Source organism: Arthrobacter sp. 05L428 (assembly GCF_056397665.1).
This window is the reverse complement of record NZ_JBFTNW010000002.1, coordinates 111959-167165: the sequence shown is the minus strand read 5'-3', so window position 1 is coordinate 167165 and position 55207 is coordinate 111959. Positions and strand designations below refer to the sequence as shown.

Below are 55207 nucleotides of genomic sequence, written 5' to 3'. Positions count from 1 at the left end.
TGACGATGCGATTGTCCCGGCGCACCGAGACCATGGCGGGCAACAATTCGCGCAGCTTGGCGGCCGCGTGCTGGGCGCGCTCCTGCTGGATGTAGGCGAATACCCCGTTCACCACGATCACCACGATGATGGCGATGCCCAGTTGCGGCATGCCGGCGACAAAGGCGAGGGCGGCCGCCACCCAGAGCATGACGGCAAAAAAGTGGGTCAGTTCTGCCAGCAGCCGCCGCCAGCCCGGCACGGCACGGACCTCGGGCAGCCGGTTTGCCCCGGCACGCTCCAGCCGCAGGGCAGCCTCCGCCGAGCTCAGTCCGGAGATCCCGGGCAGCGGCCCGGCCGCGGCAGGGTTCACCGTCCGCCGCCCGTCATGCGCAGCACCTAACGCCAGCACTGCCCAGGTGCATCATGCCTCCGAGGATGCTCCGGCGCGGCACCCCTGGTTAGGGCCAAAGGTCACCGGGCGCCGGCGCGCGGCTACGCTGCCCCGGAACGGCTTCGGTTGCCGGGCCCGCCCTCAGCTGCCAGTGGCGGCAGGCGGCCGCTGCCGTCCCAGCGAACGCAGGTACGTCCCGAAGCCGTGGGGCGCCCGTGCGTGGGTCCGGCCGGAGGTCAGCACCCGCATGCTGTCCGTTGCGAGGACGGTGAAGGCGAGGCTGCGCAGGCTCTGGACCAGGGTGCGGTCCTCGTGCGTTTCCAGGTGCGAGAACCCGCCCGCGGCCAGATAGGCCGAGGCCCGGACGCCGAAGTTGGCGCCGTAGATGTGCGGGTGGTTTTCCTCGAAGGGGTGGCGGTCCAGCCAGCGGCGCAGCAGTTCCGGGTCCATCCCGACCGGGTCCGGTTCCACCGAGCCGAGCACCGCGTCGGCACCGGCTTCGGCGAATTCGAGCTGCCGCACCAGCCAGTTCACCGGGACCTGCGAATCGGCGTCGGTGTTGGCCAGCCAGGTCCGTCCCGGCCAGGGCCGCGGTTCGGAACGCTGGCCGGGGGCGCGCCGTTGCGGGCCGAGCACGGCGGCGCGGACGCCTGCCGCCCGGCTCGCGCCGGCGCTGCGCAGCCGGACGTCGAGCGCGCCGAAGCGCGGGTCGGCGTCGACGTAACCTGCGGTGATCTCGGCGGAGCGGTCGGTGCAGCTGTCCAGGACCACTGTCACCCGGACGGCGACGCCGGGCCGCTGCCGCTGCAGCTCGTCGGCGGCGCGCTGCACTGCCCGCAGCGCCCGGTCCAGGTGCTGGTCCTCGTTGTGGGCCGGCATCACGACGGCGACGGCGTCGATGCCGGGGCGTCGTTGCGGGGGCCCGGCCGGGGCCGCCACGTTGCTCACGCGAGCGGCTCCGGGGCGCGGAAGACTTCCAGCACGAAGTCGCGCTCCCGGTAGAGGCCGGCGTCGGCCCAGCGAAGTTGCCTGCGGGCTGCTGCGTGGACGGTGTCGCCGTCGAGCTCCCAGCCCTCGATCGGGTGCCGCCAGTGGCAGAGCGCCAGGGTGCCGCCGGGCAGCAGCGTGGCCTCGACCCGTTCGAACAGGGCCGCCAGCTCCTCCGGCGAGAGGTAGTAGCCCACCTCCGACACCACGATCAGATCAAACGCGCCCTCCGGCCAGTCCTGCGGCACCGTCAGGTGGCGGGTCCGCGCGGCCGGCAGGTGCGCGAGCCGCCGGGCGGCGTGGGCCAGTGCCGCGCTGCTCGCGTCGACGGCCAGGAAGCTGCCGCAGCGTTCGGCGAGTTCGGCGCTGAGGGTGCCGATCGAGCAGCCGATTTCAAGGCCGGCGGAGTAGCTCCGGCCGGGGAGCGCCGCGAGCGTCAGCGCGCGCTTGCGGTGTTCGTACCAGCTGGTGGTGTACTCCCAGGGGTCCTCGCTCCGGGCGTGGACAGTGTCAAAGAGGCCCTCCGCGTCCGCCGCGGCGTAGGCGGAGGGCGCGACTGCGGCGTGTGCCGCCGTGCCGGCCGGTGGGACAGCCGGAGTGCCGGGCCGTTGCCAGGCGAAGGTCTCCCAGTGCCGGGAAAAATGCTGCAGGAAGGCCGACGGGAGCAGCACTTCGTCCCCCGGCTGGTCCGAGAGCGCCCGGACCTGCGAGGTGTGCGCCGCCATGGCCTGCGCCTTGGCCTGCTCCTCGGCCGGGGTCAGCGGGAGCCGCAGCCAGGACTGCCAGGCCGGGTCCTCGGGGCCGGCCCAGAGCCAGTACCAGACCGGGTACTCCAGCAGCCCGTAGCCGGAGGCGGCTGCCGCTTCCGCGGCGGCGGAGCCCAGGGCGTCGTGGTCGGTATGGCCGTCGTTCCGGTAGGGCGCCACCAGGACGACGCGGTCCGCGGGCCGGCCCGTGGCAGCCGCGGCCTCGCGGATCGCGGCGAGGACCTGGTCCCGGTGGCCCGCGAGCTTCCCGTCCGGCAGCCCGAGGTACTGCCAGCCGGCGTCCGGGACGAGCCGCCCGAGGGCGCCGGCGAATTCGCGCAGCCGCAGGTCGGCAAGCTGTTTGGGTGTGGTGCTGGGCGAATCGGGGTGGGAGGCCTCCCCTGCCGTGCACAGCAGCACCCGCACCTCCGCGCCGAGCCCGTGCAGCCGGGCCATCAGGCCGCCGGCGCCCAGGGATTCGTCGTCGGGGTGGGCGGCCAGGACGATGAATGCCCTGCCAGCCAGCTCCCCGGCGTCGAGCGGGAGCTCCGGCAGGGCGGCGGCGCCGCTGCGGGCCCAGTCTTCTTCGTTGGTCCCGGCGTCGTTGTGCGTGAAGCTCACCATGGGTGGTCCCCCTTGAACGTCAGGGCGCCGAGCTGGGCGTCGTCGCGCATGGCGTGGTGCTGCCGGATGTAGAGCGAGAGGTCGGCCATGCGTTTGCCGTAGCGTGCGTCGAAGGCCAGCGGGGCGGGCCCGAGGTTTTGGCTCACCAGCGACTGAATGCGTGCGACGGCGGCGGCCACGCTGCCGCGGACGCGCAGCGCCTCGCTCCACGCGCCGGCGCCGGAGAGCTCCCCGGCGTCGATCCGGGCCGCGGTCCGGGCGAGGTACTGGGTGAGCCCGGTCAGCGTGCGGTCGATTTCGCCGAGGTGGGCGAGGGCGAGCTGGTCCGGTTCGCGGCCGCCGTCGGCCGCTTGTTTCAGGGACTCAACATAGTTGCGGGCCACGGCGACGGCGCCGCCGAACCAGCAGGCGGCGACCCCCATGCCGCCCCAGGCGAACCCGGGACGCTGGTAGTACCAGCCGGCCGGGCCGAGCGGTATGGCCGGCACGGCGTCGAAGTGCACGGTGCCGCTGGGGACCTCGCGCAGGCCCAGGCTGGTCCATTCCGGGTCCGCGAAGCCGACCCCGGCGGCGTGCAGGTCGACGGCGAAGGCGGCGCGGCCGCCGCCGTCGAGGTGCGCGGTCAGCACCGCGTGGTCGAGCTGCGCGGCGATGGAGCACCACGGTTTCGAGCCGGTCAGCACGACGGCGCCGCCGGCGTCCTTGGCTTCCAGCTTCAGCCCGGGGGCCTCGGCGGCGAAAACGCCCCAGGTGCCGTCGAAGGGGAGATCGGCGGGGGCATCATCGAAATCCGCCGCAGCGGCCTGGGCGAGGATCGCGGCGGCGTCGAGGTGGGGTTCCAGGATCCGTCCGGCGGCGACGTCGACGGCGGTGACCGACGCGAGGATCTCCCACAGCAACGCGGTGTTGCCCGCCCCGGGCTTCGGGGCGCACTCCCCCGCGTCCTTGGCGAGTGCCAGCAGGGCCGGGACGTCCCCGACGCCCGCCTCGGCGGCGTCCAGCAGCGGTGAGATCCCGGCCAGCTCGCCCGTCGTGGAGCTGATCCGCACGGCCTTGGGAGGGCGGGCTTCCTGGGTCGCGTTCATTGCCTCGTCCGTGTCCTTTGCGATGTGCGCCTGGTGTTGTCCGTGCCTGTAGCGGCCGGTCGAAGCCGCCGCTGGGTAAATCTAAGCATACTTAGCACTTCGCCCGGTCCTCGCCCGCCGGACCGGGACGCCGCACCGAGCACCATCCCGTGCTACCGCACGAGGGCGAGCGCGAAGCCGTCCCAGCCCTTCGATCCCACCGTCTGGATCACGGTGGCGTCCAGCCGCGGGTCCGCGCCCATCATCTCCAGCGCCGCGACGATCCCCGGGGCGTTGACAGGATCCAGGGCCGGGTCCAGCACCGCGCCCTCCCACACCACGTTGTCCATCACCACCGTGGTGCCTGGCCGGCCCAGCCTGATGGCCCAGTCCAGGTATTGCAGGTTGTGTTCCTTGTCCGCGTCGATGAACACAAAGTCGAAAGGCCCGGCGCCCTCGCTTTCCAGCACGGGCAGCGTGTCCAGGGCCGCGCCCACCCGGATTTCCACCAGGTGGCCCAGCCCGGCCTGGTCGAGATTGGCGCGCGCCACCTCGGCGTGCCGGGGCAGGTATTCGCAGGTGACAAGCCGGCCGCCGTCGGGCAGGCCCTGTGCCATCCAAATGGTGCTGAACCCGGCCAGCGTGCCGATCTCCAGCACCCGGCGGGCGCCGGAAAGCTGGACCAGCAGCTTCAGGAGCTTGCCGGCGTTCGGGGCGACCTCGATGGGCGGCATCCCTGCTTCCAGGGCGGCGGCCACGGCTCGCCGCAGCGAGGTATCGGGCCGGACCACCACGCCGGAGAGGTACTCCTCGACGGCGATCCAGCGGGATGTGGGCTGATGCTCGATCATGCGGCCCAGTCTTTCAGCTGCCCCCGCCGGTGGGTAGGGCCGGCGGCCTCCCGGCTCAGGCCCGGGCCCGGAGCGGCTACTCGCCGAGCGCCTTCTCCAGCCGGTCGAGTTTGCCGGTCAGTTCGCCCGTGTAGCCGGGGCGGATGTCGGCCTTGATCACGAGCGAGACGCGGCTGCCATAGCGGCCCACGGCTTCCGTGGCGCGCTTCACGACGTCGAACACCTCATCCCATTCGCCCTCGATGGTGGTGAACATCGAGTCCGTGTGGTTCGGCAGCCCGGACTCACGGACGATCCGCACCGCCTCGGCGACGGCATGGTGGACCGAGGCGTCGTCGGCTTCGGAGCCGGCGGGAGCGCCGCTGGGACGGCCGGAGGGTGCGACAGAAAATGCAAGCAACATGGCTCCAGTCTGCCACGCGGGATCCGGCCTGCCCGGGCCCGCAATCTCGGGCCGACACGTCACAATTGGGCGTACCCGCCGGTAACAGGTTTCCTCCACCTCCGCGTTGCTAACCTGAGCAAATGAACCGGGCAGTAGACCGCAGGCCGCTCCGTGCGGATGCAGCGCGCAACGTCAACAAGATCATTGCCGCGGCCCGCCAGTGCTTCCGTGAGCACGGCCCCGAAGTCCCGCTCCAGACCATCGCCGTCACGGCCGGGGTGGGCCCCGCGACGCTGTTCCGGAACTTCGCCGACAAGGAAGAACTCGTGCTTGCCGCGCTGCACCAGCAGCTGAAACTGCGGGTGAACCCGGTCATCGAAGAGGCCCTGGCCGGCAAGGACGCGGCGGAGGGCCTGTTCCGCGTCGTCGACGCGCTGATGGGGGTTGCCAGCGACGAAGCCAACCTCCTCGGCGCGGTGGCCGGCCGCCGCGGGGTGCTGACCGGCATCACCGGCGACCTGATCGAATCGGTAGCCGTCCTGCTGGGCCGCGGCCAGGGCCAGGGCACGCTGCGCAGCGACATCTCGATGACGGACATGATCCGGCTGCTGGCCATGCTGATCGGCGTGGTGGACACGATGGAGGCCGGTTCGGATGCCTGGCGCCGTCCGGTCGCCCTGGTCGAGGACGCCATCCGCGCAGAACGGCCCGATCGTCCGCTGCCACCGCAGTCGCTGGTGCCAGGGACCGCGTACGGCACCGCATTCGGCGTCGGCTTCGGCTCTACCTACGGAAACACGTACCGTTGAGCCCATGACATGGGAAACCGCCGCCGGCGTCCTCGGCGGCCTCTTGCTGGTGTATGCCGTGCTGCTGGTGCTGCTCTGGGGGTACGCGCGGCGGCACCCCGAAACTGTCACCATGAAGGACGCCCTGCGGCTGCTGCCGGACCTGCTCCGGCTGATCCGGCGGCTGGTGGCCGACCGCACCGTCGCGGTGGGCGTGCGCGTCCGGCTCGCCCTGCTGCTGGCGTACCTGCTCTCGCCGATCGACCTGGTGCCCGACTTCCTGCCCGTCATCGGCTACGCGGACGACGTCGTGATCGTCGCCCTGGTGCTGCGCTCCGTGGTCGCCCGGGCCGGCGCGGAGTCCGTCGAACGGCACTGGCCCGGGACGCCGGAGGGCCTGCAGCTGATCCTGAAACTGGCCGGCCTCGGCAACGCCCGGTGAGCTGGCCCACTCGTTGGCCGGACGCGGAATAGGGTCCCGGAAGCAGTCGTTGACGCCTGCATGAAGGCGATAACGTACAGCGAATATGGAAATCCGGACGTCCTCGAGTTGGCCGACCGCCCGATGCCAAAGGTCGGGCCGGGCATGGTCCTGGTCAAGGTCAAGGCAGCCTCGGTAAATCCGGTCGACTGGAAGATCATGGCCGGCTACCTGGATGCCGTCATGGACCTGCAATTCCCGGCAATTCCCGGCTGGGATGTGGCCGGCGTCGTGGAATCGGTCGGCATCGACGCGCCGCATTTCCAGCCCGGCGATGAAGTCATCGCCTATGGCCGCAAAGACTATGTCCACGGCGGGAGCTTCGCTGAATACATCGCCCTCCCGGAACGCCTCCTCGCCCGCAAGCCCGCCTCGCTGGGGTGGAACGAGTCCGCCGGGCTTCCCCTGGCGGGACTGACGGCCTATCAGGTCCTCACGCGCCTGGGCCTCAAGGCCGGCGAGACCGTATTGATCCATGGCGGGGCCGGCGGCGTCGGGTCCCTCGGAATCCAGATCGCCGCGGCGACGGGTGCCCATGTGATCGCGACGGCATCAGAAAAGAACCACGAGTTCCTGCGCTCCCTCGGCGCCGAACCCGTCAGCTACGGTGATGGACTCGCGGACCGGGTGCGGGCACTTCGCCCCGAAGGAGTGGAAGTCGTGGCGGACTTCGTCGGCGGCAACCTCGACACCACCCTGGCGGTGCTGGCCGACGGCGGCCGGCACGCCTCCATCGCTGACAGCGACGTTGAGCAGCACGGCGGCACCTGGATGTGGGTGAACCCCGTGGGCGCCGATCTGCGGGACCTCGCCGAGCTGGTCGACGAGCGCAAGCTCCGGGTCGAGGTGGCGCAGACCTTCCCGCTGGCGCAGTCGGCAGACGCCTTCCGCCTCAGCATGGAAGGACACACCCGCGGCAAGATTGTCGTGACCGTCGACGCCGGATGAGCGGCGGCAGCCGGAGTCCGGCTGCCGCCGTCCCGCCGACCCCTGAAACTGAACCCGTCAGTGCCCGCCCTGATCCTCCGCGGGCTTTTCCCTGGCCTCGTGCAGGTGGTGCGCCTCCTGCAAATGCTGTTGCAGCTTCTCTTCGGCCTCACGGCGGCGGCGGGCCATTTCGCGCAGTTCCCGAGTGGATTCCGCGCCCGGGGAAACGAAGTGCTCATGCGGCTTGGAATGGTGCGCCTTGCCGGCGGCATCCGCTCCCGCGGCTTCCGGGGTCGCCGCGTCCGCATCGCCCGGCCCGGACGCAGCGGCATTCGGAACGTCTTTTTCGGTCATCATCGAATGCTCCCATTGGGCGCCCGGCCCGGCTAGGGGCTAAAGACCGTTGAGCGCCCGACGGCGGAGCGTCAGTTCCAGCCGAGCAACCGCAGCCCGGCCGCCGCGCCGGCGCCAGCCAGGACCACCACCAGGAACGGCGCCCGCAACCACAGGGCGACGGCGGCCGCGGCCAGGGCACCGAGCCGCGCGTCCAGCGCCAGGGACTGCCCGGACGCCACTGTGTTCACGACGGTCAGGGAGGCCAGCAGCCCGATCGTCATGGTGCCGGCGATCCGGGACATCCTCGGATTGCGCAGCAGGCTGGCGGGGACAAGGTATCCCACCAGTTTCCAGGCGTACGCCAGCACGCAGGACAGCAGGAGCCAGAGCCAGAGCGTCATGAGGCCTCCCCCGGGCTGTGTCCGGAGCGACGGACAGCCTCATGCTCCTCGGCATACGGGTCGACGTCGGGTTCGAGGCCCTCGTCGCTGCGGCCGTGACTGAACCAGCCGACCACCGCCGCCACGAACGCGGCGACCAGGATCGGCACCCCGGCCGGCACAAACGGCACGGCCAGGACGGTTGCCAGGGCGCAGACGACGGCGATCGCGACGGGTTCGCGGCCCTTCAGCCGCGGCCACAGCAGGCCGAGGAACGCCGCCACCGCGGCGCCGTCGAGCCCCCACTGCTTCGGGTCGCCAAGGGCGCTGCCAGCCAGCGCCCCAACCGCGGTGAACAGGTTCCACAGCACGAAGATGCCCAGCCCCGCCGTCCAGAAACCCCGGCGCTGCTCCGCCGGGTCGGTCTGGCCGGTGCTCGTGGCCGTCGATTCGTCGATGGTCACGTGGGCGGCGGCGAACCGGCGCCAGCCCCGCGGCTGGAGCAGCGCGTTGAGCTGCATGCCGTAGATGCCGTTGCGCATGCCCAGCAGGGTGGCGGCGCTCATCGCCGCGACGCCGGAGCCGCCCCCGGCCACGACGCCGATGAACGCGAACTGCGAGCCGCCGCTGAAGAGCAGCAGGCTCAGGGCCATGGTCTGCCAGAAATCGAGGCCGGAGGTGACGGACAGCGCCCCGAAGGACACCCCGTAGAGCCCGGTGGCGATGCTGATGGAGAGCCCCACCCGGACGGCCGGGGATTGTGAGAGCTTCACCGGCGCCGCCGCTTCGGGACCGGCTTCGTCAGGCTCCACGCCCAGGCGATGAGCGGCGCCTGCAGCGGCAGCCGCAGGCTGTGGAAGCGGCGCTGCGCGGGCGCTCCCCCGGGTCCGAACGCCCTGCGAAGCGCGTCAAGGTGTCCGGCGAGAAACGCGGTGAACATCCCGGTGACGCAGCCGGCGGTCGCACGGCGGGTGGGCGGGATCAGGAGTCCGACGGCGGCGCCGACCTCCAGCAGACCGCTCGCCGCCACCCACTCCTCCCGGGACAGCACGGCGAGGGGTCCGTTGCGCCGGCCGCCGGAGTCGTCGCGGCAGAGGAACTCCGGGACCACCGGGGTGAAGAAGTCCGGATCGCGGAAGTGTTTGGCCGCGCTGGCCAGCAGCAGCCCGCTCAGGGCGGCCGCGGAAAGTGTCTGGGTTGCCCGGGGGGACCAGCGGAAAGGCATGCAACCATGCAACCACAGCGGCGGGGCGCCCGGTAACCGGGGCCTTAACCTGCGCCGGGTGCGATGCGCCACCCGGGCGTGGGCCGCGAAAGCAGGACCTTCCGCAGGGGTCCGGGAGCGGTGCCCGGGAGTACCTTGTTGACTATGAGCAGTGTCGTGCAGATGACCGGCGTCGTAAAGCGGTTCGGGGCCGTGACCGCCCTCGACGGCCTGGACTTCGAGGTGGCCGCCGGCGAAGTGCATGGCTTCCTGGGACCCAACGGGTCCGGCAAGTCCACCACGTTGCGGCTGCTGCTGGGCATGCTGAGGTCTAACGCCGGATCCATCCGGGTGCTGGGACTGGATCCGTGGCGCGACGTCTCGACGCTGCACCGCAGGCTGGCGTACGTTCCCGGCGACGTGGCCCTGTGGCCCAACCTGACCGGCGGCGAGGTGATCGAGCTCCTGGGCAAGCTGCAGGGCGGCCAGGACCGGGCACGGCGGGACCGGCTGCTGGAACTTTTCGAGCTGGATCCGACCAAGAAGGCCCGCACCTATTCCAAGGGCAACCGGCAGAAGGTGGCCCTCGTTGCCGCGCTGGCCACCGACGCCGAATTGTTCCTGCTGGACGAACCCACGAGCGGACTGGACCCGCTGATGGAGGACGCCTTCCGCGGCTGCGTCCGCGAACTCCGGGCACAGGGGCGCACCGTGCTGCTGAGCAGCCACATCCTCAGCGAAGCCGAGGCGCTCTCCGACCGGGTGAGCATCATCCGCGCCGGCCGGGTGGTGGAGACCGGCCCGCTTGAGCAGTTGCGCCACCTGACCCGGACCGCCGTCACCGCCGACGTCGCCGCCGTGCCCCAGGGGCTGGAACTGCTGCCCGGCGTGCACGATGTGGTGGTGGTCAACCACCGGGTTAGCGCCCAGGTGGATCCCGCCGGGCTGGGCCCTTTCCTGCAGGCCCTTACCGCGGCCGGGCTGCGGGCGCTGACCAGCCAGCCGCCGACCTTGGAGGACCTGTTCCTGCGGCACTATGGCCCCGGGAACGGCTCAGTTAACGCCGGGACCGGGGCGGGCCCGCGTGACACCGGGGCCGAAGCGGTGGGTTCCGCGGCTGCGGGGCCCACCGGGCCGGGATCCGGCAATGCCTGAGACGCTGGCCGGCACCGGAACGCTGGTCCGGTTGGGGCTGCGCCGGGACCGCTGGCTGCTGCCGGTGTGGGTGCTGGGATTCGCCGTCGTTGCCTACTCGACGGCGGTGGCCGGCGCGGAACTCTACCCCGACGTCCGCAGCCGGATCGAAGCCGCCAATGCCGTGAATGCCACCGCGTCAATGGTGGCTATGTTCGGTCGCATCTACGACCCCGCCTCCCTTGGGGCGCTCTCGCTGATCAAATACACCGCGTTCATGACGGCCATCCTCGCGGTCCTCATGGTCATCCTGATCATCCGGCATACCCGGGCAGACGAGGAGGGCGGACGGCTGGAGCTGCTCGGCGGCGGCCGGCTGGGACGCGACGCCGCCCTGGCCGCCGCCCTCATGATCGGCCTGGGCGCCAGCCTGGGCGTGGGACTGCTGTCCGCCGCCGCCCTCGCCGCCGGCGGCCTGCCAGCTGCCGGGTCGCTGGCCTTCGGCCTCGGCTGGGCCGCCACCGGGATGGCCTTCAGCGCCGTGGCCGGCGTAGCCGCGCAACTGACCGCGAGCGCCCGCGCTGCCACCGGCTTGAGCGTTGGCGTCGTCGCCGTCACCTACGGCCTGCGCGCCGTCGGAGACCTTGCCGAACCGGGCCCATCGTTCCTCTCCTGGCTTTCGCCGATCGGCTGGAACCAGCAGATCCGCGCGTTCGCCGGGGACCGATGGTGGGTGCTGGCGCTGCCGGTCGCACTCTGCGTTCTCCTCATCCCGGCGGCCTTTGTGCTCCGGGCACGCCGGGACCTGGGCGCGGGGCTCCGCGACGAGCGTCCCGGCCCCGCCGTCGGCTCGCTCTCCGGGGTCTGGGCTCTGGCCGTGCGCCTGCAGCACAGGGTGTGGCTGGCCTGGGCCGCGGCGTTCGTCGTCTTCGGCGTCGTCATCGGCTCGCTGGTCAGCAACGTAGCGGAGATGCTCAGTTCCCCCAACGCGCAGGACCTGATCAAACTGATCGGCGGCGCCTCGGCGCTGCGGGACGCCTTCCTGGCCGCCGAGATCAGCATCATGGGCCTGCTCGCCGCGGCCTACGGGGTGGCGTCGGTGAACCATCTGCGCAGCGAGGAGTCCGCCGGGCACACCGAAGCACTGCTGGGGACGGCCACCACGCGCAGCCGCTGGGCAAGCAGCCACTACGTATTCGCGCTGGCCGGGGTCGCGGTGCTGATGGTGCTGGCCGGGGTCTCGATCGGTGTCGGCGCGGCAGCCGCCGTCCAGGACAGCGGGCTGGTGGGCAGCGCCACGGTCGCCTCGCTCGCGCAGATTCCCGCCGCGTGGGTGCTGACCAGCGTGGCGCTGGCGGTGTTTGGCTGGGTGCCCCGGCTGGCTGGCGCGGTCTGGGGCGTGCTGCTTGCCTTCGTGGCGCTCGGCGAGTTCGGGGTGCTCTGGAACGCACCGGGATGGCTCATGGACCTCTCCCCTTTCCGGCACTCCCCGCTGCTGCCGGTGGGCACCGACGCGGTGCCGGCACTGCTGGGCCTGACCGCCGTCGCCGTCGGGCTCGCCGCGCTGGGTTACCTGGGCTGGCGACGGCGGGATCTGGCCGCCTAAGGGCACCACCAGTGGCTCCAGCTGGAGCGGCAATTAAGTGTCGCTGGCCGCTGGCCGTGAGCCTCCTGGCTGCAGTTCTTTGTCATACGCCTGCGCCCTGCAGTGCGCTGTTAGTTGCCGTTGTACTCGTCGTCGGTGATGTGCTCACCCCAGGTCGTGGTGGCGGCGGGGTCTTCGCCGTTCTGCAGCATGGCGATGTGTTCCATGAAGCAGCCGGGGGCGGCAGCATGCCAATGCTCCTCGCCGGGTGGGGTGTAAAGCGTCTGGCCGGGGTGGGCTTCGATGATCTTGCCGTCGCGGCCGCCGAAGCGGGCGACGCCGTGGGTGACCCGAAGGTATTGGCCGTGCTCGTGGGAGTGCCAGGCGGTGCGGGCTCCGGGGGCGAAGCGGACGGTTGCGACGACCATCGTCTGGCCTGGCTCATGGGGCAGAGCGATCGGGTCGAGCCAGACGTCGCCGGCGAATTGTGCGGACGGGTTTTTCGAGGTGGGCACGGCGGGTTCGATGTTCATGATTTTCCTTAGTTGTTGTCGGTGAAAAGTTGCTTGGCGACGCCCATCGCAGCCATGCCCTTGGGCCAGCCGGCGTAGAGCGTGATGTGGGTGATGGCTTCGATGAGCTCTTCCTGAGTCACGCCGTTCTCCAGGGCGCGGCCGAGGTGGAAGGCCAGCTGCTCTGTGTTTCCCCCGGCGGCGAGCACGGCAACGGTGATGAGGCTGCGGTCCCGCGCGGAGAGTTCAGGCCGGTTCCAAACGTCCTCGAAAAGCACGTCGTCGGTGAGTGCAGCGAGCTTCGGAGCGAAGTCACCGAACATTTTCCGGCCGCCGCCGATCTGCTTGGGTTGGTCAGTCATGATGTTCCTTCTTTCGGTGCGGTGTACGGGACGAGTCGGCGGGGCCGCCGGCATGGCTAGAGGCGGCCGGGGAAAGCGCTGCGGCGCCCGTAGATGGTCAGCATGAGCGCGGCCAGGCCGGCGGCGATCATCACGTCCGCCAGCACGAGGCCGCTATCGCTCGTCAGCAGGGCGGCGCCGAGGATGCCGGCGGTGAAGATGGCGAGGTTGAACGCCACCGGCAGGAATGAGTTCGCGACGTCGGAGTCCGCGCCTCCGGCGGTGGTCAGGGCGGCTTGGAGCTGGGCGGCGGCCCCGCCGAAGGTGCTCCCCCACAGGACGGTCGCGGCGATGATCGCCGGGGCCGATGTGTGGCCGAGCAGCAGCACCACCGCAGCCGAGATGAACAGGGCGACGCTTCCGTGCAGGAGCGGGCGGGGGTGTTTGTCGAGGAGGGCTCCGGTGATGATGATGCCGGCGATCGAGGAGATCCCGAAGATGAAGAGTTCGACGTCGACGGTGAGGCTGGTGCCGGTGGCCCGCAGGTACGGGGCGATGTAGGTGTAGATGGTGTTGTGGGCCAGCATCCAGGTGAAGATGACGGCCAGGATCACGGCGATGCCGGGGATGCGGAACACCCGGACCAGTGGAAGCCGGGAGGTGCCAGGCTGCCCGCCGGCATCGGGGGCGATGACAGCAATGAATACACCGGCGATGATGGCCACCGCGGTGAGTCCGGCGAAGGCCCACCGCCAGTCGAAGGCCGTTCCGAGCCAAGACCCCAGCGGTGTGCCGAGCGCGAATCCGACGGGCGCCCCTACCGAGACGATCGCCAGAGACAGGCCTGCCCGGGATGGCGGGCTGATCTTCCGGCCGTAGGCGGCCAGCATCCCCCAGATGATTCCCGAGAATGCGCCGGCGACGAAACGCGACGCCAGCGACAGGGTCACGTCGCTGGAGAGGGCCGTGGCGCTGTTGGCCAGGATGAGGCCGAGGAGCGCGCCGAGGAGCAACGGCTTGCGCCGCATGCCCCGGGTGAGGGTGATGGCGGGGATCGTGATGATCACCGTGCCGAGGGCGTAGGCGCTGACGAACAGTCCGACGGTGCCTTCGCTGGTCCCCATTCCGCCGGCGATAGACGGCAAGAGGCCGGCCGGCATGGTCTCCATCGCAACGAGGACGAAGCCGATAACGGCCAGCACAGCCAGGGTGGCGAGCGGCAGTCGTTTCTGATGTTTAGTAGCTGCCGGGTCAGTAGCTGCCGGGTCAATGGCTGCCGGGTTCGACGCCGGGAGGGTGGTGGTGTCCATATGCTCTCCTAGCCCGCAGGGGAAGCGGACGGGTCATGTGCTGGGGATCTTCATCCAGTCAACAGGTGATGCACTCCGCGTGGGAGTCACTGTTGAGGGGTGTACCGGGAGGGCGCCCCTTGTTCAATCGCACCGATTTATCCTTGAAGCATGGATAACCGGGCTGAAGTGCGTGAGTTCCTGATGTCGCGGCGCGCACGCCTCACCCCGGAAGAAGCCGGGCTCGTAGCCGGCGGAAATCGGCGCGTGGCTGGGCTGCGGCGCAGCGAGGTGGCACTCCTCGCCGACGTCAGCGTGGAGTACTACGCCAAGCTAGAGCGCGGTTCGATCGCGGGTGCGTCCTCGTCCGTGCTCGATTCCCTTGCCCGCGCCCTCCGCCTCGACGACGCCGAACGTGCCCACCTTTTCGACCTCGCCCGGGCGGCAGACGGCATTCCCGTCTCCGGCAGGCCCCGGAAACGTGCCGCCACCCAGGCCAGCGCGCGACTGAGCCTGCAGTGGGCCCTGGAAGCGATCACCGAGGGCGTCGCCTTCGTCCGCGATCCGTACCAGAACCTGCTGGCGACCAACGCCTTGGGGCGGGCCTTCTACTCCCCGCTGATCGGAGACGGCGGCCGCCTGCCGAACCTCGCCCGGTTCCAGTTTCTCGACCCCGTTTCCCGGGACTTCTACCCCGACTGGGAGCTGTTCAGCGAGATGTGCGTCGGCATCATGCGTGCCGAGGCGGGCCGCGACCCCCACGACCGCACCATGCAGGACCTCGTCGGAGAACTCTCGACCCGAAGCGAGCCCTTCCGTGCCCTCTGGGGTGCGCACAACGTACGCACCCATGGCTCCGGAACTAAACGCTTCCTTCATCCCGTGGCCGGTGAACTTACCCTGGCCTACGAAGAACTCGCCATCACCGCAGAGGCTGGTCTCGTCCTGATGGTCTACACCGCAGAGCCCGGTTCCCCCTCTGCAGAACGGCTCCGCCTCCTGGCAAGCTGGGGTGCAAGCGAGGACACGCCCGCGGAACAGCACCGGACCACCAGCTGACAGGCACCGGCACGCAGCAATGCCCTAGAGCGGGGCGAGCAGCTGGGCGCGGACCTCGGCGGGCCGGTTGGTGGTGATCTCGTGGATGCCCAGTTCACGGCAGAGGTCGACGTCGTCCGCCGAGTCCACGGTCCAGACCCGGAAGCGGCGGCCCGATTCGAGCCAGCGCCGGACGGTGCGGGAGTGTCCGCGCACGTAGCCGATGCCGGGCCCGGCCAGGCCCACCTCGCAGTCGTCCAGGATCCGCTCCCCCTCGGTCTGCGCAGCTTTCATGACGTTGGCGAGGGCGCCGCCGGTGATCGCCCCGAGGCCGAGTTCTTCGCGGATTTCCTCCACGTTCACGTCGTCCACGAGCTGGCAGATGGCCGCGGCGGGCACGCTCTGGAGCAGGTGCTTCACCGAGTCGGGGCTGAAGCTCATGAATGAGACCCGGATGTTGTCCAGCATCGAGGTGGCCCGGTCCCAGCCCTCGGACTCGAGGACAGCCAGGACCCGGTCCTCGAGCTTGAGCTGGTAGGGGCTGGGGTGCTTGAGTTCGATCGCCAGGCCGATCTCGCGGCCGGCCAGGCGCAGGATATCGAGCAGTTCGGGGAGGGTCAGGAACTGCTCGGACCGGGCGCCGTACTCCTCGGGAATCCGGGCGCCCTTCCAGGAGCAGAAGTCCAGCAGCCGCAGCTCCGCCAGGGTGTGGTCCGCGACCGGGCCGGTGCCGTCCGAGGTGCGGTCCAGGTTGGCGTCGTGCAGCAGCACCGCGTGCTGGTCGCGGGTCAGGTGGATGTCGCATTCGACGCCGTCGGCGCCGTCGGCGATCGCCTGCAAATAGGCGGCACGGGTGTGCTCGGCGAAGGCTCCGCTGGCGCCCCGGTGGGCGTAGACCAGCGGGCGGGCGGCGGCGGACTCCTCGGTATTCATGCTGACACGTTAGCGGACGTCGGTTACGGATGCGCGGCTAGGCTGGGCACATGCAGGTGAACACTGAACGACCCGCCCGTCCCGCCGTCCCCCCGGCCGGCGTCGAACACCGACTCTCCGCCGCGGACGCAGAAAAGGCCGCGGCGCTGCGGAAGATGAAGCTGCTGGCGGTGTCGCTGCTGATCGGCATGGCCGTCATTTTCGTGCTCGCCTTCGCCCTGCAGAAGCAGTACCCGTGGCTTGAGTACGTCCGGGCAGCGGCCGAGGGCGGCATGGTGGGCGCCCTCGCGGACTGGTTCGCGGTGACGGCCCTGTTCAAGTACCCGCTGGGCCTGAAGATCCCGCACACCGCGATCATCCCGCGGCGCAAGGACCAGATCGGGGCGTCGCTGGGCGAATTCGTGGAGACCAACTTCCTCTCCGAACAGGTGGTGAAGGAGAAACTGGCCAGCGTTGACATTGCGCGCAAGGTCGGCGGCTGGCTGTCCGGGCCCGGTGGAGCCGAGCGGGTGGCCAAGGAAGGTGCCGCCGTGATCCGCGGCGCCTTCACGGTGCTGAACGACGACGACGTCCAGGCCGTCATCGAGGGCATGGTCCGCCGGCACCTGCTGGCTCCGCCCTGGGGACCGCCGGTGGGCCGGCTCGCCCAGCGCGTGTTCGACGACGGCCACCACCACGCTCTCGTGGACCTGCTCGTGGACCGTACGGTGGACTGGGTGCGGGACAACCACGAAACGGTCAACCGGCTGGTCACGGACCGTTCCCCCACCTGGGTGCCTACGTTCGTGGACGGGCTCGTAGGCGACAAGGTCTACGTGGAGATCCTGAAATTCACCCGGACCGTGCAGGCGGATCCGCAACACCAGGTCCGGCTCTCCATCGACAAATACCTCAAAGAACTGGCCCAGGACCTGCAGCACGATCCGGTCATGATCGCCCGCGCCGAGGGCGTCAAAGCGCAGGTGCTGGGCGACCCGGAGGTCCGCGAACTCGCCTCCCGCACCTGGGGCACGGTCAAGGCCGCACTGCTGGCCGCCGTCGACGATCCGCACAGCGAACTGACGGTGAAGTTCAAGGCCGCCGTGCACGACTTCGGCACCCGGCTGGTGGTCGACCCCGAGCTGGCCGGCAAGGTGAACACCTGGATCGGCGACGCCGCCGGGTACCTGGTGAACAACTACCGCTCGGACATTGCCGGCGTGATCACCGATACCGTGGCCCGCTGGGATGCCGAGGAGACCTCGCAGAAGATCGAACTCCAGGTGGGCAAGGACCTGCAGTTCATCCGGATCAACGGCACCGTGGTGGGCGCCCTCGCCGGGCTGGCCATCTTTACCGCCGCGCACTTCGTCTTCGGCTGACCCGGATGGATCCGGCACAGACACCCCGCCCGGAGGCCGCCTTCGAAACCGGCCGGTTGCTGCTGCGGCCATTGCGCGTGTCCGACGCCGCGGTCCAGCACGAGCTCTGGACCGAACGCGACCCCCGTGTCCCGCCGCATCGCCGCATCAGTCCCGACGGCCACCCCACGCTGGAGGAAATCGCCGACGGGATCCGTCGGGACGACGGGCTCCCCTTCCCGGGGCTGCTGGCGGCGGAGCAAAAAAGTTCGGGGCAGGTCATCGGCTACTGCGGGCTGATTCCCAATCGGCATGGGCAGGACGGGGAGCCGGAACTCGCGTTCGAGTTCCTACGAAGGGTCTGGGGGCAGGGGTTGGCGAGCGAGGCCTCCCGGGCCGTCCTGCAGCAGGCGCAGGCAGCCGGTTACCCCTGCCTTTGGGCCACCGTCCGCGATTGGAACACCCCGTCACGCCGCGTCCTGGCCAAACTTGGCTTCGTCGAAACCGGCCGGGTGGACCTGGACGAGGTACACGGCGACTCCCTCTTCACCCGGAAGACGCTCTGAGCCCACCGGTCAGCTCGGCGGCCCGCTTGGCCGTCAGGCGTGCGCGACTGTGGCCTTGACGCGGCCATGCATGGCGAAGACCGTGAACGCCAGCGCCGCGAGCGCCGTGACCACGAGCAGCATCAGCCCGATCGAGTAGCTGCGGGTCGCGGCGTCGTAGGTGGCTCCCATCACCAGCGGCGGGAAGTAGCCGCCCAGGCCGCCGGCGGCGCTGACCACCCCGCTGATGCTCCCGACCTTGCCGGCCGGGGCGAGCACCCCGACCCAGGCGAAGACGCCGCCGGTGCCCAGCCCCAGGGCGGCCGCCATGGCGACGAACGTCAGGCCGGCGGGCACATCGCCGTCGGGCTGCAGGTTCACCACCCAGGCGAGCACGGCGACGCCGGCGAGCGAGACCACCACCACGGGCTTGGGGCCGAACCGGTCCGCGAGCACTCCCCCGATGGGCCGGGCCAGCACGGCGGCCAAGGCGAAGCCGGCGGTACGCGCGCCGGCGGCGCTGGGGTCGAAGCTGTAGATGTCCCGCAGGTACGTCGGCAGGTAGGTCGCGAAGGACACAAATCCGCCGAATACGACGGCGTAGAGGAAACACATCTTCCAGGTGACCGGGGTTTTTGCGGCGTCGAGCAGCTTGGGCATGACCGGCGCGTCCTGGCGGCTCCACGCCGGGGACTCCTTCATCAGGAACCAGACCAGCGCGGCCATGACGGCCAGGACTCCGGCGATCAGCAGGTGCGTCGGAAAGTAACCGATCCAGGCGACCAGCCGCGGGTTCAGGAACGCGGCCAGGGCGGTGCCGCCCATCCCGGCACCAAACACCCCGGTGGCGAAGCCGCGCCGTGACGGTTCGTACCAGGCGCTGACGAAGGGGATGCCGACGGCGAACACGGTGCCGGCCACCCCGAGCAGCAGCCCGGCGCCGAGCACCAGCGCGAAGGAGCGGATGGTGCCCCCGACGGCCACCAGCAGAATCGGGACAATGGCCGCCAGCAGCACGAAGCTGAAGAGGGCGCGGCCGCCGTACTTGTCTGTCAGGGCGCCGACGACGATCCTGCCCAGCGAGCCGACGAACACCGGCATGGCGACGAGGATGCCCGTGGTGGCGGGGTTGAGCTGGAGGTTCTGGGTGTAGAAGGCCCCGAGCGTGGCCACGGAATTCCAGGCCCAAAAACCGGCCACCGAGGCCGCGGTGGCTAGCACCAGGTTGAGCGTCTGGCCTGCCGGCGCGGTTGCGGACGGGGTCACTGCTCCGGCCACGGAGGTCTCCTTTCGGGTCGGGAAGGCTTCGGGAAGGCTTCGGGAAGCTGCGGCATAGCCGGCACCTCAGCGGTTGCGGGTGTCCCGGTCGCGGGTTCCGACGGCGGACCAGCCGCGGCGGGCGGCGGTGCCGGAGGACCGCGTGGCGGCCGCGCCGGCCCGGCTGCCGTCCCGGTCCCGGTCGCGGGAGCGGTAAACGATGTACGGCCGGAAAAGATAGTGGAACGGCGCCGTGAACGCATGGACCAGGCGGGTGAAGGGCCAGATGACGAACAGCGCCATGCCCACCAGGGTGTGCAGGTGGAAGGAGAAGGGCGCCGCCGCCATCGCCGCGATGTCGGGTTGGAAGATGAACAGCGAGCGGAACCACGGCGCCACGGTTTCGCGGTAGTTGTGCCCGTGTTCGCCCTCGAAGACGCTCGCCAGGGTGGTCCAGAGCCCGAACACGATCGCGCCGGTGAGCACGACGTACATGGTTTTGTCGTTCCTGGTGGTGGCCATGAAGACCGGACCGGTGGTGCGGCGCCGGTAGATCAGCAGGATGATGCCGCCCAGGGTCCCCACCCCGGCGATGCCGCCAACCAGGAGGGCGTTGAAATGGTAGAACTCCTGGCTCATGCCCACGGCCTGGGTCCACGCCATCGGAATGACCAGGCCGAAGAAGTGCCCCGCGATCACGGCGAGCAGGCCGAAGTGGAACAACGGCGAGGCGATCCGCAGCAGCCGGGATTCGTAGAGCTGGGAGGACCGCGTGGTCCAGCCGAACTGGTCGTACTTGTAGCGCCAGATGAGGCCGCCCACCAGCACAACGACCATGACGTAGGGCAGTACGCCCCAGAGCACGATGTCCAAGGCGGAGATTTCGACGGCGGATCCGGGCTCGGCCTCTACTGCCAGCATGGTCAGGCCCCCTTCACGGGCAACAGTCGCGGATCATACGGGTCCAGGCCCACCGCCTCGGTGGGCGGCCCGTAGCCGGCCATCCGCATCACGGCCTGCTCATCCGCGGGTGATTTCCCGGGCAGGGTGGCGCAGACGGCCCGCAGGATCCGGGCGTGTGGGAGGTCGTCCCGGAGCAGGCCGAAGCGCAGCATCTCCAGGCTGGCCCGGAACCGGCTCAGCAGCTCGCGGCCGGCCGCCAGGTCCACCAGTGCGGCGTATTCCAGCACCATCGGGAGGTAGTCGGGCAGTTCACCGTGGGTGTCCACCAGGATGTCGCTTTGCCGGTAGGTCTTCTTGAAGTTCCCCAGCACTTCGCCGCGGCGCCGGGTGTCTCCGTCGGTCCAGTAGGACAGGTGCAGGGCGTGGCGCTTGCCGAGGTCGAACTCGCGCACATAGTGGGCCTGCAGCTCCAGCGGCGGGGTGGCGTCCAGCCGGTCCAGCACCTCGGCGAAGTCCGCCCCGGCGCCGGGAAACTCGGCCAGCGCGGCCCGCATCAGCGGCACCCGGCCGATCAGTTCCTCGTCCGGGTAGGACAGGCACCAGGCCGCGGCGAGGTAGACGACCTGTTCGCGGCGGCTCACGGCTGGTCCTCCGCCGCCGCCAGGGTGCCCGGTTCGGCCCGTTTGTCCGGGAACAGCCCGGCCGGCGCTCCCGTGCCGTCCCAGTTCAGCAGGTTCACCCGTCCGCGCAGCGTCGTTTCGCCGGGTGCGGCGCCGGAGGTTTGCCGGTCCCGGAGGGCGTTGAAGGTCTCCACCGCCACCGGGACGGGCCTGCCGCTGGCCTCGCCAAACGGCGAGGAGTCCTGCATGCCCGGGCCGCCCTCAAAATCCAGCGAGCAGCCCATTTCCTCGAGGTCGTGGGCCTGCTCCACGTGTGCCTTGGGGATCACGTAGCGCTCCTCGTACTTCGCGATCGCCATCAGCCGGTACATCTCGTACATGGTCTGGCTGTCCATCCCCACGGCTTCCGGGATGGAGTCGTCCGGGTCGTTGCCGAGGCTGATGCCCCGCATGAAGGAGCGCATCGCGGCGAGCTTCTTTAGCACCGCGGTGACCCGGTCCGCGTCGCCGGCGGTGAAGAGTTCGGCGAGGTATTCCACCGGGATGCGCAACGCGTCGATGGCGCCGAACAGGTTGCCGGCGTCCTCGCCGTCGTGGCCCTGGTCCCGCAGCAGGTCCACCACGGGTGAGAGCGGCGGGACGTACCAGACCATCGGCATGGTCCGGTATTCGGGGTGCAGCGGCAGGGCGACCTTGTAGACCTTGGCCAGGGCGTAGACCGGCGAGCGCCGGGCCGCGTCGATCCAGTCTTCCGGGATGCCCTGGGCCCGCGCCTCGGCCTGCACGGCGGGGTCGTTGGGGTCCAGCAGCACGTCCATCTGGGCGTCGTAGAGCTCCTGCGGGTCCGTCACGGCGGCCGCCGCGGTGACGGCGTCGGCGTCGTACAAAAACAGCCCCAGGTACCGCAGCCGGCCCACGCAGGTCTCCGAGCAGACCGTCGGGAGTCCTACCTCCACCCGCGGGTAGCAGAAGGTGCACTTCTCGGCCTTGCCGGTCTTGTGGTTGAAGTAGATTTTCTTGTACGGGCAGCCGGTGACGCATTGTCGCCAGCCGCGGCACTTGTCCTGGTCCACCAGCACAATCCCGTCCTCCACCCGCTTGTAGATCGCGCCGGAGGGGCAGGAGGCCATGCAGGACGGGTTCAGGCAGTGCTCGCAGATCCGCGGCAGGTAGAACATGAAGGTCTGCTCGTAGGCGAACTTGATCTTGTCCTCGGATTCGCGCCGGACCTTTTCCACGATCGGATCCAGGTGCCCGTTCTCCGTGGAGCCGCCCAGGTCATCGTCCCAGTTCGCGGACCAGGTGATCTTGGTGTCCTCGCCGGTGATCAGGGACTTTGGCCGCGCCACCGGGAAGTCGTCGCCCAGCGGTGCGTCCACGAGGGTCTTGTAGTCATAGGTCCACGGCTCGTAGTAGTCCTTGAGCTCGGGCTGGACCGGGCTGGCGAAGATCCCCAGGAGCTTCTTGACCCGGCCACCGGCCTTGAGCACGAGCTTGCCGCGTTTGTTCAGCACCCAGCCGCCGTGCCACCTCTCCTGGTCCTCGTAGCGGCGCGGATACCCCTGCCCGGGGCGGGTTTCGACATTGTTGAACCAGACGTATTCGGTGCCCGCACGGTTCGTCCACGCCTGTTTGCAGGTCACGGAGCAGGTGTGGCAGCCGATGCATTTGTCCAGGTTCATGACCATGCCCATTTGGGCCATGACACGCATCAGTACTGCACCTCCTGGGAGCGACGGCGGACGGTGGCCACCATGTCGCGCTGGTTTCCGGTGGGGCCAAGGTAGTTGAACGCGTAGGCCAGCTGGGCGTAGCCGCCGATCAGGTGCGAGGGTTTGACCAGCAGCCGGGTCACGGAGTTGTGGATACCGCCGCGCCGCCCGGTGGCCTCGGACTTCGGCACGTCGATGGTGCGTTCCTGGGCGTGGTGGACGTAGACGACGCCGGCCGGCATCCGGTGGCTGACGATCGCGCGGGCCACCAGGACGCCGTTGATGTTCACGCACTCCACCCAGTCGTTGTCCTTGACCTCGATGGCGTCCGCGTCGGCCGGGCTCATCCAGACCGTGGGTCCGCCGCGGGAGAGCGAGAGCATCAGCAGGTTGTCCTGGTATTCGGAGTGGATGGACCATTTCGAGTGCGGCGTCAGGTAGCGGACCACCACCTCCATGGACCCGTCCCGGCCGAGTTTGGGTTCGCCGAAGAGCCGGTGCATGTCCAGCGGCGGCCGGTAGATCGGCAGCGCTTCACCGATGTCCAGCATCCAGTCGTGGTCCAGGAAGAAGTGCATCCGGCCGGTCAGGGTGTGCCACGGCTTGAGCCGCTCCACGTTGATGGTGAACGGTGCGTAGCGCCGGCCGCCGGTCTCGGAGCCGGACCATTCCGGCGAGGTGATCACCGGGACCGGGCCGGCCTGGGTCTGCGCGAAGGTGATGAACTTTTCCTCGGACCCCTCGGACAGGTCCGCCAGTTTCCGGCCGGTGCGGACTTCCAGGTCCTTGAAGCCCTGCACGGACAGGGCGCCGTTGGTGGTGCCGGAGAAAGCCAGGATCGCCTCGGCCATCTTCGCGTCGGTGTCGATCGCGGGGCGGCCGTCCGCGGCGCCGCCGAGCATCACCCCGTTGGACCGGCTCAGCCGCTCCAACGGCCCTGCCAGTTTGTAGGTGACGTTTTTGACCGTGAAGCCCAGTTTGTCGGCCAGCGGACCGACGGCGGCCAGCTTGTCCGCGATGGCGGTGTAGTCGCGTTCCACCACGGAGAAGATGGGCATGTTCTGTCCCGGCACGGCGGGGATGGACGCGTGCCGCCAGTCGCGGACTATCCCGCCGGGCTGGGCGAGCTGGCCGGGGGTGTCGTGCTGCAGCGGCACACTGACCAGGTCCCGGCGGACCCCCAAGTGCGTCCTGGCCTGCCGGGAAAACTCCTGGGCCAGCAGGTGGAAGGTGTCGAAGTCCGTCTTGGTCTCCCACGGCGGGTCGATCGCGGGGGTGAAGGCATGCACGAAGGGGTGCATGTCGGTGGAGGACAGGTCGTGTTTCTCGTACCAGGTGGCGGCCGGGAACACGACGTCGGAGAGCAGCGTGGTGGAGGTCATCCGGAAGTCCGCGGAGACCAGCAGGTCCAGTTTTCCTTCCGGCGCCTGCTCGTGCCATTTCACGTCCCGCGGCTTGAGGCCTTCCGCGTGGTCCTTGCCGAGCACGTTGTTGTGGGTGCCCAGCAGGTTGCGCAGGAAGTATTCGTTGCCCTTGGCCGAGGAGCCGAACAGGTTGGAGCGCCACAGCACGAGGGTCCGCGGCCAGTTTTCCGGGGCGTCCACGTCCTCGATCGCCGGGTTCAGGGTGCGGTTTTTCAGTGCGTCGGCGATGTAGCCCGGGGTGTCTTTCGCGGTGCCGGCGGCGACGGCGGCTTCCGCCTCGTCCGCGATGTCCAGCGGGTTACGGTCGAACTGCGGGTAGAACGGCATCCAGCCGAGTCGCGCGGACTGGGCCATCGCGTCCGCGGTGTGCATGCCATCCAGGGCTCCGGTGGACAGCGGAGACTTCAGCGCGTCGGCGGAGTAGCCGTCCTGCCGCCACTGGTCCGTGTGCATGTACCAGTAGCCGGTGCCGATCATGGTCCGCGGCGGCCGGGACCAGTCCAGCGCGTTCGCCAGCGACACCCAGCCGGTGGCGGGGCGGGTCTTCTCCTGGCCCACGTAGTGCGCCCAGCCGCCGCCGTTGCGGCCCATGCAGCCGGTCAGCATGACCAGGGCCAGCACGGCCCGGTAGGTGGTGTCGCCGTGGAACCACTGGCAGATGCCGGCGCCCATGATGATCATGGACCGGCCCTTGGACTGCTCCGCGTTGCGGGCGAACTCCCGGGCCACCCGGATGCAGGCCTGCGCCGGGACGGAGGTGATCTCCTCCTGCCAGGCCGGGGTGTAGGGCGTCGCGGCGTCGTCGTAGCCGGCCGCCCAGTCCCCCGGCAGACCCTCGCGGCCCACGCCGTACTGGGCCAGCATCAGGTCGAACACGGTGGTGACCAACTGGCCCTCCACCTCGAGGACGGGCACGCCGCGTCGGAGCACGCTGCCCTCGCCGCCGGCGTCCTCGAAGCATGGCAGCAGGATCTCGGCGTTTTCAGCGGAGACCTCCCGCAGCGACAGCGCCGGCTCGATGCCCTCGAGGTCCAGGTTCCATTTGCCCTCGCCGCTGCCGGAATAGCGGAACCCCATCGAGCCGTTGGGGACGACGGGCAGGCCGGTCTTCTTGTCGAACAGCACCGTCCGGAACGCCGCGTCCTCAGCCAACGACTCGGCTTTGAGGTCCCTGGCGGTGAGGAACTTGGACGGGGTGAGGGTGCCGTCGTCGCGCCGTTCCAGCCGGACGAGGAACGGCAGGTCGGTGTACTGCCGGACATAATCGGAGAAGAACGGCACGTCGCGCTCAACGAAGAACTCCCTGAGCATGACGTGCCCCATCGCCATCGCCAGGGCGGCGTCGGTGCCGGCCTGGGCGGGCAGCCATTCGTCGGCAAACTTCGTGTTGTCCGCGTAGTCCGGGCTGACCGTGACCACCTTGGTTCCGCGGTACCGCACCTCGGCCATCCAGTGCGCATCCGGGGTCCGGGTCACGGGGACGTTGGAGCCCCACATCATCAGGTAGCGCGCGTCCCACCAGTCGCCGGATTCCGGGACGTCGGTCTGGTCGCCGAAAACCTGCGGGCTGGCCACCGGCAGGTCGGCGTACCAGTCGTAAAAGGACGTCATCACCCCGCCGATGAGCTGGATGAAACGGGTGCCGACGGCGTGCGAGACCATCGACATGGCGGGGATCGGGGAGAAACCGGCGCAGCGGTCCGGCCCGTAGTTCTTGATCGTGTTGACGTGCGCGGCGGCCGCGATCTCGATCGCTTCCTGCCAGGAGACACGGACCAGGCCGCCCTTGCCGCGGGCCTGCTGGTAGCGGCGGCGCCGCTCCGGGTCCCCCACGACGTCGGCGAAGGCGAGCACCGGGTCGCCCAGCCGGGCCTTGGCCTCGCGGTACATCTCCACCAGCACACCCCGGGCGTAGGGAAAGCGGACCCGGGTGGGCGAGTAGGTGTACCAGGAGAAGGCGGCTCCGCGCGGGCAGCCGCGCGGCTCGTATTCGGGACTGTCAGGGCCCACCGAAGGGTAGTCGGTCTGCTGGGATTCCCAGGTGATGATGCCGTCCTTGACGTACACCTTCCAGGAGCAGGAGCCGGTGCAGTTCACCCCGTGGGTGGAGCGGACCACCTTGTCGTGGCTCCAGCGGTCCCGGTAGAAGATGTCGCCCTTGCGGCCGCCTTCCCGGAACACCGCCCTGCCGTCCTCGGTCTGGTCCCATTTCGTGAAAAAGCGGCCAAGCTTCAACATTGCGTCCGAGGCGGGTCCATCCAACCCCGCGGGGCCTCCGGCAGTCATGCCCCCAAAGCTATGGGGCACCCTGCTCCCCCGATAGGGCCCTACGGCACTAGTGTCACAACCGCCACTTTAGTCTCAGCGCGGACTGCGAAACGGGACTCAGGCGAACGACTCGAGTTCGACGCCGGCCTTCTCCAGCGCGGCGCGGACGGCGGCGGCCACCTGCACCGAGCCGGGGGTGTCACCGTGCAGGCACAGCGAATGCGGTGTGAGCGTGACGACGGTTCCGTCGACCGCCAGGACTTCGCCCTTGAGGGCCAGCCGGAGCGCGCGCTCGACGATCACGTCCGGGTCCTCGATCACCGATTCCTCCTCCAGCCGCGGCACCAGCGAGCCATCCGGGAGGTAGGCGCGGTCGGCGAAAGCCTCGTGGAACACGGGATTGCCGGCCTCACGGGCAATCCTGAGCAAGGCCGAACCCTCCAGGCCCAGGATCGGAAGCCCCGGATCGTAGGCCTGGATGGCGGCGACCACGGCGGAGGCCTGTTCGTCGTCGTGCATCGTGCGGTCGTAGAGGCCGCCGTGCACTTTGACGTAGTCCACCGAGGCGCCCACCGCATGGGCCACGCCGTCGAGCGCGCCGAGCTGGTAGAGAACCGCGCCGAACAAGTCGTCGAAGCTCATGTCCATGGCGCGGAGCCCGAAGCCGGCCAGGTCGGGATAGCCCAGGTGGGCGCCGACCCTGACGTCGAGTTCGTAGGCCGCGCGGCAGGTGTCCAGCATGGTGACGGGGTCCCCGGCGTGCAGACCGCAGGCCACGCTGGCGCTGGTGACGAGCGGGAACATCGCCGCGTCATCGCCCATCGTCCAAGAGCCGAAGGACTCCCCGAGGTCAGCGTTCAGATCCACGGGTTCCGCCTTCCAGGTCCGGGCCGGCTTCCGCGGTACCGGCGCCGGGCTTCAGCTCGCCGGGGATGGTCACCGGCATCGGGCCGAAGGCCTCCTTGGCGTTTTCGACGACGGCGCGTCCCATCATCCGGTTGCCCACGCCGCCCACCACGGCGCCGATGCCGAAGGGCAGGGCGCGGCCCAGCAGAGCGGTGCCCTGGCGCTTGAGCAGGTTCCGCAGGAAGGCCCGCTGGATCCGCTCTCGCACCGACCCGAAGCCGATCATCGGCGCCCTGCGTGCGAAGAGCGTGCCCCAGGCCTGGGTTGGCCCCTTGCCCTGCCCGGCGGCGTGGCCGCTCAGCGAGCTCAGCAGGGCGGTGCCTTCTTCGCCGAGCATGATGGCCATGACCAACGTGCTGGCCCTCTCCGGGTCGACCATTCGCACCCCGTGCAGTTCCGCCAGCGAGGTGGCGAACAGCGCGGTAGCCTCCAGGAATCCGACGGTCGCGGCGGCGGAGAGACCCAGCGCGGCCACGGTGCCGACGCCGGGGATAACGGCCGAGCCGCCGACGAGGGCACCGCCGCCGGTAACGGCGGTCAGGTAGTTGCGTTCCAGGATGGCGGCGAGCTGCGCCGCGGTGGCGTTCGGGTGCTTCCGCTGCAGCCGGCGCAGGTTCGCCAGGACCAGCGGCCGCTGGATTTCCACCGCGCGCAGGAGCATGTTGTGGACGCCGGGCTTGGGCTTGCCGTCGGCGTCGAACATTGCGCTGTGGGCGGTCTTTTGGGCAATTCTCATTGCCGGGTTGCTGCGCTTGGCCATCATCGCCTCTCCGTGAACCGTAAGTGTGCTGAACATCGTCCAGCCTTAACACTAGGCCACGTGCCGCCTGGCCGCTCTTGCGCAGCCCCGGGCCGGTGCCGCCGCCGGGCAGGGACGCTAGAGCACCCAGGATTCGGCCAAGGCGATGAACGCCGAGGAGGACGGTCCCAGCGGACCGGGATAGACCGCCGGCGTGCCCGGCCACTCCACCCCGAATTCCGCGAGCCGACCGGTGCTGCAGGGCAGATAAACGTTGCTCAGGGCGGCGCTGCCTTCGCCGAGCTGGAAGTTGGGGGCGGTGAACTGCCTTCGGTCCAGGATGCCGCTGATTGCCAGCTCCGCCTTGTGGCCGGTTGCGCGGAACCCGGTCGCCGGGTCCACTTCCACCGTGAACTCGTCGTGGGTGTGCCCGATCCCGGTCAGCGGGAATCTGGACGCTTCCGGGAAATAGCGGGTAAGTTCGGTGGCCAGGGTTTTCGCGAGGGCCTCATTGGTGCCGTAGCTGCGCCAGCCCTGCAGGGTCGCAACCAGCAGGGCGCTCCCGGCACCCCAGCGTGACCAGTCGGCCCGCCAGAACGTGGCGAAGCAGCTGGCCGGCTCGCCCGGGACCTGGGCGCCTCGGGAGTCCGCCGGGTGCAGCGCCAGGCCCGCGTTGATTCCCACGAATGCCAGGCTGCGCCGCGCCGCTGCGGTGGCCGTTTTCTCCATGTGAGGAGCCTAACGGGACGGCAACGGCTGCGGCCGGAAGGTCTTCACCTCCGACCGCAGCCGTGTCCTGGCTGGGCTTCCCGTCTGAAGCGGTCCCCACTGAAGCGTTCCCGCCCGGGGCGCTCCCGCTTAGCGCGGGGTGCGGATCAGTTTCTTGTTCACGAATTCGTCCATGCCGAACCGGCCCAGCTCACGCCCGACGCCGGAGCGCTTGACGCCGCCGAACGGCAGGTCCGCCTGCGTTACGGCCACCGAGTTGATGAAGACCATGCCGGTATCCAGCCGGTCCGCGAGGTCCTGGGCCTTGCGCGGGTCGGCGCTGAAGACCGAGCCTCCGAGCCCGTACGGGGACCCGTTGGCGAGTTCGACTGCCTCCTCGGCGCTGGCCACCTTGTAGATGACCGCGGCCGGGCCGAACAGCTCCTCGGAGAAGGCGCGCATCTCCGGCGTGACGTCGGTGAGCACGGTGGGCTCCACGAAGGCACCCGGGCCGTCCACGAGGTGGCCGCCGGTGCGGAGCGTGGCGCCCTTGTCCACGGCGTCCTGGATCTGTTCGATCAGGCCGTCCGCGGCGCTCTGCGAGGAGAGCGGACCGAACTTGGTGTCCTCCAGCAGCGGGTCCCCGGGCTTGATCCCGGCCATCCGGGCGGTGAACTTTTCCACGAAGGGCTCGTAGAGGTCCTCGAGCACGATGAACCGCTTCGAGGCGGTGCAGGCCTGCCCGGCGTTGCCCATCCGGCCGCCCACGGCGGCCTTGACGGTGGCGTCGAGGTCATCGGAATCCAGCACGATGAAGGGGTCGCTGCCGCCGAGTTCCAGCACGTACTTCTTCAGGTTCCGGCCGGCCACTTCGGCCACGGCCGAACCGGCCCGCTCGCTGCCGGTCAGGGAGACGCCCTGGATCCGGCTGTCGGCGATGACCTCGGCGACCTGTTCGTTGCTGAGGAAGAGGTTGGTGTAGGCGCCCTGTGGGAGTCCGGCATCCTTGAAGATTTCCTCGATCGCGAGGGCAGACTGCGGGCAGCTGCCGGCATGCTTGAGCAGGATCGTGTTGCCCAGGACCAGGTTCGGCGCCGCGAAGCGCGCCACCTGGTAGTACGGGTAGTTCCACGGCATGATGCCGAGCAGGGGTCCGACTGGAGCCGAACGGACGACGGCGGAGCCGCCGCCCTTGACCTCCAGCGGCTCGTCCTTGAGGAAGCCCGGGCCTTCCGCGGCGTAGTAGTCGTAAATATCGGCCACGAGCTGCACTTCGCCGCGGGCCTGTGCCAGGGGCTTGCCCATCTCGGTGCTGATCAGCCGGGCGAGCTCGTCCTGGCGTTCCCGGTACAGTTCTGCGACGCGGGCGATCACCTTGGCGCGGGCCTCGACAGGGGCGGCGCGCCAGGCCTGGAACGCCTGCTGCGCGGCTGCGAGCGCCTCTTCCACCTCGCCTGCGGTAGCGAGCGGGAATTCCTTCAGAGTTTCTCCGGTCGCGGGGTTCACTGTCTTGTAGGCAGTCATTGGTCCACCATCTCCGTTTCTGGCTGGTTAGAGCCGGTTCGGACGCGGACCGCCGTTGGCGCCGGATACGGCGTCGAAGGCGGTTCCCGCCCATTGCGCGGGGCCGGCCTGCCTGCAAAGGCGGGCCAAGTCCCTTAGGCGCCAACCGAGGTGTCCCCGGGAGTATTCCATCCAGCCGCGGCCGTTGCCGTCCCCAGACCTCAGGGACGGCCAGCCGCCGCCACCTGTCCCCTAGAGTGCCACGTCGCCGCAGAGGTGGACCTGCACCCCTAGCTCGGCAAAGAATGCGGCCTTGGCTTCCAGCGCCTTGTCCGCCGTGGCGGCGTCCGGGGCGTAGACCACCTGGGCGTGGTTGGCCTTGTGGCGGGCCATCAGCTGGTCTCGGCTGACGCCGTCGAGGACGGCGTGCATGATCGGCCACTGCGGGTCGGTCGCGTCCAGCCGGCGTTGGGTCTCCTCCGCCGGAAGCTCGACGACGTGGCCGCGGCCCAGGTCCACGTGCAGCCGGTCGTCCATGATGAAGACCCGGGACCAGACGATCTCCCCCGGCTTGGAGACACCGCTGAGGGTGCCGCCTCCCAGCGGAAAGAACATCTCGGGCTGTCGCATGGAGTACGACTTGTCGTAGCCGCCATTGTGGGAGGCCGGCACGGAGCCGGAGATCTCGAAGACCCAGACGAACTCGCCGTCGTAGTCGGCACCCCAGCGCACGTCGTGCAGCGTGGTGGCAGGATCGAGCCCCATCGCGGTCCAAATCCGGTTGGTGATGAGGGCGTCGACGGCGACCCCCTCGTCCACCTCGTTGAAGTGCGGCAGCGCCTTTCCGGCGAACAGTTCCCGGCCGCCGTCGCGGGAGTAGACGGGCGGGCGCTGGACGTTGTTGAGCAGGCCTTCGGCCAGGTCGGACGCCGGGACGGTGTCCTTGAGGCCCTGCTGGTACTGGATGCCGACGGCGTCGACGCCGTAATCGTCCGAGATGCGCAGCGCGGCAATGTACATCTTGAGCTGGCTGTGGACCTGGTCGGGGGTCAGCTCCGTCGCAGGGTCGGTGCCGAAGTGGAAGGTCAGGCCGGCGTCGTCGAGCCAGCTCTTCACCGCGTCGGCCTCTGCGTCCGGGACCTTCAGCATCTCGGCCACGAGGGCGCTCTGCGAGAGCCGCTCCTTGTAGATGCCCAGCGGGTTGAGCATTTCGTCGTCGATGATGGCGTTGTACATGCCCATGCAACCCTCGTCGAAGACGCCGATGATGGCCTTGTCGGCCATCAGCTGCTGCGCCAGGGCGCGTCCCAGCCGGACCTCCTCCGTATCCGCCAGCGGCGGCAGTTCGCGGACGTGGCTCGTGTCGTGGGTGATGCTGCCGGAGGTGAGCCAGGATTTGAGCTTGCCCACCGCCCATTCGTCGGTGAAGTCCTCGCTCCACAGCGCGGAGTAGTCGACCTTGGCCTTGGTCAGGCTTCCGGTGAGGTTAAGCAGGCCCACCAGCCCCGGGAAGTCGCCCGCCCAGTTCGCCACGACCAGGATCGGGCCGCGGTGCGTGCGCAGGCCGGCCAGGACGTGGTGGCTGTACTGCCAGACGGCCTCGACAACCACCACCGGCGCCGTCGGCGGAATGTTCTTGAAAACTTCCATACCCATGCGCTGGCTGTCGATGAAGCCATGCCCGGTGTCGGGGTTGACGCCGTGCGCGCGGACCACCTGGTAGCCGAGGGACTCCACGGCGGCCGCGAAGTGCCCTTCGAGCTGCTGCTGGGTGGGCCAGCACTTGGTGTTGGCAGCGAGCCGCAGGTCGCCGCTGCTGATGGTGTAGACCGTGTTGGCCTCGGCGTCGGGGGTTTCCGTGATGGACGGGAAGGTGTAACTGCTCATGGTGTGGTTTCCCTTTCAAGGTTTTGGGGGCTCAGACGTTCCTCGCGTCCGGCGAGGGCGTGGGCAATGTCCTGGGTGGCCGGGTAAAGGCGTAAGTAGAGGTCGTACAGCTCCTCATAGTCCGCGCTCACGGCAGGGTTGGGGTGGACGGTCCGGGCGGGCGGATTCCACTCGCTGATCCGGACCTCGGCAACCGTGCCCGCGGCCAGATACGCGGCGCCGTAGCTGGCGCCGATGGTCTGGCTCGGAATGAGCTGCGGCTGCCCGGTCACGTCGGAAACGATCTGGGTCCACAGCTCACCCTGGGTTCCGCCGCCGACGGCCACGATGCGCCGGATGTTTCCGCCGGCCAGCTCCATGGACTCGATGTTGTGCCGGACGCCCAGTGCCGTGGCCTCCAGGGCGGCGCGGTACAGGTCGCCGCGGGTGTGCGAGAGGGTCAGCCCGGCAATGATGCCGCGGGCTTGCGGATCCGCCACCGGGGTCCGTTCGCCGGCGAAGTAGGGCAGCATCAGGAGTCCACGGGCGCCGGGGCCCGAGGCGGCGGCCAGCTCCAGCAGTTCCGGGAAGTCGAGGGAGCCGAACAGTTCCTTGAGCCAGGACGTGACCGCCCCGGAGGTGGCCATCCCGCCGGCCAGGTTGCGGGTTCCCTCGAACGCGCCGACCGTCCCCCACAGCTGGGGTGAGGTGACCCGGTCCGGGACGGTGTTGACCAGGAACATGGTGGTGCCGTACATCAGCATCAGGTCGCCATTGTTCTGGCTGTCCACGCTGACGGCTTCGCTCCAGGCGTCGATGGTTCCGGCAATCACCGGGACTCCGGCCGGAAGCCCGGTGGCGACGGCGGCCTCCGCGCTGACGTACCCGGCGGTGTCGCCGGGCCAGAGCAGCGGCGGAAGTTCCAGCCCGGGAGCGATCTTGCTCGCGAAGGGCGGATACCATTCCAGCGTCCGGGTGTCGTACAACGGCGTGCACTGGCTGGCGGAGTGGTGGTCCAGCACGTACGCGCCGGTGAGCTGGTAGGCCAGCCAGGAGGAGGGCATAAAAAGCCGGCGGCTCCTGGCGAAAGTGTCCGGCTCGTGCCGGGCCAGCCACGCCAGCTTGGGCCCGACGGCCTGGGTGGACAGCACGGAGCCGCAGCGCTCCATAATGAGCTCGTCGCCGCCCAACTCAGCGGTGAGGGACTCGATCTGCTCGGTGGCCCGGGAGTCGATGCCGTAAAGGATCGCCGGGCGCAGCGGGGTGCCGTCCTGGTCCGTGACGAGGACGCAGGGGCCCATGCCGCTGACGCCGACGGCGACGATTTGTTCGTCCGCGCCCGTGCCGGCCAGCAGTTCGCGGCTGATCGCGGCGAATTCCTCCCACCACAGGTCCCCGTCCATCTCGGCCCAGCCCGGCCGGGGCCGGCTTACCTCGTGGCTGCGCGCGGCGGAACGGAGCACCTTGCCCTCCAGGTCCACGACGACGCCCTTGCTGCTGCTGGTGCCGATGTCGACGCCGAGCACCGCCCGGACCGGCTGATCCGTCACTGTGCCGGCCTCAGGCGCAGGCCCTGCATGCCGCCGTCAACCGCCAAGGAGGTTCCGGTCGTGGAGCCGGAGGCCGGTGACGCGAGGTAGGTGATGGCGGCCGCCACCTCGTCCGCGGTGACCAGCCGGCCGTGGGGCTGGCGGGCGTTGAGGGCGGCGCGTTCGGCCTGCGGATCGTCGCTTTGGGCCATCAGGCGGCCGATCCACGGGGTGTCAGCGGTGCCCGGGTTCACGCAGTTGACCCGGATGCCTTCGCGGATATGGTCCGCGGCCATGGCCAGCGTCAGGGACAGGACCGCGCCTTTGCTGGCACCGTACAGCGCCCGCTGCGGCAGCCCCGCCGTGGCCGCGATGGAACACGTGTTGACGATCGCGGCGGCCGGCGAGCGCCGCAGATGCGGCAGTGCGGCCCGGCTGACCCGCACCATGCCGAGCACGTTGATGTCGAGGACGCGGTGCCATTCATCGTCGTCGTTGTCCGCGATCGTGCCTTGGGCGCCGATCCCGGCGTTGTTGACGACGACGTCGATCCGGCCAAAGTGTTCGGCGACCCCCTGGACTGCCGCGACCACGGAGGCGTCGTCGGCCACGTCGCAGCGCACCGCGAAGTGCCCCTTCGCGGCGTCCTCCGGGTTCAGGTCCAGGACCGCCACCGAGGCTCCGGCGGCGGCGAGCCGGGCGGCTGCCGCGGCGCCGATGCCGGAAGCACCTCCGGTCACAATCGCGACCAGCCCATCCATCTCCGTTGTCATGCTTGTCCTTTCCAAAGACATTTAATTGCTTGCTCGCCGCCTGCCGGGCCGGTCAGGCCCGGTGAGGCAGGCTGGCGCGGCGGCTGTTCAGGACTGCGCGAAGACCTGCCGCTGCCGGCCCAGGCCCTCGATCTCGACCTCGACGACGTCACCGGCTTTGAGGTACGGGAACTTGCCGGAGAGCGCCACGCCCTGCGGGGTGCCGGTGAGGACCACGTCGCCGGGCTCGAGGGTGAGGTACTGGCTCAGGTGGTGGATCAGGAAGTCGACCGGGAAGACCATGTCAGCCGTGCTGGAATCCTGGCGGGGCTCGCCGTTGACCCAGCTGCGGAGCCGGAGCCTGCCCGGATCGACCTCGTCGGCGGGCACGAGCCACGGCCCGAGCGGGGAGAACCCGGGCGAACACTTGCCCTTGGACCACTGGCCGCCGGACTCCTCGATCTGGAAGGCACGCTCGGACAGATCGTTGGCAACCAGATAGCCCGCGATGTGCGCGGCAGAGTCGGCCGGCGAGCCGAGGTAGCTGGCGCGCCGGCCGATCACCACCCCGAGTTCGACCTCCCAGTCGGTCTTGGTGGAATTGCGCGGGATGAACGCCGCATCATCCGGGCCAGCGACTGTGTTGGGCGTCTTGAGGAAGATAATGGGAACCTCGGGCGGCAGCGCCCCGGATTCGGCGGCATGCGCGGCGTAGTTCATACCCACGCAGATGACCGCGGACGGACGGGTGATCGGAGCGCCGACCCGGAGGCCGGCGGGATCCAGCGGCTCAAGCTCTCCGCGCTCCAGGGCGTTCCGCGTGGCGGCAATTCCCCCGCCGGCAAGGAACTCGCCGGTGATGTCCGAAGTCAGGGGAGATAGATCATATGTCTTTTCCGTACCTGCGCCATTTGCAGCAATCACGGCGGGGCGTTCCGCACCAGCGGGGCCCAAGCGAACCAACTTCACACTTCCTCCAAATCGGGCAACTCTGCCCGCCGCTAACCCGGCGGCCGGACCGGCCGCGCGGAAAGGTGTCGCACACCACAATACAGACCACACCGTCGTTGACAAGCCATACATCGGATGTTTACTGTCGAATTCACCGCCCGACCGGGCGACGCGAGATTCCGGGGCTGCCCGGAGCATGAGGAGTTCCCACGTGAGTACCATCACCGCCGTCACGGTCAGTGACGTCCGCTTTCCGACGTCGTCGTCCTTGGACGGCTCGGATGCCATGAATCCCGACCCGGACTACTCGGCGGCCTATCTGGTGATCGGCACCGACGCCGGCGACGACCTTGAAGGCCACGGCTTCGTCTTCACTATCGGGCGCGGCACCGAAGTGGTGGCCAGCGCCCTGACAGCCCTCGTCCCCTATCTCCAGGACCGGAACGCCGAGGAGCTGCTCGATGACATGGGCGGTACCTGGCGCTCCATGGTGCACGACTCGCAGCTGCGCTGGCTGGGGCCGGAGAAGGGGATCATGCACATGGCCATCGGGGCGGCCATCAACGCCCTGTGGGACTTGAAGGCAAAACGCGCCGGGTTGCCGCTGTGGCAGCTGCTGTCCCGGCTGTCGCCCGAAGAGCTGGTTGACCTGGTGGACTTCCGCTACCTCAGCGACGCCCTCACCCCGGAAGAGGCCCTCGCTATCCTGCGGGGCGCAGAAACCGGCCGTCCGGGTCGAGAGTCCGAGCTGCTCCGCGCCGGCTATCCGGCGTACACCACCACCCCGGGCTGGCTCGGCTACGACGATGCCAAGCTCTCCCGGCTGTGCCGCGAGGCCGTCGCGGACGGCTTCCCGCTGGTCAAGCTCAAGGTTGGCGCCAACCTGGCGGATGACGTCCGGCGTCTGCGCGTCGCCCGGGACGCCTGCGGACCGGGCATCAAGATCGCCGTGGACGCGAACCAGCGCTGGGACACCACGGAGGCCATCGAATGGATCCGCGGCCTCGGCGACCCCGACCTCGCCTGGGTGGAGGAACCGACGAGCCCGGACGACATCCTGGCCCATGCCGCGATCGCCCGCGCCATCGCCCCGATTCCGGTGGCGACCGGGGAGCATGTCCAGAACCGGGTGGTGTTCAAGCAGATGCTGCAGGCCGGATCCCTCGAGGTGCTGCAGCTCGACGCGGCGCGAGTTGCCGGCGTGAACGAAAACATCGCCATCCTGCTCCTCGCGGCCAAGTTCGGGGTCCGGGTCTGCCCGCACGCCGGCGGCGTAGGCCTCTGCGAAGCCGTCCAGCACCTCTCGATGTTCGACTACGTGGCAGTTTCCGGGCAACTCGAGGGCAGGATGATCGAATTCGTCGACCACCTCCATGAGCACTTCGTCGTCCCGGTCGACGTCCATGGCGGGCGCTACTGGCCCCCGGCCGCCCCGGGCGGCGGCAGCGAAATGAGAGCGCACTCGCTCGCTGAGTTCTCCTTCCCGGCCGGTCCGGCGTGGTCCGCTCCGGCTGAAGCTGTGGCAGGCTAATCCGATGAGCACAACCCCGGAACGCATCGCCCTGCACACCCGGCTCAAGCCCGGCCGCGAGGCCGACTACGACCGGATCCATGCGCGGATTCCCGCCGAGCTCGCGGACGCCATGCGCGGGATCGGCGTCCACAGCTGGCGGATCTGGCGCAGCGGACGCGAACTTTTCCACGTCGTGGAGGTCGAGGACTACGCCACCATGCGCAAGTTCCTGGCCGAGCACCCTGCGAACGTCCCCTGGCAGGCGGAAATGGCCGAGCTCCTCGAGGTCGAGGACGACTATTCGGGCGAGGACCGCGGCATCCCGATGGTGTGGGAGCTTGCACGGCAATGACTCAACTGCCCCTCGGCCGGCTGGGCTACGGCGCCGCCGCTCTCGGGAACCTGTATTCGAGCATGGATGACGACGACGTCCGCCGCACCCTGGAGGCCGCCTGGCTTGGCGGGATCCGCTATTTCGATACGGCGCCGCACTATGGACTCGGGCTCTCGGAACGGCGGCTCGGCGACTTCCTCCGCACCTGCCCCCGGGAGGACTACGTCATCTCCACCAAAGCCGGCCGCCTGCTGGAGCCCAATCCGGCCTTCCGGCCCGGCGAACCGGACACCGAGGGCTTCGCCGTCCCGGCCCGGAGCACCCGGCGGTGGGACCTCACCGAGCGCGGCATCCGGCAAAGCCTGGAGGACTCCCTGGACCGCATGGGCATCTCTCGGGTGGACATCCTCTACCTGCACGACCCTGATGCCTACGACATGGACGCCGCTCTCAGTGAGGCCCTGCCGGCCCTGCAGCGGTTGAAGGCCGAGGGCCTCGTCCGGGCCATCGGGGTGGGATCCAACTCCGCGGAGGCCCTGCACACGCTCGTCGACCGCGCCGAACTGGACCTGGTCATGCTCGCCGGCCGCTTCACCTTGCTCGAGCAGCCCGCCCTGACCGGGCTGCTGCCCCGATGCGTCGAACGCGGCGTCGGCGTCGTCGCCGCCGGAGTGTTCAACTCGGGCATCCTGGCCACGGCTGAAGTCCCGGCGGATGCCCATTACAACTACGGACCGGCGCCGCAAGAGCTGCTGGCCCGGGCACGGCGGCTTGCCGCCGTCTGCGCCTCGTTCGGGGTGGACCTGCCCGACGCCGCCATCCAGTACCCACTGCGGCACCCGGCCGTGTGCAATGTGGTCATCGGGGCGCGGGGCGCGGAGCAGATCAGTGCCAACATCGCCGGCATGGACCGGGCGCTCCCCCGGGACCTTTGGGACGCGCTCGAAGCGGAGGGGCTGATTCCCCGGTGAGCGGGCTGCCCACGGTGGACTCGCACCTGCACCTGTGGTGCCTGGGCCGCAGCCGGTATGGCTGGCTGGATTCGGTGCCGGAGCTGAAGCGGACCTTCACCGCCGCGCAGGCCCGGACTGAGCTCGATGCGGCCGGCGTGGCGGAGGCGATCCTCGTCCAGGCGGACGACACGCTGGAGGACACCGGGTTCCTGCTGGAAACGGCGGATGCCGAGCCGTGGATCCGCGGGGTGGTCGGCTGGATCCAGCTGGACTCGCCCGCCCGCGCAGGGGCCCAGCTGGACCAGTGGCTGGAATCGGACAAGTTCTGCGGGGTCCGGCACCTGGTCCACGACGACCCGCGGGACGGCTTCCTCGCCCTCGCCCCGGTCCGCGAATCGCTCTCCCTGCTCGCCGCGGCCGGCCTGCCCTTCGACGTCCCCGACGCATTCCCGCGCCATCTGGGGGCCGCGGCCGACCTGGCCGGGGCACTGCCGGAGCTCACCGTCGTCGTGGACCACCTGGGCAAACCGCCGCTCACCGACCCGGACGCGATGGCGCGATGGCGCCGCGAACTGACCGCGTGTGCGGGCCGCCCCAACACGGTGGCGAAGCTCTCCGGACTTCATATTCCCGGTGCAGAATATAACGCTTCCGCCTTGGCGCCGGTGTTCCACGAGTCCCTCGAGCTGTTCGGTGCGGAACGGCTCATGTACGGCGGCGACTGGCCCGTGTCGGTCCTCTCCGGCGGCTATCAGCAGACCTGGCAGGTGCTGAAGGAACTGATCGAAACGCTCAGCCCCGCCGAACAGGACAACGTCCTCGCCGCCACGGCGCGGCGGGTATATCGCCGCGGCACGGTAGCCTGATCTTTCCCGCCCGGGGCCTGTGGCGCCCGGTCTAAGATGTTCTTCAGGCGTGCCGACGCCGGATGCACAGAATGGCGCTTCCCATGACAAACCCCCCAGCCGCAGCCCCCGCGCACACCGCGGTGCCGAGCGACGCCTCCCCGGCCAAGATGGTCAAGGACGCATCGCTGCCGATGTACAAACAGCTGTGCGACCAGCTGATCCTGGAAATCTCAACCCGCAAGCTGGCACCGGGATACCGTCTCCCTGGCGAGCACGGGATGTGCGAACTGTACGGGGTTTCCCGCACCGTGGTCCGGCAGGCGCTCGGGCAGCTCGAACACGACGGCGTGATCGAACGGGTCAAGGGCAAGGGCACCTTCGTGGCCCCCCGCAAGGTCTCCGAAAGCCTGGTCCATACCCTGCGCGGCCTTTACGCGGACGTGGAATCCCGAGGCGGCAGCGTCTACAGCGATGTCCGCCGCCAGGAGCTGGTCCCGGCCGACGACACGGTGGCCGAGGCGCTCCGGATCCCAGCGGGCGAACCCGTCGTCGCCCTTGAGCGGCTCCGCTACGTTGAGGATTCCCCCTGGTCCCTCACCACGACCTACCTTCCCGGCGACATGGCCGAGATCGTGCTTGGGGCCGACCTCCGCAACCAGTCGCTGTACGCCTTGCTGGCCAGCAAGGGCATCCGGGCGCACCACGGCATTCGCTCGGTCGAGGCCACGGTGGCAAACAAGACGCAGGCCGAGGCGCTGGGCATCGTGAAGGGCGCCCCGCTGATGCAGCTGCGGAGCATCGTCTACGACGCGGCGGACCGGCCGCTGGAATTCTTCGTGGCCCACCACCGCGGAGACCAGAGCCGTTTTGAGGTGGTCATTGACGCCGCCTCGGCGGGCTCCGGCACGGCTGGCTTCCACCGGGTCACCACCGGCTGAACGCCCGGGCCGGGCAGGCCCGCGCCTCCTGACGATTCCCAAGGACCCACTGGGCATGTAACCTGTAATTACAGGTTGCCGCTTCGGCAACGGACCATTTGCTGATCCTCAGGAGACTTCTGCCCGTGAGCGAATTCATCACTCCCCCCGTTCCGCCCATGACCATCCGCTTCGACGCGCAGGCCGGCACTCTGTCGCCGCAAGGCCCGACGCTGGAACGCCGCATGTCGGACCTTGAAGGCCTGTTCGCGGACAAGGACGCTTGGAACGAGGCCGTCGCCAACGGCAACCCCGTGGTCTACTCGGTGGTTTCCACGCCGGTGCCGGAAGCGGACCGGGAACTCCCGCAGTCCATCACCACGATCCAGCCCGGCACCACCGCCGGGGAGTTCTGGATGACCAAGGGACACCAGCACCCGAACCACCAGGGCGAAATCTACCTGGGCATCTCCGGGCAGGGCGGGCTGCTGATGTTCGACGGCGAGAACACTTCCTGGGTTGACATGGCCCCCGGCGTGATCGGCTACATTCCGCCGGGCTGGGCGCACCGCAGTATCAACGTGGGCTCCGAGCCCTACAAGTTCCTCGCGGTCTACCCGGGCTGCGCGGGCCACGACTACGGCTGGGTCCTTGAACACGGCATGGGCCAGCGCGTCTACTCCGCGGACTCCGGCCACGAGTTCGCACCCTTCTTCGCAGCACAGGCCTAAGACGGAAGGACCGGTCCCATGATCATCGCTCACGATCTCGGCACGACGGGCAACAAGGCATCCCTGCACGAGGCTGACGGAACCCTCCTGCGGGCCGTCACCATTGGCTACGAGCCGCACTTCGCTGCCGGCGGCCGCGCCGAGCAGGACCCCGACGTCTGGTGGAACGCGGTGGTCCAGGCCACGCAAAAACTGCTGGCCGAGACCGGCGTCGATCCGTCATCGGTGCAGGGCCTGGTGGTCGGCGGGCAGATGATGGGGGCCGTACTCCTCGACGGCAACTACGCGCCGGTCCGGCCCGCCCTGATCTGGGCCGACCACCGGAGCGTCGCCCAGTCCGACGAACTGGCCGGGGCCTTCGACGAGCAGGAGGCCTACGCCATGCTCGGCCACCGGATCAACCCCACCTATTCGCTGAGCAAGGTCATGTGGGTCCGGGACAACGAGCCCGAGGTCTTCAGCCGGGTCCGCCACGTCTGCCTTGCCAAGGACTACGTGGTGCACCGTCTCACCGGGCGGCTCGCGACGGATCACTCCGACGCCTCCGCCACGAACGCCTACGACCAGACCACCGGAACCTGGTCCGAGCGGATGCTGACCGCCGCCCGGATCGATCCGGCACTGTTTCCCGAAATCCTCAAGTCCACCGACGTCGTCGGTCCCCTCACCTCCGCCGCTGCGGCGGCCACCGGCCTGGGAACCTCGACGTCGGTGGTGATGGGCGGCGGTGACGGCCCGGTCGCGGCCGTAGGCGCCGGCGTCGTCTCCGAGGACGACCAGGCGTACGTCTACCTTGGCTCCTCCTCGTGGGTGCAGATCGTCACGGCCGCGCCGCTGATCGACCCGCTCCGCCGGACCATGACGTTCGACCATGTCATTGACGGGAAGTACGTCCCGACCGCGACCATGCAGGCCGGCGGCGCGTCCCTCCAGTGGGCCGTCGGACTGTTTTCCGACCGCGGCGAGAAGGACCGCTTTGATCGGCTCATTGCCGAAGCGGCCGGGGCAACTGCGAGCGAGTCGGGACTGTACTTCCTGCCGCACCTGCTCGGCGAGCGCTCTCCCTATTGGAACCCCCAGGCCGCCGGCGCGTTCGTCGGCCTCGAGATGCACCACGGCCGTGCGAACATGATCCGCTCCGTCCTCGAGGGTGTGGCCTTCAACCTGGGAACGTGCGTCAACGCCTTCAACGACGCCGGGGCGGCCATCAGCCGGATCGACGCCATTGGCGGCGGTGCGGCCAGCGACACCTGGCTGCAGATCATGGCCGACGTCTGGGGCGTGACCGTCCGGCGCCGGAGCATCGTCGAAGAGGCCAACAGCCTCGGCGCCGCCGTGACCGCCAGCGTGGGACTCGGACTCGTGGACGACTTCAGCGTCGCCCGGGACCTGTCCCGGGTGACGGCCGAGTTCCAGCCCGACCGCGAAGCGCACGAGCGCTACACGGCCGCCCACCAGATATTCCTCGACGCCTACGGCCAGCTGGAACCGTGGTTCCCCACCCGCCGGGGGAAACACTGATGCCGGTCATCCTCGTCACCTCCCGCTCCTTCTCCTCCGGCGAACAAGACCTGGTCTCCCGCCTGGAAAGCCGCGGCCACACCGTTCGGAGTGGCCCCTCGGACCACTCCCTGGACGCCATCGGCGCCGATCTGGCGGTGGCGGACGGGTGGATCGCCGGAACCGGCGAGGTCACCGCGGCCCACCTGGACGCGGCGCCGCGGCTGAAAGTCCTGGCCCGCTACGGGGTGGGGTTCGAAGCCGTGGACGTCCGGGCCGCAGCCGAGCGGGGCGTGGTGGTCACGAACACCCCCGGCGCCAATTCCAATGCTGTCGCCGAGCATGCCCTGGCACTCATGCTGTCCGTCCTGCGCACCGTTCCGGAGGGCGACCGCCGGGTGCGGAACCGGGACTGGTCGGTCATCCGGGGCCGCGAGCTGGGCTCGCTGACCGTGGGCCTGGTGGGCTTCGGCCGGATCGGGCAAATCGTGGCCCGCTTGCTCTCCGGATTCGGTTCCCCCGTGTACGCCTCGGACCCGTTCATGGGACCCGAGCTGATCAGGAGCCTCGGCGCCGAGCCCCTGGACCTGGCGGAAATGGCGGCCACCTGCGACGTGATCTCCCTGCACGCCCCGGGTGGCCAGCAGCTCATCGACGCGGCCTGGCTGGCCGCCGCTGCGAAACCGCTCGTCGTGGTCAACACCGCCCGACCGGAACTTGTGGATGAGGAGGCGGTCGCCGAGGCCCTGCGCACCGGAGTGCTCGCCGCCTTCGCCGCGGACACCCTGCGCGGAGACACGAGCGGGCAGGACTCCCCCGTGCTCGATCCGCAGCTCGCGGCCCGGGTGGTCATCACTCCGCACTTCGGGGCGCAGACCGTCCAGGCCGTCGACGGCATGGGGTCCATCGCCGTGGACAACCTGCTGGCCGTCCTGGAAGGGCGGACGCCGCCCAACCCCGTCAGCCCGACTCCTACGAAAGTGAACTAATGGCCGACCTCCTCAAACTCAGGCAGACCGGGATCCTCGCCGTCGTGCGGGCTCCCAGCACCGAGAGCGCCATCCGCGGCGCCGCCGCCCTGTTGGAAGGGGGTGTGACCGGACTGGAAATCACCTATTCCACCCCGGATGCCCCCGCCGTCATCCTCGCCCTGCGCGCCGAATACGGCGACAAGATCTACCTGGGCGCCGGCACCGTCCTCACCCGGGCCCAGGCCGAGGACGCCGTCGACGCCGGCGCGGAGTTCCTCGTCAGCCCCGGCACCGTCGCCGGGACCGTGACGGCAATGAAGGCCACCGGATCCCTCGTCATGGCCGGTGCCCTGACGCCCACCGAGGTTCTTACCGCAGTCGGCCTGGGTGCCGACGTCGTCAAGATCTTCCCCGCCTCCCTTGGCGGCCCCTCCTACTTCCGGGCGCTCCGCGGCCCGTTGCCGGACGTTCCCCTGATGCCCACCGGAGGGGTCACCCCCGGCAACATCGGTGACTGGTTCGACGCCGGAGCCGTCGCCGTCGGGGCCGGCGGCGACCTCTGCTCCACCGCAGACCTCGCTGCCGGACGCTACGACCTGGTCCGCGAGAAGGCCCTCAACTTCAGCGCCGCCTTGGAAAGGACGCTTGCATGAACGGCTACATGGGATTTGTCGGTGTGACCACCTCGGGGTCCTCGATCATGAAGATCTTTCCGCAGTGGGCCCGGATCCTCCAGCTGCCCACCGACCGGCTCACCGGCCACGACCTCCCCCTGGGGGCCAGCCGGGAACAGTACCGGGAGCTCGTCACCCGGATTCGCGACGACAAGGACCACCGCGGCGCCCTGGTCACAACCCACAAGATGGACCTTTACCAGGCCGCCCACGACCTTTTCGACGAGGTTGACGAGTTCGGCCGGCTCTGCGGCGAAATCTCCAGCATCTCCAAGCGGGACGGCCGTCTCATCGGCCACGCCAAGGACCCCATCACCGCGGGCCTGGCGCTCGAGGAATTCCTGCCGCCGGGCCACTTCAAGGAAACCGGCGCGCACGTTATCTGCCTGGGCGCCGGCGGCGCCGGAACCGCCCTGAGCTGGTACCTGGCCGGCCACACGGACGCGCCGGAGAAGATTGTCTGCACCGACACCAGCCCGGTCCGGCTCCAGCACCTGGCCGACGTCCACGCCCGGGGCCAGCTCCCCGCTGCCCTCTTCGAGTACCGGCTGATCGAGGGCCCCGGGGACACCGCGCGGGTGATGGCCGAAGCCCCGGCGGGCAGCCTCGTGGTCAATGCCAGCGGCCTCGGCAAGGACCGGCCGGGATCGCCCCTCCCGGACGGCGTCGATTTTCCCCGGGACGCGATCGTGTGGGAGTTCAACTACCGCGGCTCCCTCGAGTTCCTGGCCCAGGCCCGGGAACAGGCGGAACGGCGCCAGCTGACCGTCGTAGACGGCTGGCGCTATTTCATCCACGGCTGGAGCCAGGTCATCGCCGAGGTGTTCGACGTCGAACTCACCGACCAGCTGCTGGACCAGCTGGCCGAAGCCGCGGCCAGCGCAAGATGACCTTTGTCCGCACCGTCCTCGGCGACATCGAACCGGCGTCGCTCGGACCGACGAACTACCACGAGCACCTGTTCCAGTCCTCTCCTCTGTTGCCCGGGGACGAGCTGGACGACGAGGCGCTGTCCGGCCGGGAAGCAGCCCTGCTGCGCGGCGCCGGCATGGCGGCGATGGTGGAGGCGACCCCGCTCGGCCTGGGGCGCAATCCCGCGGCGGCGGCACGCATCGCCGCCGCCGCGGGGCTGCACATCGTCGCCACCACGGGTGCCCACCGGGAGGCGCACTACCCCGAAGGGCACTGGTTGCGCGGGGAGCGGGAAGAGAAACTTGCCCGGCGGTTCACCATTGAGCTCACGGCAGGCTGCGGGTCACCCGACGAATCCGCAGCGCCATCGGCGGACGTCTCCGGCCCGGAGGCCGGCGCTGCCGTCTCGGGCCCGGTGCCGGTGCGCGCTGGGCTGTTGAAGGCCGGGATCGGCTACTGGTCCATCACGGCCTTCGAACGCCGCGTGCTGGCGGCCGTGGCGGTGGCCCACGCCGTCACCGGCGCCCCGATCATGGTCCACCTGGAGTTCTGCACGGCAGCCCACGAACTGCTCGACCTCCTGGCCGCCGCCGGCGTCCCGGAGTCCCGCGTGGTCCTGGCCCACGCCGACCGCAACCCCGACGCCGGGCTGCACCTCGAGCTGGCCTCCCGCGGCGCCTACCTGGGCTACGACGGCATGGCCCGGCCCAAGGGCCGCACGGACGCGGAGATCATCACCCTCGCCGAGCAGGTCATCGCCGGCGGCGGTGGAGGCCGCCTGCTGCTCGGCGGCGACGTCGCCCGGCGCACCAGGTACGTCTCCTATGGCGGGATGCCCGGCCTGGCCTACCTCTCCGAGCGCTTCGTTCCGCGGCTCGCGGACCGCGTCGGCGCTGCCGCGGTGGACCGGATCCTGGTGGGCAACGCCGCCCGGGTGCTGCAGTGGCGCACCGGCCCCGAGCCCGACTAGGCAACGCCGGTCCGCCGACCAGCCGCAGCACACACAGAGAGAGGCCCCGGAGAAATCCGGGGCCTCTCTCTGTGTGTGCTGCCAGGTGCAGCGGCCGCTGCTTAGTGGTGGAGCAGCTTACTGGTAGAGGACAGCTGCGATCTTGGCGTCGTCCATGTTGTTCTTGTCGTACCAGTAGAACGGGGTGTCAGTGACCTTCGCCATGGACTTGCCCTTGGAGGCGTCAATCGCGGCCTGCACCGTGGCGGCACCCATGCCGATCGGATCCTGCGTGATGGCGCCGGCCATCAGACCGCTGCGGATCGCGTCGAGCTGGGCTTTGCCGGAGTCGAAGCCGATGACGGTGAGCTTGCCCGGCTTGAGGCCGAGTTCGGTGACGGCGTTGACGATGCCGACGGCCGAGCCCTCGTTGGTGCCGTAGAGGCCCTTGAGGTTCGGGTGGGCCTGGATCATCGCCTTGGCGATGTCCGCGGACTTCAGGTGGTCACCGTCGCCGTACTGGACGTCGACAACCTTGATGTCCGGGTACTTGGCCTTCATCTCGTTCAGGAAGCCGTCGCGGCGTTCCACACCGGTGCTGTTGATCTGGCTGTGGCCGACGACGGCGATCTCGCCGCTCTTGCCGATCAGTTCAGCCATGTGGTCGGCCGCCATGGCGCCGGCATCCATGCTGTTGGTCTTGGCCAGGTTCACCGGGTAGTCGCTCTTGCAGCCGGCGTCGAACTGGACCACGGGGATGTTGGCTGCCTTGGCCTGCTCAATCGCCGGGACACAGGCTTCCGGGTCCAGGGCGGCGTAGGCGATCGCCGTCGGCTTCTTGTCGATGGCCGCCTGGAGCATCTGCAGCTGCGAATCGACTTCGGTTTCGGCAGCCGGGCCCTCGAAGGTGATCTTGACGTTGAGTTCCTTGGCCTTATCCTCGGCACCCTTCTTCACAGCCTGCCAGAACTGGTGCTGGAAGCCCTTGGAAATCATGGCCACGTACGGGGTACCGCCATCGCCCCCGCCGCTGGGGGTCGCGCTGCCGGAGCCGCCGCAGGCGGTCAAGGAAAGAGCTGCGGCGAGGACGCCCGCCGCGAGGGTCTTTTTACCGAGTTTCATGTAAATCTCCATCCAGTGAGCGGGCCGGCAACATTGCGGGCCCTTGACCATTGTTGTTGGTTTCGAACGTTAAGTACAGGTAGATACAAGTTATTTTTGGAACTAATTTTTCCGTGGCCCGGTCGCCGGCCTGGTGGGCTGCGGCGGGCCCCGCCTAGGCCTCCCGGCGGCGGCGCAGCGAGTCGGTGAACACGGCGACGAGGATCACGATGCCCACCACGACGGTCTGCCACTCGGTCTGCACCGACATGATGCGCAGGCCGTTGATCAGCACGCTCATGATGAGGGCGCCGATAAGGGTGCCGAGGACCGAGCCCCGGCCGCCGAGGAGGGAGGTTCCGCCAATGATGACGGCGGCGATGGCCTGCAGTTCGTAGCCGGATCCCAGCTGCGGCTGCGCGGAGTCGAGGCGGGCGGCGATGACGACGCCGGCCACGCCGGTGAAGATGCCCGCGACCGTGTAGACGAGGATCTTCCACTTGCCGGTGTTGACACCGGAAATTTTGGTGGCTTCCTCGTTGCTGCCGATCGCGAAGATGTAGCGGCCCAGCAGGGTCTTGCCGAGCACCAGGTACGCCGCGATGCCGGTCAGGACCAGGATCAGGACGGCGTTGGGCAGGCCCGGGATGAGCTGGCCCAGGGCGATGTCCTTGAAGCCCTGCACCTTGCTGAAGTAGATCGGCCGAACGCCGGAGAGGACCAGGGCAAGGCCCTGGGCGATCAGCATCATGGCCAGGGTGGCGATGAACGGCGGAAGCTTCAGGATGGAAACGTTCAGGCCGTTGATCAGGCCCATCAAGGCGCCCGTTGCGATGCCGCCCAGCACGCCGATGTACAGCGGGAGCTGCAGGTTCACCAGCAAAAGGCCCGTGACCACCGAGCACAACGTCATGCCCGTTCCGATCGAGAGGTCGATTCCGGAGGTGATGATCACGAGTGTGGTGCCGAACGCCAGGATGCCGATCACCGCGGTGGACAGCAGGATTCCGGAGATGTTCGTCCAGGTGAAGAAGTTGCCGCTGGCCAAGGAGAAGAAGGCAAGCAGGACGATCAGGGTTCCGAAGGCCAGCGACTGCTGCAGCCGCTGGCGCAGGAAGGATCCCCTGGGTGATTCGCGCTTGACCGCGCCCGCGGGCGCCTCCGTGCGCGGTTCAGACTTTACTTCGCTCATTTTTCCGCTCCCTGCTGCTCCACACGTGTGGCGTAGTCCATGATTGTTGCTTGATCAGCACCGTCGCTGTCGATTTCCCCGGTGATGCGGCCTCCGGCCATGACCATGATCCGGTGGGACAGCCGGAGGACCTCCGGCAGTTCCGAGGAGATCATGATGATCGACTTGCCCCGCGCCACCAGGTCGTTGAGCAAGCGGTAGATTTCTTCCTTCGCACCGATGTCAATGCCGCGCGTCGGCTCATCGAAGATGAGGATGTCGCAGTCGCGGGCCAGCCATTTGGCGATGACGACCTTCTGCTGGTTGCCACCCGAGAGGTTCTTCGTGGTCGCAAACATCGACGGCGTCTTGATCCGGAGCGAGTCGATGTACTTCTGCGAGGTGCCCTTGCCCGAGCCCGACTTCATGAACCCGACGGGATTCGTGTAGTTGCCCAGCGAGGACAGCAGGATGTTGGTGTTCACGTCACGGTCCAGCAGCAGGCCCAGGCTCTTGCGGTCCTCGGACAGGTAGCCGATCCCCTGCTTGACGGCGTCGGCGGGCTGGCCGATCTTGACTTCCTTGCCGTTGACGAAGATCCGCCCCTCGGTCATCCGGTCCGCGCCGATGATGGCCCGGGCCAGTTCCGTCCGGCCCGCACCCATCAGTCCGGAGAATCCCAGGATCTCGCCGCGCCGCAGCTCGAAGCTGACGTCCTTGAGCAGTTTCCGGGTGCTGAGGTTTTCCACCCGCAGGACAACGTCGTCCACGTTGTCCCGGCGGACGTTCTCCGGTCGGGCGTTCTCGTCGATCTCCCGGCCGACCATCAGCTTGATCACTTCGTGCTGGCTGGCCGTGGCGGTATCCATGGTCGCGATGTATTTCCCGTCGCGCAGGATGGTGATGCGGTCGGTAATCCGCCTCAGCTCCTCCATCCGGTGGGAAATGTAGATCACGCCTACGCCGCGGTCGCGGAGGTCCCCGATCAGGCGGAACAGGGTCTCGGTCTCCGAGGTGGTGAGGGCCGACGTCGGCTCGTCCATAATGACGACCTTCGCGTCGAAGGACAGCGCCTTGGCGATCTCGACCATCTGCTGCTTCGCGACGGTGAGGTTCTCGACCAGGTCGGTCGGGGCGAATTCCTTGATCCCAAGCCGGCTTAGCAGTTCGGCGGTCTGCCGGTTCAGCTTCTTCTCGTCCAACAGAAGGCCGCCGAGACGCCTCGGCTCGCGGCCGATGTAAATGTTCTGGGCCACCGTGAGGTGGGACATCAGGTTCATTTCCTGATGGACGATGATGATGCCGAGTTCCTGGGCATGGCGCGGGCCGTCGATCTGGACCGGGACGCCTTCGAGGTAGATGGTCCCGGCATCCTTTTGGTAGATGCCGGAGAGGATCTTCATCAGGCTGGACTTTCCTGCGCCGTTCTCGCCGACGAGGGCGATAACCTCGCCTTTATGGACGTCGAAGTGGACATCACTCAGAGCCTGGACGCCGGGAAAGCTTTTGCTGATCCCTTCGACCTTCAGTAGTGGTTCACCCACTGTCTCACCTACTTCTTCGGAGATAACGCTGGTGCCTTGCGGCCGGTACTCGGTGGATTTCGGACGACGGCCGGCAACACTGCCGGCCTCAACTTGTATCTCGATGTATCTATCCTTGGTCCATAACTAGAGTAAGGTCAAATATGACCTAAAACACACCCTTTGGTCGGATGTCTAGAAATCGTTATGGGAGAAACATATGATGATTGGCTGCCACAGCCTAGTCTGGAACGGCTCGCTGGACCCGATTTCTTTCGCGGAGTCAGCACGAATGACGGCCGAAGCCGGCTTCGACTTACTGGAAATCCCGCTTATGGACCCATGGTCCTTCGACCCGAAGCAGGCCTCCCGCTCCCTCAAGGAACAAGGGCTGGCCGCCACCGCCTCGCTAGGTCTGACCGCGCAGACCGACCTCAGCAGCGAGGATCCGGCCGTGGTCGCAAGGGGCGAAGAGACCCTGAACAAGTGCCTGGAAATCGTGCACGATCTTGAGGCGGACTACCTGTGCGGCGTGATCTACAGCGCCATGCAGAAGTATTCCAGGCCCGCTACTGAAGCAGGCCGGCGCAACAGCGCCGATGCCTTGCGGCGGCTCGCGGAGCGCGCAGCAGTTCTCGGCATCCGCCTCGGCCTGGAAGTGGTGAATCGCTACGAAAGCAACTTGCTCAACACCGGCAGGCATGCCCTGGGGTTCATCGAGGAGATCGGCCACCCCAACGTCTACCTGCATCTGGACACGTACCACATGAACATCGAGGAGCCGGACCTGCTGAGCCCCGTGCTGGCGGCGGGCAACAAGCTGGGCTACGTGCACATCGGCGAGAGCCACCGCGGCTACCTCGGCTCCGGCAACGTGGACTTCGGCGCCTTCTTCCGCGGCCTCGCCCTCACCGGCTACGACGGCCCCGTGGTCTTCGAATCCTTCTCCTCCGCCGTGGTGGACGAACACCTGAGCAACACCCTGGGCGTCTGGCGCAACCTGTGGGACGATTCGGCGGACCTGGGCGCCCACGCCAACGACTTTATCCGGGGCCAGCTGGAGTCGGTCGCCTCCATCGCAAAGCACTAAACATCTGATCTATAAGGACTGACATATGACAAACCAGAGCGGAAACGGCCGACAAGGCGTCATCATCGTCGGCAGCATCACTGCGGACGTCACGACTTTTTCCAAAAGACTGCCAAAAAGAGGGGAAACCATCCTCGGCGAGGAGTTCACCCTGCTGCTGGGAGGCAAGGGAGCCAACCAGGCCGTCGCGAGCGGCCTCGCCGGCGCACCCTCCTTCATGGTGGGGTGCGTGGGCAACGACCTCTTCCGGCCGTTGGTCACGGGAGGGCTGGAGGACCACGGCGTCGACACCAGCGAGCTGCGTGTGGTCGAAGCTCCCACCGGAATCGCCCACATCAGGGTGGACGACTCCGGCGAAAACGACATTGTGATGGTGCCGCTCGCCAATGACCATCTGGGGCCGGAACAGATCACCGCCGCGATCACGCGGCTGGCGGCCAGGGCATCGGTACTGCTGACCCAGCTCGAGATCCCCCGGGAAGCGGCCGCGCACGCGGTCCGGGCAGCCCGGGCGGCCGGGCTGACGGTCATTCTGGACCCGGCGCCGGCCGCCGCGCTGGACCAGCAGACCTGGGCAAGCGTGGACTATGTGACCCCGAACGAGACGGAGGCGAGCCTGATCACCGGGATTCCGGTCACGGACCAGGCCAGCGCCATCCGCGCCGGAGAGTGGTTTCTGGCCCAGGGAACCGGCGGCGCCATCATCACTCTCGCCTCCGCCGGCGCGGTCCTGGTCACTGCCGACCGGCAGGCCGTCTTCGAGTCCTTCCCTGTCACGGCGGTGGACACCACGGCCGCCGGGGACGCGTTCTCCGGCTACCTTGGCGCCTCGCTTGCTGCCGGCCTGCCCATTGACGACGCGATCCGGCGCGCCATGGCTGCCGGGGCACTGGCCGTGACCAAGAAGGGGGCGTCACCCAGCCTTCCCTCCGCGGCAGACGTCGAGCTGTTCCTTTCCGACAACGTCCCGAGCTACTAGGAGTACCCGCATGAGAAAGAACCAAGGAATCCTGAACGGGCAGCTGTCGCGCATTGTTTCCGAGACCGGCCACACGGACACCCTGGTGGTCACCGACGCGGGCCTGCCCATCCCGGCCGGGGTCGAGCGCGTGGATCTGGCCTACTTCCCCTCCGAACCGCCGTTCCTCAAGGTCCTCGATGCCGTGCTGGCAGAGTTGGTGATCGAGGGTGCGACTCTGGCCGAAGAGCTCCGCGAGGCGAGTCCGGCGATGCTGGCGCAGATCCTGGAACGCCTCGAAACGGCCGGCATCGTGCCGGAGTTCGTGCCGCACACCGAGTTCAAGGCGCAGACGTCCGGAGCCCGCGCGGCCGTACGCTCGGGCGAGTTCACTCCGTACGCAAACGTGATCCTGCACGCCGGCGTTGCCTACGGCCCGGGCAAGGACTAGGCGGGGCCATGCACTTCTACTTGGACACGGCCACGCGGGCCGAGGCCGAACCGCTCTTGCGCAGCGGCCTGTTCGCGGGACTGACCACGAACCCCAGCATCCTCGCCGGCGCGGGTGTGCTCAACCGACAGATTCCTGAGCTGGTCGACTGGGCCTCCGCGGCCGGCGCCGGCACGGTATTCGTCCAGTCCTGGGGTTCCACCCGGGCCGAGCTGGAGGACCGCGGCGACTGGATCCACTCGCTGGGCGACAACCTCGTGGTGAAGGTTCCCGCCACCGCAGAGGGCGTCGCGGCGGCCAGGGCGCTGGCGGACCGGGGTGTGCGGGTGCTGGTCACGGCCGTCTATGCGCGGGAGCAGGCGCTGCCCGCCATGGCTGCCGGCGCGGAGTTCCTGGCCCCGTACCTGGGCCGGATGAACGACGCCGGCCGGGACGGGGCCGGAGAGATCGCCGCCATCCAGCAGTGCATCACCGCCGGGGCCTCGCCGCTGAAACTCCTGGTGGCAAGCCTGCGGGAGACGGCCCAGATCTCGGCGCTGGCACGGCTGGGGGTCTCCCATTTCACCTTCGGACCGGCCACGTGGCATAAGTTCTTCGCGGACCCGCTGACGGCCGCCGCGGTGGAGGTTTTCGAAGCCGAATCCGCGCGGATGGAGGTGGGCGGCTAGGACCCGGGCCGTTCCGGTTTGGCCGGCAGGGAGCGCCTGAGCCAGTGTTCAACGCCGCTGACGTGGACGATCGTCAGCGCCCGGGCCAGGTCGGCATCGTGGTTCGCCAGCGCGTCCGCGATCGCCCGGTGTTCTGCGAGAGTCCGGGCGACGGCGTCCTGCTCCGTGAGGGCCCGCCACACCCGGGCGCGCACGGTGCGGCTGTTGAGCCCGGACAGCAGGCTCGCCAGATAGGAGTTGCCCGAGGCCTCGGCGATCAGCGCATGGAAGTTCAGGTCGTGTTCGACGAGGTTTTCCGCCGACTCGACGTCGACGTCGTCGATCTCCTTGTGCAGCAGCGCGAGCTGCTCCGGCGAGATCGCCTGCGCCGCGAGCGAGGCCGCCGAGGCTTCCAGGATCCGCCGTACCTCGAGTAGTTCCAGGACCGAGGAATCACGGCTGAGATCCACCATGAACGCCACGGATTCCTTCAGCAGGGCCGGCTCGAGGCTCGTGACATAGGTCCCGTCACCGCGTCTGACATCCAGTACCCTGATGGTTTCGAGGGCCTTCACGGCTTCCCGCAGGGAACTGCGGGAGAGCCCCAGCTTTTCACTCAGGTCATTTTCCGGAGGGAGTTTGTCTCCGGGCGACAACTCGCCGGTGAGAATCATGTCCTTGATTCTGGCGATCGCATCATCCGTTAGGGCCATTCGCCCAGCATAGTTCACCACCGGAACGGCCCGATGCCGCCAACCCGGACCGGTCACAGAGACAAGGAGCCGCGTGGAACCCATCCGCAGCCAGGGGATTGAACTCGAGGCGGTCTTCTGGGATCTCGACGGCACGCTGGTGGACACCGAGCGCCACTGGACCGCGGTACAGACGGAACTGGTCGAGAGCTTCGGTGGAACCTGGACAGAGTCCCAGGCGCTGTCGATCATGGGCCGGTCCCAGGCGGACTCGATCAAGGTCCTGCAACGCGCGGGAGTCCGCCTGTCCTTCGAAGAGATCGCCCGGCGGGTCATGGAAGGCGTCCGGGACCGCATCAGCGAAAGCGTTCATTGGCGTCCGGGTGCCGCGGAGCTGCTGGCCGGCCTCCGGGCGCACGGCGTGCCATGCGTGCTCGTGACCATGTCCCATCGCCACATCGTTGGCGACATCCTGAACCACTTTCCGGCCAACAGCTTCGAACTCGCGGTGACCGGGGACATGGTTACCCAGGGCAAGCCGCATCCCGAGGCCTACCAGACCGCGTTCCGCCACCTCGAACGCACCCGGCCGCGGCTCTCCCGCCGGAGGGTCGTCGCCATCGAGGACTCGCTGCCCGGAACCCGCGCGGCCCGGGCAGCCGGACTACCGACGGTCGGTGTCCCGCACCTCGCGCCGTTGCCGGCCGCCGACGGACTGACGATCTGGCCCACCCTGGCAGGCCGCGGCGTCGCCGACCTGCATGCGGTCATCGCCGCCCCGGACCACGGCCGCGCCGAAGGCCCCCAAGGGTCGTAGCGCCTGGGTCCGGGAGCGCCTAGGATTCGGTTGCCGCCACCGGGGTGAGCCAGCTGAGCTCCGAGCCGTCTTCCTCGATCAGGGCGCCAAGTTCGGCGTTGAAGGCCTTGCTGTGGTCCGCGGCGATGTGCGCCCGGAATGCCTCTTCGTCGCGGTAGATCTCATAGACAAAGTAGGCATTCGGATTTTCACGCCGCGTGTGCGGATCGAAGACAATGTTCCCGCTCTCCCCGCGAACCCTGGCAGTCAACTCAGCCATCATCTCCGCGACCCGGTCCTCGGACCCGGCCTTGACCGTAAATTCAGCATACAAAGCAACAGGCACTGGCATTCCTCTCCCTCGGTGGATCCGACTCTAGCCGTCCAGGCGGTCGGAGCGAAGCGTTGACGCGGTGGCGCAGGCACTCCCCCCGTAATGACTGCGCGCCGGACGGGCGCCGCGGCCGCTACCCGTTAGTTGACGGCGCGCACAACCGGGATCGACGCCGTCGCCGGCCCTGGGAACACGGTTGGCTCCGGGCTCACCACGGCGTGTAGCGGCACGGCCACCGGTTCACTGCCCACGGTGAACCGTTCTCCGCGCACGTCGACGTCCAGCGGCGCGCCCTCCCGGACGGTCAGCCGGAGCGCCGCGTGGTCCAACTCGACATGCAGAAGGCCGCCGCGGAGTTTCAGGTGGAAGGACAGGGAATCCCATTCGGCCGGCAGCCGGGGATCGAAGTACGGCACCTGGCCCTGGTCCCGGAGGCCGGCGAAGCCGCTGACCAGCGAGCTCCAGACCCCGCCGGTGGAGGCGATGTGCACGCCGTCGATCGTGTTGCCGTGGGTATCGTCCAGATCGATGTACAGCGCGTGGATGAAGTGGTCCAACGCGGCCTTGCCATAACCGACCTCGGCGGCCATGATGCCCTGCACACAGGCGGACAGCGTGGAGTCGCCGGTGGTGATGGGGTCATAGAAGTCGAAGGCGCGGCGCTTTTCCTCCGCGGTGAAGTCCTGCCACTGCAGGAACATCGCCAGCACCGTGTCCGCCTGCTTGAGCACCTGATGCCGGTAGATCACCAGCGGGTGGAAATTCAGCAGCAGCGGGTATTTGGACCGCGGCGTGTCCCAGTCCCACGGCTCCAGGGTCATAAAGTCGTTGTCCTGCGAGTAGACCTGAAGGTCCTCGTCGTAGGGCAGCTGCATCCGGTTCGCGGCCTGCTCCCAGACCTCACGCTCGGCGTCGTCGATGCCCGGGTGGTCCAGCGCCGCGGCGGCGCGCAGGTTAAAGCGGGCCATGACGTTGGTGTAGAGGTTGTCATTGACGACGGCGGTGTACTCGTCCGGGCCGGTCACGCCATGGATGTGGAACAGCCCGTCCTTGCCGAAGAAGCCCAGTGAGGCCCACATCCGGGCGGTCTCGATGAGCAGATCGGAGCCGAGGGTCTCCTCGAACCCGGCGTCACCGCTGG

General features: G+C 68.9%; 57 protein-coding genes (2 of these 57 cut by a window edge). 24 read left to right on the top strand and 33 right to left on the bottom strand.

The features are described 5' to 3' along the window. The 6 genes from AC1DH3_RS07145 to AC1DH3_RS07120 form a co-directional block, all read right to left on the bottom strand. Positions 1–352, bottom strand: the start of a protein-coding gene (locus AC1DH3_RS07145) for a cation-translocating P-type ATPase (protein ID WP_476908924.1). Its footprint begins 2318 nt before the window's first position; 352 of the gene's 2670 nt are visible here — the first part of the coding sequence; the start codon lies at positions 350–352; its stop codon lies beyond the left edge, outside the window. Positions 353–514: 162 nt separating this feature from the next. Next, positions 515–1252, bottom strand: a complete 738-nt coding sequence (locus AC1DH3_RS07140; protein WP_441418177.1) for a glycosyltransferase family 2 protein — start codon at positions 1250–1252, stop codon at positions 515–517. 65 nt (positions 1253–1317) lie between these two features. Continuing rightward, entirely contained in the window at positions 1318–2730 is a 1413-nt protein-coding gene (locus AC1DH3_RS07135) for a PIG-L family deacetylase (RefSeq protein ID WP_476908923.1), read from the bottom strand. After that, positions 2724–3815, bottom strand: coding sequence for a hypothetical protein (locus AC1DH3_RS07130; protein WP_441418025.1), 1092 nt, complete (start codon positions 3813–3815; stop codon positions 2724–2726). Before AC1DH3_RS07130 ends, AC1DH3_RS07135 begins: the two co-directional genes overlap by 7 nt. A 152-nt stretch (positions 3816–3967) precedes the next feature. Beyond that, positions 3968–4645 (bottom strand): O-methyltransferase, encoded by a 678-nt coding sequence (locus AC1DH3_RS07125; RefSeq protein WP_476908922.1) that lies wholly within the window; start codon positions 4643–4645, stop codon positions 3968–3970. Between the two features lie 76 nt (positions 4646–4721). Continuing rightward, positions 4722–5048 carry a thiamine-binding protein gene (locus AC1DH3_RS07120; RefSeq protein WP_441418027.1) on the bottom strand — a complete coding sequence of 109 codons (327 nt, stop codon included), beginning with the start codon at positions 5046–5048 and terminating at the stop codon, positions 4722–4724. Between the two features lie 122 nt (positions 5049–5170). On the opposite strand from AC1DH3_RS07120, the gene AC1DH3_RS07115 reads away from it, so the two are divergent. Genes AC1DH3_RS07115 through AC1DH3_RS07105 form a run of 3 tightly spaced genes read left to right on the top strand, consistent with a single transcriptional unit; the run spans position 5171 to position 7247 of the window. Beyond that, complete coding sequence (locus tag AC1DH3_RS07115) at positions 5171–5839, top strand: TetR/AcrR family transcriptional regulator (protein ID WP_441418028.1); 669 nt, start codon at positions 5171–5173, stop codon at positions 5837–5839. Between the two features lie 4 nt (positions 5840–5843). Then, positions 5844–6260, top strand: coding sequence for a YkvA family protein (locus tag AC1DH3_RS07110; protein WP_476908921.1), 417 nt, complete (start codon positions 5844–5846; stop codon positions 6258–6260). A 60-nt stretch (positions 6261–6320) separates the two neighbouring features. Next, a complete protein-coding gene (locus tag AC1DH3_RS07105; RefSeq protein ID WP_476908920.1) occupies positions 6321–7247 on the top strand; it encodes an NADP-dependent oxidoreductase in 927 nt (308 codons plus the stop codon). A gap of 57 nt (positions 7248–7304) precedes the next feature. Here the strand turns inward: AC1DH3_RS07105 and AC1DH3_RS07100 are convergent, their stop codons facing one another. The 4 genes from AC1DH3_RS07100 to AC1DH3_RS07085 form a co-directional block, all read right to left on the bottom strand. Next, positions 7305–7583, bottom strand: coding sequence for a hypothetical protein (locus tag AC1DH3_RS07100; protein ID WP_476908919.1), 279 nt, complete (start codon positions 7581–7583; stop codon positions 7305–7307). A 68-nt stretch (positions 7584–7651) separates the two neighbouring features. Then, positions 7652–7963, bottom strand: coding sequence for an AzlD domain-containing protein (locus AC1DH3_RS07095; RefSeq protein ID WP_441418032.1), 312 nt, complete (start codon positions 7961–7963; stop codon positions 7652–7654). Next, positions 7960–8760 (bottom strand): AzlC family ABC transporter permease, encoded by an 801-nt coding sequence (locus tag AC1DH3_RS07090; RefSeq protein WP_441418178.1) that lies wholly within the window; start codon positions 8758–8760, stop codon positions 7960–7962. The genes AC1DH3_RS07095 and AC1DH3_RS07090 overlap by 4 nt, the downstream gene beginning before the upstream one ends. Continuing rightward, positions 8712–9167: a DoxX family protein gene (locus tag AC1DH3_RS07085; RefSeq protein WP_476908918.1), complete on the bottom strand. Its 456-nt coding sequence runs from the start codon at positions 9165–9167 to the stop codon at positions 8712–8714. Before AC1DH3_RS07085 ends, AC1DH3_RS07090 begins: the two co-directional genes overlap by 49 nt. Before the next feature lie 144 nt (positions 9168–9311). On the opposite strand from AC1DH3_RS07085, the gene AC1DH3_RS07080 reads away from it, so the two are divergent. Continuing rightward, on the top strand, positions 9312–10301 hold the full coding sequence (locus AC1DH3_RS07080; RefSeq protein ID WP_476908917.1) for an ABC transporter ATP-binding protein: 990 nt from the start codon (positions 9312–9314) through the stop codon (positions 10299–10301). After that, positions 10294–11886 (top strand): ABC transporter permease, encoded by a 1593-nt coding sequence (locus AC1DH3_RS07075; protein ID WP_476908916.1) that lies wholly within the window; start codon positions 10294–10296, stop codon positions 11884–11886. Before AC1DH3_RS07080 ends, AC1DH3_RS07075 begins: the two co-directional genes overlap by 8 nt. A gap of 110 nt (positions 11887–11996) precedes the next feature. Here the strand turns inward: AC1DH3_RS07075 and AC1DH3_RS07070 are convergent, their stop codons facing one another. The 3 genes from AC1DH3_RS07070 to AC1DH3_RS07060 are packed head-to-tail and all read right to left on the bottom strand — an operon-like array spanning position 11997 to position 14028. Then, positions 11997–12398 carry a cupin domain-containing protein gene (locus AC1DH3_RS07070; protein ID WP_441418036.1) on the bottom strand — a complete coding sequence of 134 codons (402 nt, stop codon included), beginning with the start codon at positions 12396–12398 and terminating at the stop codon, positions 11997–11999. 8 nt (positions 12399–12406) lie between these two features. Continuing rightward, a complete protein-coding gene (locus tag AC1DH3_RS07065; RefSeq protein WP_441418037.1) occupies positions 12407–12739 on the bottom strand; it encodes a carboxymuconolactone decarboxylase family protein in 333 nt (110 codons plus the stop codon). A 56-nt stretch (positions 12740–12795) separates the two neighbouring features. Next, the gene (locus AC1DH3_RS07060) at positions 12796–14028 is read right to left on the bottom strand and encodes an MFS transporter (protein WP_476908915.1); all 1233 of its coding nucleotides are present in this window, start codon (positions 14026–14028) and stop codon (positions 12796–12798) included. 150 nt (positions 14029–14178) lie between these two features. Between AC1DH3_RS07060 and AC1DH3_RS07055 the strand changes: the two genes are divergently transcribed. Then, entirely contained in the window at positions 14179–15066 is an 888-nt protein-coding gene (locus AC1DH3_RS07055; RefSeq protein WP_476908914.1) for a helix-turn-helix transcriptional regulator, read from the top strand. A 24-nt stretch (positions 15067–15090) separates the two neighbouring features. Here AC1DH3_RS07055 and AC1DH3_RS07050 read toward each other — a convergent pair whose 3' ends face one another. Then, entirely contained in the window at positions 15091–15978 is an 888-nt protein-coding gene (locus AC1DH3_RS07050) for a glycerophosphodiester phosphodiesterase (RefSeq protein WP_441418040.1), read from the bottom strand. 50 nt (positions 15979–16028) lie between these two features. On the opposite strand from AC1DH3_RS07050, the gene AC1DH3_RS07045 reads away from it, so the two are divergent. Both AC1DH3_RS07045 and AC1DH3_RS07040 read left to right on the top strand, forming a co-directional pair. Then, positions 16029–17339, top strand: a complete 1311-nt coding sequence (locus AC1DH3_RS07045; protein ID WP_476908913.1) for a DUF445 domain-containing protein — start codon at positions 16029–16031, stop codon at positions 17337–17339. 5 nt (positions 17340–17344) lie between these two features. Beyond that, positions 17345–17884, top strand: coding sequence for a GNAT family N-acetyltransferase (locus tag AC1DH3_RS07040; protein ID WP_476908912.1), 540 nt, complete (start codon positions 17345–17347; stop codon positions 17882–17884). Positions 17885–17917: 33 nt separating this feature from the next. Here AC1DH3_RS07040 and AC1DH3_RS07035 read toward each other — a convergent pair whose 3' ends face one another. The 13 genes from AC1DH3_RS07035 to AC1DH3_RS06975 all read right to left on the bottom strand — a co-directional run bounded on the left by AC1DH3_RS07035 (position 17918) and on the right by AC1DH3_RS06975 (position 35019). Then, complete coding sequence (locus AC1DH3_RS07035; RefSeq protein ID WP_476908911.1) at positions 17918–19141, bottom strand: MFS transporter; 1224 nt, start codon at positions 19139–19141, stop codon at positions 17918–17920. A 66-nt stretch (positions 19142–19207) separates the two neighbouring features. Further along, positions 19208–20041 (bottom strand): respiratory nitrate reductase subunit gamma, encoded by an 834-nt coding sequence (gene narI, locus AC1DH3_RS07030; protein ID WP_476908910.1) that lies wholly within the window; start codon positions 20039–20041, stop codon positions 19208–19210. Positions 20042–20043: 2 nt separating this feature from the next. Further along, positions 20044–20664 carry a nitrate reductase molybdenum cofactor assembly chaperone gene (gene narJ / locus AC1DH3_RS07025; RefSeq protein ID WP_441418045.1) on the bottom strand — a complete coding sequence of 207 codons (621 nt, stop codon included), beginning with the start codon at positions 20662–20664 and terminating at the stop codon, positions 20044–20046. After that, entirely contained in the window at positions 20661–22355 is a 1695-nt protein-coding gene (gene narH, locus AC1DH3_RS07020; protein ID WP_476908909.1) for a nitrate reductase subunit beta, read from the bottom strand. Before narH ends, narJ begins: the two co-directional genes overlap by 4 nt. Then, positions 22355–26065 (bottom strand): nitrate reductase subunit alpha, encoded by a 3711-nt coding sequence (locus tag AC1DH3_RS07015; protein WP_476892959.1) that lies wholly within the window; start codon positions 26063–26065, stop codon positions 22355–22357. The genes narH and AC1DH3_RS07015 overlap by 1 nt, the downstream gene beginning before the upstream one ends. Positions 26066–26164: 99 nt before the next feature. Further along, positions 26165–26914, bottom strand: a complete 750-nt coding sequence (locus tag AC1DH3_RS07010) for a LamB/YcsF family protein (RefSeq protein WP_476908908.1) — start codon at positions 26912–26914, stop codon at positions 26165–26167. Continuing rightward, positions 26898–27713 (bottom strand): hypothetical protein, encoded by an 816-nt coding sequence (locus tag AC1DH3_RS07005; protein ID WP_441418179.1) that lies wholly within the window; start codon positions 27711–27713, stop codon positions 26898–26900. The genes AC1DH3_RS07010 and AC1DH3_RS07005 overlap by 17 nt, the downstream gene beginning before the upstream one ends. Before the next feature lie 117 nt (positions 27714–27830). Then, positions 27831–28421, bottom strand: coding sequence for a hypothetical protein (locus AC1DH3_RS07000; RefSeq protein WP_441418049.1), 591 nt, complete (start codon positions 28419–28421; stop codon positions 27831–27833). A 129-nt stretch (positions 28422–28550) separates the two neighbouring features. Beyond that, the gene (locus tag AC1DH3_RS06995) at positions 28551–29924 is read right to left on the bottom strand and encodes an NAD-dependent succinate-semialdehyde dehydrogenase (RefSeq protein WP_441418050.1); all 1374 of its coding nucleotides are present in this window, start codon (positions 29922–29924) and stop codon (positions 28551–28553) included. Positions 29925–30155: 231 nt separating this feature from the next. Next, positions 30156–31790: a fucose isomerase gene (locus AC1DH3_RS06990; RefSeq protein ID WP_441418051.1), complete on the bottom strand. Its 1635-nt coding sequence runs from the start codon at positions 31788–31790 to the stop codon at positions 30156–30158. Next, complete coding sequence (locus tag AC1DH3_RS06985) at positions 31787–33319, bottom strand: FGGY-family carbohydrate kinase (protein ID WP_476908907.1); 1533 nt, start codon at positions 33317–33319, stop codon at positions 31787–31789. The genes AC1DH3_RS06990 and AC1DH3_RS06985 overlap by 4 nt, the downstream gene beginning before the upstream one ends. Continuing rightward, positions 33316–34071, bottom strand: coding sequence for an SDR family NAD(P)-dependent oxidoreductase (locus tag AC1DH3_RS06980; protein WP_476908906.1), 756 nt, complete (start codon positions 34069–34071; stop codon positions 33316–33318). The genes AC1DH3_RS06985 and AC1DH3_RS06980 overlap by 4 nt, the downstream gene beginning before the upstream one ends. Before the next feature lie 87 nt (positions 34072–34158). Next, positions 34159–35019: a fumarylacetoacetate hydrolase family protein gene (locus AC1DH3_RS06975; RefSeq protein ID WP_476892964.1), complete on the bottom strand. Its 861-nt coding sequence runs from the start codon at positions 35017–35019 to the stop codon at positions 34159–34161. 193 nt (positions 35020–35212) lie between these two features. Here AC1DH3_RS06975 and AC1DH3_RS06970 point away from each other — a divergent pair, with 193 nt between their 5' ends. From AC1DH3_RS06970 to AC1DH3_RS06920, 11 genes are all read left to right on the top strand, one after another. Next, positions 35213–36532 (top strand): enolase C-terminal domain-like protein, encoded by a 1320-nt coding sequence (locus AC1DH3_RS06970; protein ID WP_476908905.1) that lies wholly within the window; start codon positions 35213–35215, stop codon positions 36530–36532. A gap of 4 nt (positions 36533–36536) precedes the next feature. Further along, positions 36537–36866, top strand: coding sequence for an L-rhamnose mutarotase (locus AC1DH3_RS06965; RefSeq protein WP_441418056.1), 330 nt, complete (start codon positions 36537–36539; stop codon positions 36864–36866). Continuing rightward, entirely contained in the window at positions 36863–37819 is a 957-nt protein-coding gene (locus tag AC1DH3_RS06960) for an aldo/keto reductase (RefSeq protein WP_476908904.1), read from the top strand. Before AC1DH3_RS06965 ends, AC1DH3_RS06960 begins: the two co-directional genes overlap by 4 nt. Next, on the top strand, positions 37816–38667 hold the full coding sequence (locus AC1DH3_RS06955) for an amidohydrolase family protein (RefSeq protein ID WP_441418058.1): 852 nt from the start codon (positions 37816–37818) through the stop codon (positions 38665–38667). The genes AC1DH3_RS06960 and AC1DH3_RS06955 overlap by 4 nt, the downstream gene beginning before the upstream one ends. Before the next feature lie 83 nt (positions 38668–38750). Further along, on the top strand, positions 38751–39587 hold the full coding sequence (locus AC1DH3_RS06950) for a GntR family transcriptional regulator (protein ID WP_441418059.1): 837 nt from the start codon (positions 38751–38753) through the stop codon (positions 39585–39587). Between the two features lie 125 nt (positions 39588–39712). Further along, on the top strand, positions 39713–40297 hold the full coding sequence (locus tag AC1DH3_RS06945) for a glucose-6-phosphate isomerase family protein (RefSeq protein WP_441418060.1): 585 nt from the start codon (positions 39713–39715) through the stop codon (positions 40295–40297). An 18-nt stretch (positions 40298–40315) separates the two neighbouring features. Next, positions 40316–41818 (top strand): xylulokinase, encoded by a 1503-nt coding sequence (gene xylB, locus AC1DH3_RS06940; protein WP_476908903.1) that lies wholly within the window; start codon positions 40316–40318, stop codon positions 41816–41818. Further along, positions 41818–42786: an NAD(P)-dependent oxidoreductase gene (locus AC1DH3_RS06935; protein ID WP_476908902.1), complete on the top strand. Its 969-nt coding sequence runs from the start codon at positions 41818–41820 to the stop codon at positions 42784–42786. The genes xylB and AC1DH3_RS06935 overlap by 1 nt, the downstream gene beginning before the upstream one ends. Next, positions 42786–43421 carry a bifunctional 4-hydroxy-2-oxoglutarate aldolase/2-dehydro-3-deoxy-phosphogluconate aldolase gene (locus AC1DH3_RS06930; protein WP_476908901.1) on the top strand — a complete coding sequence of 212 codons (636 nt, stop codon included), beginning with the start codon at positions 42786–42788 and terminating at the stop codon, positions 43419–43421. Before AC1DH3_RS06935 ends, AC1DH3_RS06930 begins: the two co-directional genes overlap by 1 nt. Then, complete coding sequence (locus AC1DH3_RS06925) at positions 43418–44332, top strand: shikimate dehydrogenase family protein (RefSeq protein ID WP_476892968.1); 915 nt, start codon at positions 43418–43420, stop codon at positions 44330–44332. Before AC1DH3_RS06930 ends, AC1DH3_RS06925 begins: the two co-directional genes overlap by 4 nt. Next, complete coding sequence (locus tag AC1DH3_RS06920; RefSeq protein ID WP_476908900.1) at positions 44329–45324, top strand: phosphotriesterase family protein; 996 nt, start codon at positions 44329–44331, stop codon at positions 45322–45324. Before AC1DH3_RS06925 ends, AC1DH3_RS06920 begins: the two co-directional genes overlap by 4 nt. 117 nt (positions 45325–45441) lie before the next feature. Here AC1DH3_RS06920 and AC1DH3_RS06915 read toward each other — a convergent pair whose 3' ends face one another. From AC1DH3_RS06915 to AC1DH3_RS06905, 3 genes are all read right to left on the bottom strand, one after another. Next, on the bottom strand, positions 45442–46425 hold the full coding sequence (locus tag AC1DH3_RS06915; protein ID WP_441418066.1) for an ABC transporter substrate-binding protein: 984 nt from the start codon (positions 46423–46425) through the stop codon (positions 45442–45444). Positions 46426–46579: 154 nt separating this feature from the next. Next, positions 46580–47596 (bottom strand): ABC transporter permease, encoded by a 1017-nt coding sequence (locus AC1DH3_RS06910; RefSeq protein ID WP_441418067.1) that lies wholly within the window; start codon positions 47594–47596, stop codon positions 46580–46582. Then, entirely contained in the window at positions 47593–49119 is a 1527-nt protein-coding gene (locus AC1DH3_RS06905) for a sugar ABC transporter ATP-binding protein (protein ID WP_476908899.1), read from the bottom strand. Before AC1DH3_RS06905 ends, AC1DH3_RS06910 begins: the two co-directional genes overlap by 4 nt. Before the next feature lie 271 nt (positions 49120–49390). Between AC1DH3_RS06905 and AC1DH3_RS06900 the strand changes: the two genes are divergently transcribed. The 4 genes from AC1DH3_RS06900 to AC1DH3_RS06885 are packed head-to-tail and all read left to right on the top strand — an operon-like array spanning position 49391 to position 52265. Beyond that, positions 49391–50188, top strand: a complete 798-nt coding sequence (locus tag AC1DH3_RS06900) for a sugar phosphate isomerase/epimerase family protein (RefSeq protein ID WP_441418069.1) — start codon at positions 49391–49393, stop codon at positions 50186–50188. A gap of 25 nt (positions 50189–50213) precedes the next feature. After that, on the top strand, positions 50214–51167 hold the full coding sequence (locus AC1DH3_RS06895) for a ribokinase (protein ID WP_441418070.1): 954 nt from the start codon (positions 50214–50216) through the stop codon (positions 51165–51167). A 10-nt stretch (positions 51168–51177) separates the two neighbouring features. Further along, a complete protein-coding gene (rbsD, locus tag AC1DH3_RS06890) occupies positions 51178–51597 on the top strand; it encodes a D-ribose pyranase (protein ID WP_476908898.1) in 420 nt (139 codons plus the stop codon). A gap of 8 nt (positions 51598–51605) precedes the next feature. Beyond that, on the top strand, positions 51606–52265 hold the full coding sequence (locus AC1DH3_RS06885; RefSeq protein WP_476908897.1) for a transaldolase family protein: 660 nt from the start codon (positions 51606–51608) through the stop codon (positions 52263–52265). On the opposite strand, the gene AC1DH3_RS06880 is transcribed toward AC1DH3_RS06885, so the two are convergent. After that, the gene (locus tag AC1DH3_RS06880) at positions 52262–52957 is read right to left on the bottom strand and encodes a FadR/GntR family transcriptional regulator (RefSeq protein ID WP_441418073.1); all 696 of its coding nucleotides are present in this window, start codon (positions 52955–52957) and stop codon (positions 52262–52264) included. The two genes, AC1DH3_RS06885 and AC1DH3_RS06880, sit on opposite strands and share 4 nt — an antisense overlap. A gap of 73 nt (positions 52958–53030) precedes the next feature. On the opposite strand from AC1DH3_RS06880, the gene AC1DH3_RS06875 reads away from it, so the two are divergent. After that, complete coding sequence (locus AC1DH3_RS06875; protein WP_476908896.1) at positions 53031–53753, top strand: HAD family hydrolase; 723 nt, start codon at positions 53031–53033, stop codon at positions 53751–53753. A 19-nt stretch (positions 53754–53772) separates the two neighbouring features. Here the strand turns inward: AC1DH3_RS06875 and AC1DH3_RS06870 are convergent, their stop codons facing one another. Next, a complete protein-coding gene (locus AC1DH3_RS06870) occupies positions 53773–54078 on the bottom strand; it encodes a putative quinol monooxygenase (RefSeq protein WP_476908895.1) in 306 nt (101 codons plus the stop codon). 128 nt (positions 54079–54206) lie between these two features. Continuing rightward, positions 54207–55207 carry the final stretch of a glycoside hydrolase family 65 protein gene (locus tag AC1DH3_RS06865; protein WP_476908894.1) on the bottom strand. The gene runs 1336 nt beyond the window's last position, so 1001 of the gene's 2337 nt are visible here — the last part of the coding sequence; the start codon falls outside the window, past its right edge; it ends in the stop codon at positions 54207–54209.

Bases quoted from the DNA above. Each gene is read 5' to 3' on its own strand.
- AC1DH3_RS07140 (WP_441418177.1), bottom strand. From the start codon at position 1,252: ATGCCGGCCCACAACGAGGACCAGCACCTGGACCGGGCGCTGCGGGCA.
- AC1DH3_RS07135 (WP_476908923.1), bottom strand. From the start codon at position 2,730: ATGGTGAGCTTCACGCACAACGACGCCGGGACCAACGAAGAAGACTGG.
- AC1DH3_RS07130 (WP_441418025.1), bottom strand. From the start codon at position 3,815: ATGAACGCGACCCAGGAAGCCCGCCCTCCCAAGGCCGTGCGGATCAGC.
- AC1DH3_RS07125 (WP_476908922.1), bottom strand. From the start codon at position 4,645: ATGATCGAGCATCAGCCCACATCCCGCTGGATCGCCGTCGAGGAGTAC.
- AC1DH3_RS07120 (WP_441418027.1), bottom strand. From the start codon at position 5,048: ATGTTGCTTGCATTTTCTGTCGCACCCTCCGGCCGTCCCAGCGGCGCT.
- AC1DH3_RS07115 (WP_441418028.1), top strand. From the start codon at position 5,171: ATGAACCGGGCAGTAGACCGCAGGCCGCTCCGTGCGGATGCAGCGCGC.
- AC1DH3_RS07110 (WP_476908921.1), top strand. From the start codon at position 5,844: ATGACATGGGAAACCGCCGCCGGCGTCCTCGGCGGCCTCTTGCTGGTG.
- AC1DH3_RS07105 (WP_476908920.1), top strand. From the start codon at position 6,321: ATGAAGGCGATAACGTACAGCGAATATGGAAATCCGGACGTCCTCGAG.
- AC1DH3_RS07100 (WP_476908919.1), bottom strand. From the start codon at position 7,583: ATGATGACCGAAAAAGACGTTCCGAATGCCGCTGCGTCCGGGCCGGGC.
- AC1DH3_RS07095 (WP_441418032.1), bottom strand. From the start codon at position 7,963: ATGACGCTCTGGCTCTGGCTCCTGCTGTCCTGCGTGCTGGCGTACGCC.
- AC1DH3_RS07085 (WP_476908918.1), bottom strand. From the start codon at position 9,167: ATGCCTTTCCGCTGGTCCCCCCGGGCAACCCAGACACTTTCCGCGGCC.
- AC1DH3_RS07080 (WP_476908917.1), top strand. From the start codon at position 9,312: ATGAGCAGTGTCGTGCAGATGACCGGCGTCGTAAAGCGGTTCGGGGCC.
- AC1DH3_RS07075 (WP_476908916.1), top strand. From the start codon at position 10,294: ATGCCTGAGACGCTGGCCGGCACCGGAACGCTGGTCCGGTTGGGGCTG.
- AC1DH3_RS07070 (WP_441418036.1), bottom strand. From the start codon at position 12,398: ATGAACATCGAACCCGCCGTGCCCACCTCGAAAAACCCGTCCGCACAA.
- AC1DH3_RS07065 (WP_441418037.1), bottom strand. From the start codon at position 12,739: ATGACTGACCAACCCAAGCAGATCGGCGGCGGCCGGAAAATGTTCGGT.
- AC1DH3_RS07060 (WP_476908915.1), bottom strand. From the start codon at position 14,028: ATGGACACCACCACCCTCCCGGCGTCGAACCCGGCAGCCATTGACCCG.
- AC1DH3_RS07055 (WP_476908914.1), top strand. From the start codon at position 14,179: ATGGATAACCGGGCTGAAGTGCGTGAGTTCCTGATGTCGCGGCGCGCA.
- AC1DH3_RS07050 (WP_441418040.1), bottom strand. From the start codon at position 15,978: ATGAATACCGAGGAGTCCGCCGCCGCCCGCCCGCTGGTCTACGCCCAC.
- AC1DH3_RS07045 (WP_476908913.1), top strand. From the start codon at position 16,029: ATGCAGGTGAACACTGAACGACCCGCCCGTCCCGCCGTCCCCCCGGCC.
- AC1DH3_RS07040 (WP_476908912.1), top strand. From the start codon at position 17,345: ATGGATCCGGCACAGACACCCCGCCCGGAGGCCGCCTTCGAAACCGGC.
- narI (WP_476908910.1), bottom strand. From the start codon at position 20,041: ATGCTGGCAGTAGAGGCCGAGCCCGGATCCGCCGTCGAAATCTCCGCC.
- narH (WP_476908909.1), bottom strand. From the start codon at position 22,355: ATGCGTGTCATGGCCCAAATGGGCATGGTCATGAACCTGGACAAATGC.
- AC1DH3_RS07015 (WP_476892959.1), bottom strand. From the start codon at position 26,065: ATGACTGCCGGAGGCCCCGCGGGGTTGGATGGACCCGCCTCGGACGCA.
- AC1DH3_RS07005 (WP_441418179.1), bottom strand. From the start codon at position 27,713: ATGGCCAAGCGCAGCAACCCGGCAATGAGAATTGCCCAAAAGACCGCC.
- AC1DH3_RS07000 (WP_441418049.1), bottom strand. From the start codon at position 28,421: ATGGAGAAAACGGCCACCGCAGCGGCGCGGCGCAGCCTGGCATTCGTG.
- AC1DH3_RS06995 (WP_441418050.1), bottom strand. From the start codon at position 29,924: ATGACTGCCTACAAGACAGTGAACCCCGCGACCGGAGAAACTCTGAAG.
- AC1DH3_RS06990 (WP_441418051.1), bottom strand. From the start codon at position 31,790: ATGAGCAGTTACACCTTCCCGTCCATCACGGAAACCCCCGACGCCGAG.
- AC1DH3_RS06980 (WP_476908906.1), bottom strand. From the start codon at position 34,071: ATGACAACGGAGATGGATGGGCTGGTCGCGATTGTGACCGGAGGTGCT.
- AC1DH3_RS06965 (WP_441418056.1), top strand. From the start codon at position 36,537: ATGAGCACAACCCCGGAACGCATCGCCCTGCACACCCGGCTCAAGCCC.
- AC1DH3_RS06960 (WP_476908904.1), top strand. From the start codon at position 36,863: ATGACTCAACTGCCCCTCGGCCGGCTGGGCTACGGCGCCGCCGCTCTC.
- AC1DH3_RS06950 (WP_441418059.1), top strand. From the start codon at position 38,751: ATGACAAACCCCCCAGCCGCAGCCCCCGCGCACACCGCGGTGCCGAGC.
- xylB (WP_476908903.1), top strand. From the start codon at position 40,316: ATGATCATCGCTCACGATCTCGGCACGACGGGCAACAAGGCATCCCTG.
- AC1DH3_RS06935 (WP_476908902.1), top strand. From the start codon at position 41,818: ATGCCGGTCATCCTCGTCACCTCCCGCTCCTTCTCCTCCGGCGAACAA.
- AC1DH3_RS06930 (WP_476908901.1), top strand. From the start codon at position 42,786: ATGGCCGACCTCCTCAAACTCAGGCAGACCGGGATCCTCGCCGTCGTG.
- AC1DH3_RS06925 (WP_476892968.1), top strand. From the start codon at position 43,418: ATGAACGGCTACATGGGATTTGTCGGTGTGACCACCTCGGGGTCCTCG.
- AC1DH3_RS06920 (WP_476908900.1), top strand. From the start codon at position 44,329: ATGACCTTTGTCCGCACCGTCCTCGGCGACATCGAACCGGCGTCGCTC.
- AC1DH3_RS06915 (WP_441418066.1), bottom strand. From the start codon at position 46,425: ATGAAACTCGGTAAAAAGACCCTCGCGGCGGGCGTCCTCGCCGCAGCT.
- AC1DH3_RS06910 (WP_441418067.1), bottom strand. From the start codon at position 47,596: ATGAGCGAAGTAAAGTCTGAACCGCGCACGGAGGCGCCCGCGGGCGCG.
- AC1DH3_RS06900 (WP_441418069.1), top strand. From the start codon at position 49,391: ATGACGGCCGAAGCCGGCTTCGACTTACTGGAAATCCCGCTTATGGAC.
- AC1DH3_RS06895 (WP_441418070.1), top strand. From the start codon at position 50,214: ATGACAAACCAGAGCGGAAACGGCCGACAAGGCGTCATCATCGTCGGC.
- rbsD (WP_476908898.1), top strand. From the start codon at position 51,178: ATGAGAAAGAACCAAGGAATCCTGAACGGGCAGCTGTCGCGCATTGTT.
- AC1DH3_RS06885 (WP_476908897.1), top strand. From the start codon at position 51,606: ATGCACTTCTACTTGGACACGGCCACGCGGGCCGAGGCCGAACCGCTC.
- AC1DH3_RS06880 (WP_441418073.1), bottom strand. From the start codon at position 52,957: ATGGCCCTAACGGATGATGCGATCGCCAGAATCAAGGACATGATTCTC.